We start from the raw sequence: 41,239 nt of genomic DNA, 5'->3' as shown, positions 1-41,239 counted from the left end.
CCCGGATTCCGGATCCGCTACTCCCATAGGCATAGCGGATCCGGAATCCGGGTAGCGGATTCGTGGGGTGGGCTGCCCGCATCCGGCGAAACGAGTCGATCCGCCGCCCGGGCAGGGGCGGCGGATCGACGGTGGGGACCCGGAAGGGCCCGTCAGGTGGGGATCAGAACGCGGACTCGTCCAGCTCCATCAGCTCGTTGTCGAGGTCTGCGACGATCGCGCGGGTGGCGCTGATCAGGGGCAGCTCGTTCTTGGCGAACCACCGGGCGGCGGCGATCTTGCCGTTGTAGAAGTCCTTGTCGTCGTCGGACGCCCCGTCCAGCGCGCCGAGGGCGACCTCTGCGCCGACCAGGAGACGCCAGCCCATCATGAGGTCACCGAACGCCATGAGGACGCGCACCGAGGCGAACCCGACCGTGTACAGGCGCTTGGGGTCGTCCTGCGAACCCATGAGGTGATCGAAGCACGTGCCGATCATGGCCTCGACGTCCGCGAGAGCGGTCGCGAGCAGCTCCCGCTCGGCCGCCAGTCGGCCGCCGCACGCGTCGCTGTCCAGGAACTGCTTGATCTGCGCCGACACGTGGCCCACGGCGGTGCCGCGGTCACGGGCGATCTTGCGGAAGAAGAAGTCCTGTGCCTGGATCGCGGTGGTGCCCTCGTAGAGGGAGTCGATCTTGGCGTCGCGGATGTACTGCTCGATCGGGTAGTCCTGCAGGAAGCCCGACCCGCCGAACGTCTGAAGCGACTCGGTGAGCAGCTCGTAGGCGCGCTCGGAACCGACGCCCTTGACGATCGGCAGCAGCAGATCGTTGACCCGATGGGCCAGCTCGCCGTCGGCGCCGGAGACGCGCGCGGCGGTCTCGACGTCCTGGTGGGCCGCCGTGTACATGTACACCGCGCGCAGACCCTCGGCGAACGCCTTCTGGCGGATCAGCGCACGCCGCACGTCCGGGTGGTGGGTGATGGTGACGCGCGGGGCGGTCTTGTCGGCCATCTCGGTCATGTCGCCGCCCTGGACACGCTCCTTGGCGAATTCGAGCGCGTTGAGGTAGCCGGTCGACAGGGTGGAGATGGCCTTGGTGCCGACCATCATGCGCGCGTGCTCGATGACATCGAACATCTGACGGATGCCCTGGTTGAGCTCGTCGCCGCCGACCATCCAGCCCTTGGCGGGCACGCCGTGACCGCCGAAGGTCAGTTCGCAGGTCGTGGAGACCTTGAGGCCCATCTTGTGCTCGACGCCGGTGACGAACACCCCGTTGCGCTCGCCCATCTCGTTCTTCTCGAAGTCGAAGTGGAACTTCGGCACGAAGAACAGCGACAGGCCCTTGGTGCCGGGGCCGGCGCCCTCGGGGCGCGCCAGGACCAGGTGGAAGATGTTCTCGAACATGTCGTCGGAGTCGGCCGAGGTGATGAAGCGCTTGACGCCCTCGATGTGCCAGGAGCCGTCGTCCTGCTTGACCGCCTTCGTGCGGCCGGAACCGACATCGGAGCCGGCGTCGGGCTCGGTGAGGACCATGGTCGCTCCCCAGCCGCGCTCGACGCAGGTGGCGGCCCACTGCTTCTGCTCCTCGGTGCCGTTCTCGTAGAGGACGGCGGCGAAGGCGGGGCCGGCGCCGTACATGAACGCCGCCGGGTTGGCCCCGAGCATCATCTCGCCGGTGGCCCACACCATCGCGCGGGGGGCCGGCATCCCGCCGAGCTCCTCCGGCAGTCCCATCGACCAGTAGCCGGCGTCGTACCAGGCCTTGAAGGACTTCTTGAAGTCCTCCGGGATGGAGACCGAGTGGGTCTCGGGGTCGAACACCGGCGGGTTGCGGTCGGCGGAGGCGAAGGACTCCGCGACAGGGCCCTCGGTCAGGGTCGCGACCTCGGAGAGGATGCCCTTGGCGGTCTCGGTGTCCATGTCGCCGAACTCGCCGGCGTCGAGTGCCTCGTTCATACGCAGGACCTCGAACATGTTGAACTCGAGGTCGCGGACGTTGCTCTTGTAGTGACCCATTACGGTCTTCTCCGTTCGGAGTGCGGTGTCATGACTGTGTCGCGCCCGAGGAGTCGGTGCACGTAACCACTGGTACGCCGGAACCTACTCGCCGGTAACAAAACTGATGCTAGTGCGTTGTCAGCAAACAGTCCAAGGTGAGGGAAGGCTCTGATTTCGGCGCGGACCTGCGAGGGCGCGCCGCGCGGTCAGTCACGCCCGGGACGGGCGGCGGCCCGGGCGGCGTCGAGCAGGATCGTCCGCTCGGCCCGGGCGACGGTCCGCCGGGTCACCTCTGCGTAGTCCGGCGTGACGGAGACCGACGTGACCCCCTTCCGGACGAGGTGCTCGGCCATACGGGGATCGGTCGACGCCGCCTGTCCGCACAGGGACACGGTGAGGCCGGACTCGTGGCAGCGGTCGATGATCTGGTCGATGAACGCCAGCACCGCCGGGTCCATCGAGTCGAACAGGCCCGTACACACCTCCGAGTCGCGGTCGACCCCCAACGTCAACTGGGTGAGATCGTTGGAACCGATCGATACGCCGTCGATGCCCATGGCGGCGTACTCGGGGATCCAGTGCACCACCGAGGGCACCTCGGCCATGATCCAGCGCTTGAGCCCCGTGTCGCGACCGATCGGGTGGGCGTCGATGATGTCCAGACAGGCCCGCAGTTCCCACCCGGTCCGGACGAACGGGATCATCAGGTGCAGGTTCCGGTGCCGCCGCCGCACCCGCTCGAGCGCGTCCAGTTCCAACCGGAACAGGTCAGGTTCCCGGGTGTAGCGGAAGCAGCCCCGGTAGCCGATCATCGGATTGCGCTCCTCGGCCTCCACCTCCCCTCCGAGCAGCCCCCGGAACTCGTTGGACCGCAGGTCGGTGGCGCGGTACACCACGGGCCTCGGATCGAAGGCGGCGGCGATGGTGCTGATCCCCGAGGCCATCCGCTCCACGTACTCCTCCGTCCTGCCCTCCGCGATGAGCCGGAGCGGGTGCAACCCCTGCAGGGCGCTGGTGATGAGGAACTCCGCCCGCAGCAGGCCGACGCCGTCGACGTCCATGGCCGCGACCCGCGCGGCGGCGTCGGGCGTCGCGAGGTTGACGTAGACGGCCGTGGCGGTGACCTCGCGCGTGCGCACCTCGGGCGCCGCGCCGGCATCGGCGGGAGCCTGCGGCGCCTCGGCCGCGCGCACCTCTCCCGGGTAGACGACGCCGGCGGTGCCGTCGACGGTGATGGTCTGCCCGTCGGCGATGTCGGCGGTCGCCGATCGCGTGCCCACGATCACGGGACGCCCCAGTTCGCGCCCGACGATGGCGGCGTGACAGGTCACGCCCCCCTCGTCGGTGACGATCGCGGCGGCGCGCTGGAGGATCGGCAGCCAGTCGGGGTCGGTCATCGTGGCCACCAGGATCTCGCCGGCGGCCAGGTTCACCCCGTCCGCCAGTTCGGTGAGGACGCGCGCTGTCCCGATCGCCGTGCCGGGCCCCGCGCCGAGTCCGGAGACGATTGGTTCCACCTCGCCCCCCGCGCCGACGGGATCGGCCGCGTGCGCCGCGTCGACGGCCAGCGTGGTGATCGGGCGGGTCTGCACGATATACAGCTCACCCGGTGCCACCGAACTCCGCCGCGAGGGACATCAGCTCCGCCTCGCTCGTCCCGTCGGCAGGGACCCGGCCGTCGTAGAGGCGCGACCGGACACCGGCCGTCTCCATCGCGGCGAGGTAGGCCGACTGTCCGACCGAGAATCCCGGCGGCACGGGGAACCCCGCGCCCGTCATCTCCCCGAGATTGGCGGATTTCCCGCCGTACTCGGGTGCGTCCGCCAGCCTCAGCTCGGAGAAATCGGCGACCCATCGTGCGTCCATCGCTCGCTCCTTCGAGATCGCGGCCCGACCGGTCGAAACCGTCGCTGTCTCCATGGTGGGCGGACCGGCTGCCCGGTGTGGGTGGTTCAGGCACAATCAGCGCATGGCAGACATCCAGCTCCGCGTTCCCTCCGCCTCCTCCGTGGTGGGAACGGCGTTCCGTGTCGTGGAGTGGGAGCTGAGAATGGCCAGGGAGTTGCTCATGCTGCCCGCCCGCGTCCTCGTGCTACTCGCGGACGTGGAGGACGTGGTCGTGCGGATCCAGGACCTGCTCGACGAGGTCAGCCGCACCGTGCGGCAGATCGACGGGATCGTGGCCACCGCCGTCGACACGGTCGACGGTGTCCGCACCACGGTGGCCAGGGCCAACAGGGTCGTCGACGAGGTCGCCGACACGGTCTCTGCCGCCGAGGGGATCGTGGGCCGGGTGGGCTCGACCGTCGACTCCGCCGAGGGCGTGGTGCGGCGCGTGGACGCCACGATCGACTCCGCCGAGGGCGTGGTGCGGCGCGTGGACGGCACGATCGACTCCGCCGAGGGCGTGGTGCGGCGCGTGGACGGCACGATCGACTCCGCCGAGGGCGTGGTGCGGCGCGTGGACGGCACGATCGACTCCGCCGAGGGCGTGGTGCGGCGCGTGGACGGCACGATCGACTCCGCCGAGGGCGTGGTGCGGCGCGTGGACGGCACGATCGACTCCGCCGAGGGCGTGGTGCGGCGCGTGGACGGCACGATCGACTCCGCCGAGGGCGTGGTGCGGCGCGTGGACGGCACGATCGACTCCGCCGAGGGCGTGGTGCGGCGCGTGGACGGCACGATCGACTCCGCCGAGGGCGTGGTGCGGCGCGTGGACGGCACGATCGACTCCGCGGAGGGGGTGGTGCGGCGCGTGGACGGCACGATCGACTCCGCCGAGGGCGTGGTGCGGCGCGTGGACGGCACGATCGACTCCGCGGAGGGGGTGGTGCGGCGCGTGGACGGCACGATCGACTCCGCCGAGGGCGTGGTCGTGCGGGTGGGGAGCACCGTCGAGTCCGCCGAGGGCGTGGTGGCTCGCGTCCGGACGACGGTGGACACCGCGGACGATCTGGTCCTCGACGCCGGCGGGCTCATCGAACGGGTCGTCCCCCTCGTCGACTTCGCGGACTCCACCTTCGCTCAGGTCAAGCCGGTCGTCGAGGCACTGCTCGTGGACGCCGACCTGGACGTGGAGGCCGCCCGGGTCGTGGCGACCCGGATGACCGAGGTCCTGGCGTGGGCGGACAAGACGATCCGGTTGCTCGAACCGATCGCCGACGACGTCCTCGAGTCGGTCGACCCCGACGAGGTCAAGGCGGTCATCCAGTTCATCGACCACCTGCCGGCGCTGGGCGACACCCTCGAGAACGACGTCATGCCGGTCCTGGCCTCACTGGACACCGTTGCCCCCGAGGTCCACCAGATCCTCGAGGTGGCGCAACAGTGCCTCGAGGCGGTCGCCGGCATCCCCGGATTCCAGCTCCTGCGCCGCCGCGGTGGGGACAACGGTAAGGCCGACTGAGCGCCCGAGTCCCGGAGCCGCGACTCCGGACCGCATCTGATTCCGGACGGCGCCCGACTTCCCAGCGGCGCCCGACCGGTCCGGCACGGGTGAGTGTGCTCAGCCCGCCGGCGTGCCGTCGTCAGCGATCAGGACCACGCTGCCCAGCACGTGGCAGAGGGTGAGAGCCAGGTGGGTGTCCAGGCGCCTGGCCCCCGGTTCCCGGCCCAGTTCGTGCTCGGCCTTGGTCAGTCGGTACCTCACGGTGTTGCGGTGCAGGAGCAGCCGGGACGCCGTCTCCGAGTAGTTCTCCGCCGAGTCCAGGAACACCCGGACGGTCTCCCGCTGTCTCGCCGCGTCGTCCGTGTCCCTCGCCAGGCCGCCGAGGACTTCGCGGATCCATCGCCGGGTGGACGCGAGGTCCTCGGCCAGTCGGGCGATGACGGGGATCCCGTCGTCCGCGTACGAGACCACACGCGCCTCGTCGCCGGTGCACACCTGCGCGATCGTGCCGACGAGCGCTGCCTGTGTGCGGGTGGTGCGGAACCCCTCGACCCCGGCACCGGGCGCGCCGAAGGATATCCGGGCCGCGGGGGTCGCCGCGGCGATCGGCGCGAGGACTCCCGTGTCGACGGCGAGGCGACGGCCCTCCATGCCGAACCAGGCCTCGGCCGTGGCGCGGCCGGTGGCGATCATCAGCGGCGGGCGGTGGTCGCCGAGTTGCCCGGCCAGACTGTCCACGACGCTCTCGAGCAATCGGGACTGATCGGTGAACGCGCCGAAGTCGTCGATCCACACCCGGCACCCGACGTGCACCTGGTTCAGTCGGTATCCCGTCACCCGCTCGAACTCGGCGGGGTCGATGCCCTCGCCGTCGAGGACCCGGTTGACGATCGAGTTGATCGACCGCGCCGCCCGGTCGTGGGAGGAGCGCACCTCCTCCTCGTGTGCGGCGATGACGGTCCGGGTGATCTCGTCGACGTACTGGTACAGCCATCCGGCGAGGTGGTGGTAGAGCGGCAGCTTCTCGTGGTCCTCGCACTCGACCCCCTGCACCTGGTCGAACACATGGGCCAGGAGACAGTCGGAACCGACGTGATAGGCCCGCCGCAGTGCGGCGCTCGAGACGTCCCTGCGGGCGAGCGCGACGGCGTAGTGCACCGCGTCGGGCAGGGGAGGGAGGTCGTGTGCGTCCTTGGTGTGCGACAGCATGTCGATGATGACCTCGACGTTGTTCGTCACGCTGGCGTGCAGAGCCGAGTGTGTGTCCTCATCGGTGAGTTCGCCGATGGCGTCCTCGATGGCCGCGGTCATGCTGTCGGAGATGGCCGCGGTCCGCGAACTGAGCCTCAGACCTATGCGGCGGGTCAGTTCGCGGAGGCGCTCGGGATCCTGCGGTGTTGTGCTGAGCATGTGTGCGGGCGGGGTCGGGTCCGTCTGGTGGCTCAGGTCCCGCCGTGTCCTTCCTGCGTGATCACCGTCCGGACAGGTACGACAGGGCGGAACGCGCGGCGTTCCACCCAGCCATTCCGTGGGCGCCCGCCCCGGGCGGGGCGGCCGCCGAGCAGATGTAGACGCCGGGCACGCCGGTCGAATAGGGGTCGAGGGCGACCCGCGGCCGGAAGACCAACTGGCGGGGGTCGTTGGCACCCGTCACGATATCCCCGCCGACGTAGTTGGCGTTGTGATCCTCGAGTTCACGGGTCGAGCGCGTGTGGATCTCGTGGACGCGATCGCGGAACCCGGGGGCGAATCGCTCGATCTGGTCGATGATCGTCTGGGTGGCATCGCCCGTCCACCCCGCGGGTACGTGGGCGTAGGCGTCGACGGGATGGAGCCCGTTCCTCGCGCGGGCGGGGTCGGCGACGGACTGCTGGCCGACCAGGACGAAGGGCCGCTGCGGCATCTCCCCTCGGACGACCTGCCGCTCGGCTGCGGCGATCTCCGCGAAGGTGCCCCCCACGTGGACCGTGCCGGCCGACCGGGACGGCTCGTGGGACCACGGGATGCCGCCCTCGACCGCGAAGGCGACCTGGAACGCCGCGGGCCCGTGTCGGAAGCGGCGGAAGGCGCGGTCGACCCTGCGGGGTATGACGCCGGCGAGGATCCCGGCAGCGGCGGCAGGAGAGGTGTCGAGCATCACGATGTCCGGGTTCCCCAGCTCGCGGTGGTCGCGGACGGTGACCCCGGTGTCGATCCGGCCGCCGTACGAGGTCAACATCGACGCCATCGTGGTGGCGATCGTCGCCGAACCCCCCGCGGCCACCGGCCAGCCGAACCGGTGTGCGGCCGTACCCAGGGCGACGCCGATCGCCGAGGACATTACCGAGCCGAGCGGGCGGAAGGCGTGTGCGGCGACGCCTCCGAACAGGGCCCGCGCCTCGTCGGTGTGCCACCGGCGGGCCAACACGCTGGCAGGCATGGCGGCGTAGGCCCCGAAGCGGGCGAGGACGAGGGGATGGTCCGGGACGTGCAGGAGGGGCTGGAGGAACTCCTCGGCGATCTGTGGGAAGCGTGCGGTGAGGGCTCCGAACATCCGTCGGTAGGACTCCCCGTCGTCGCCGAGTCGGGAGGCCGTGTGGTCCACCGACTTCCAGACCGCCGCACCCCTGCCACCGTCCAGCGGGTGCGAGTACTGGACCTCGGGGAGCGCCCACCGTAGGCCGTGGGCCTCGAGGTCGAACCGGCGGCTGAAGGCGGTGTCGACGGCGAGGGGGTGGAATCCCGAACACTGGTCGTGCAGCAGGCCCGGCGAGGTCATCTCGCCGGACCTGGTGCCGCCGCCGATGGAGTCGGATGCCTCCAGAACGGTGACATCGACTCCATCGGCGGCCAGTGTCAACGCGGCTGCCAGGCCGTTGGGCCCGCTACCGACGATGATCGCTGTGGGCATGAACTCAGCTCATCCCGACCGTGGACTCGTCGCGACCGCCCGCGGGGGACGTGTCCGTGAGCGGGCCCTCGGCGCCGGGGGAGGCGGGAACGCTCGCGGACGCCCGCTGATCGGCCGGCAGGTACTCCGGGTGGCGCCAGGTCACGGTGAACGGGATGGGCCCGTTCGGAAGCCATGGCTGCTCCGTGACCACGTCACGGACGTCGTAGTGGCCACGCTCGACGACCCCGAGGGCCGCGTCGATCACGCGGTACTCGATGGTCTTCTTGTGCAGTGGCTGGGACTCGGTCCAGACGCTGATGAACTCACCCGGCTCGAAGTTGCACCGCTTCTGCACCGCCGAGATCGTCCGCTCGTCGAACAGGTGCCCGTCTCCGAACTGCCACCCGGAGAAGAAGGTGCACAGCACCTCGCCCTCGCGGAACCGGTAGTTCTCCATGCTGTCCAGGACCGACGGCATGATCGACATGTGGCCGCGTCCCTGGGTGTTCATCATCCGGAACGCGGTGGTCTTCTGGAGGAAGATCTCGGCGCCCTCGGGGCCGAACAGTGCCGACAGCTGGTTGTGCGGGGACGTCATGGACGTCACGAAGGCCGGGTTGTCCAGCTTGGCCTCGCACCCGTTGTTTCGGAACGCCATCGTGGAGGAGGCCCAGTTGCCGGCGTACTGACGCATTCCGATGAGGAACGAGATCTTGTCGGGTCGGAAGTTGCCGACTATCGGGCCGGTCAGGGTGAGCACCGCGGCGATCACCACGACCCATACGCTGCTGGCGTCCCACAGGGCGTACCCGTCGCCGGCGAAGAAGCCGAGGAAGACCACCGGCGTCGCGAACACGTAGAAGAGGTTCCATTCCTGCGGCATGGCCAGCGCGAACATCGAGTAGATGAACACGTGGAAGCACATCATGAACGCGGCGGCCAGGACCGCGACCGTCCAGTTGGTGGTGAAGAGCAGGACGAGCGGGACGACGAACTCGACGATCGTGCCCATGACGTGCGCGGCGAAGAACGCCACCTTGGTGGGCATGAGGTCCTCGGGCGCGTTGCGGTAGAGCGACCGGCGCAGCGCCTTGGACTTGATCAGCGGGCCGTTGGTGAGCATCGTCTGCACGGTGGGCGTGAAGTGGACGCCGAGCTTGGAGATGAACGCGCCCCACCAGACCGCGAACATCGCGATCTTGGCGACGATGATCATGTCCACGTGGCCGGCGCCGAAGGTGGTGAGAACACCGAAACCGAGCATGATGACGGAGTACTGCTCGGGACGCGACGCCAGGAACGTGACCCTGTCCCGCAGACCCATCACCAGCTGGATCGCGACGAACGTGACGAACGGCCACAGCGGCACGAGTCCGGCCTCGCTGTAGGCGGCGGCGGTCTGCTGACCGGGCAGGACCAGGCCCAGCGCGAGGGTGGCGAGCATCGCGAAGTACAGCGCGACGTCGATGGCCTTACGCTCGTCTCCCTTGGTGAAGGGGATCTTGTCCGGCCAGGGCGGGAGCCGCAGCGTCCCGGTTCGCATCCAGTAGCGGTACCCTGCCGTGTTGGGCTTGAACTTGAACGCCAACGGGCCCCACGATTCGTTGAACCCGGTGGCTGACCAGAGGATCACCCAGATCATCGCCTTCTGGTAGACGATCACCTCGCCCCACCACGCGCCGAGGTCGGTCAGCGGGAGGCCGGGCGTGGAGAGCCCGATGATGAGCCAGCCGCCGAGGAAGAAGACCAGGCCCTTGACGAGGTACAGGGAGTGCATGATCTTCGGCGCACCGAATCCGAACTCCACCCAGTGGTGAGCAAGCAGTTTCATCCGTTCCATCGTGGGGATGGACTCGAACTTGGCCGGATCGACGGCCGGGACATCGGCTTGTAGAAACCCCATGGGGGACTCCTTCTCGGGTCGGGTTGAGGGAACGAGGGTTGAGGGAACGAGGGTTGAGGGGTCAGGCGACGAGCGAGGTGCGCAGGCGCGGTTTGTCGATCTTGCCGACCGGGTTCTTGGGCAGTGCCGCGGTGATCGTCACCTCGACCGGCACCTTCACCCGGGTGAGGCGGTCACGGCAGTGCGCGATCACGGCGTCGGGTGTCAGTTCCACGTCCGGGTACGGGACGACGAAGGCCACGGGGACCTCACCGAGCACGTCATCCCGGCGGCCGACCACGGCGACCTCGAGTGCACCCGGCAGGCTGCCGATGGCGTTCTCGATCTCCTTGGGGTACAGGTTCTCCCCGCCGCGGATGATCATGTCCTTGAGCCGGTCGACGATGCTGAGGTAGCCGTCCTCGTCGAGCCGGCCCACGTCACCGGTGCGCACCCACCCGTCGACGATCGTCTGAGCGGTGGCCTCCGGCATGTTGAGGTAGCCCGCCATCACGACGGCCCCGGTGATCAGTACCTCCCCGGTCTGTCCGGTGGGTACGTCGCGGAGGAGGTCGTCGACGATCCGGATACGTTGGCCGGGCAGTGCCGGCCCCACGGTCCCGGGCTTGCGCGGGCCGTCGATCGGATTGACCGCCGAGGCGCAGGTGGCCTCGGTCAGGCCGTAGCCCTCCAGGATGGGCACGTCGAAGAACTCCTCGGCCGCCGCGAGGAGTTCCCGCGTGGCCGGAGCAGCGCCGCAGACGGCGAACCGGAGCGAGGACATGTCCGGTTGCCGGCCCTCCGCCCTGGTGAGCAGCAGTGCGTAGATGGTGGGTACGGCGGAGAAGTAGGTGGGCCGGAGGTTCTCGACGGTGTCGTAGAACTTCTGGGCGTCGAAGCCGCCCATGATCGTCAGTTGCGCGCCGACCTGGAGGGGAGCCAGGAGGCTGACCATCAACGCGTTCACGTGGAACAGCGGCAGGACCAGCAGGCAGTGGTCCTCGGCGGTCATCCGCATGGTGTCGGCCATGGTCCGGGACATCGCCGTGGCGTTGGCGTGGGTGAGCATGACGCCCTTGGGACGCCCGGTGGATCCGCTGGTGTAGATCACCAGGGCGAGGTCGTCGTCCGCCAGGTCGACGGGGTCGAGCTGCGCACCGTTCCCCGACGTCCTTAGGTCATCGACGCTAATCGCCGGTCGCCCGCCGGAGGGGGAGTCGGCGGTGGAGTTCACGACGAGCACGGCGTCGGCGTCGTTGATCTGGTGATCGGCCTCGTCGTGCGTGAAGTTCGGGTTGATCGGGGTGGCCGCTGCGCCGAGGTACCACGCCGCGAAGATGGAGATCACCAGCTCGCTCCGGTTGGGGAGCATCACCGCGATCACGTCCCCGCTGGTGACGCCGTGTTCGCTGAACTGCGCGGCCACCGAGGTCACCGCCCGGTCGAGTTCGCGGAAGGACATTCGGGTCGCGTCGTCACGGATGCTGGGGGCGTCGCCGAAGCGTTCCGCGAGTGTTCTGGGGAGGTATCCGGGCTGCACATCTACTTCTCGTCGGCGACCTGTGTGATCTCGGACACTACGAAGATCGGGCGGGCCGCACATCGGTAGATGTGACGAACTTCACGTTTGCGTTAGTGCACGATGTACAAGCGGGGGAGGTGGCGCCGGGGGCGTCGGGTGCTCATCCGGGCGGGATGGCAGGAGCGGGCGGCCGGTGCGGACGGCCGGTGCGGACGGGGCCGGAACAACGAACTGCGGGGCACCTCGCTGGTGGAGGTGCCCCGCAGAATGGCCCGGTTCGGGCGAGGGAGCCGATGACGGGAATCGAACCCGCGCTGTCTGCTTGGGAAGCAGAAGTTCTACCATTGAACTACATCGGCAGTGCCTGCTGGAGGCGGCTTCAGATTAGCACGAGCCCCGGTGGCCGCAGGCGCGGTGGGGTCACTTCCGGGCGGACTTGCGCTTCGCGCCCGTGGTCATCGGCCGCTTGGGCTGGTTGAGCGACGCGCGGGGGACGAATCCGAACGCCACGCCCCCGATCACCGCCACCGCGATCGCGCCGATGATCCACGGCGTGACCGATCCGCCGCCGGTGATCCCCATCAGCACGATGAGTACGGCGACGCCGACACACACCCACGACCACTGGGTCCAGCGCCAGAAGTACCTCGAGGGCTCGTCCCTGATCTCGTCCATGCGCCTATTTCACCACGGCAGCGGGGGTCGGTGCATATCCGCCAGGCGCTCCCGGGGGGTCGCCGGGCCGGGAGGGCGCCGGGATGTGGCAGGTCTCACGTGGTTTCGAGGGTCGGTTCGGGAACGAAAGGGGCGTGCCATGCGCTGAACTGGAGGACAGTCCGATTTGTGCGACCGGATGGCCGGTCCGCGGGCTCAGCCCTGCAGGAGGTGCGTGGTGGACGTGCGCGAGGCCATGGAGCGGCCGATCGCCGAGCGGGTACGGACGGTGCTCGCCCGCGGTGCGGCCGGGGCCATCGAGGCCGGCATGCTCAGGCGGCCGCTGCGCTCGGCGCGCGTCCGGGACGACGGGGTGATCGTCCTGGTGGTCGACGTGGGGGGCATGTCGCGTGAGGCCGGTGACGTCGACCGGGTCGCGGCCGCCGGGGCCACCGCCACCGTCGAGATCGTCGACACGGTGTGTACCGGTCGGTGCCGGGGTTGCGCGCCGCGCCCGTCGTTCGCTCTCGACGGCCGACCCGCGTCGTGTGGTGCGGGACGCGGAGGGGCCGGTGGTGGGGGGCGGGCTGCCGGGGGCGACGACGACGACTGCGCTGTCGCCCGGGGAGTTGTCACCCTCTCCGGGATCGTGACGGCCTCGTCCCCGGCGCGTCGGCGCAGGTTGGTCACCGCCGACGGGGGCGGGACGGGCCCGAACTCGGAGGGCGGGTCGCTCCGCCTGAGCGAGTTGCAGCCACTGGAGATCACCTACCTCACCGCGGACGGCGTCCACGTGGTTCCCCGGGCGTCCCTTGCCGCCGCGGCGGTCGACCCGATCGGCGTCGACGAGCAGGTCTGGCTGCACCGCCTCGCCGCCGACACCGGGCTCGCCTCCCGTCTCGCGTTGCGTGCCGGGCGGCAGATCGCGGGCACGGATCCGCGGATCGTCGCGATCGACCGGTACGGGGTCGACCTACGCATCGGATCGACCGGTGGCGGGTTCCGCGACCTCGTCAGACTCCCGTTCGCGCAGGTCTGCGCCGATTCCGACGACGTTCTCGCCCAACTCTCCGCGCTGACGCGGTGAATCACTTCACAAGAATTCGCTGAAAGCCCTTGTCTTTACAGGTAAGCCTTACCTAAGTTATTCGCTGCGGGTAGTCACGTCCCCGCTCCGGTGTTTTCCGTTCCGGCGCCACTACCCCTGAGGCGCCGGAACGGAAAAGGCTGGGACCGCGATGACGAGAGGGCGAAGGCATGCGATCACTGGTGGGACCCGTTCCCGAGCCGGCCGAACGGGCGAGCTCGGCACTGCGGCGCTGCGCGAGGGCCACGCTGAGTCTCCCCGCTCCCACCGCCGGCTCCCGCGTGAACGCCACTCCCGCGGTCGCGCTCGCGCACCGGACTTCCGGAACGGCCGACCTCAGCCTCGTCATCCCGACGGCCGACGCCGCGGCGATCCCGTCCGGGGGAGTGCACGCCCGTCTCGAGGTGCTCGACGAGATCCTCGGCGGGGCAGCCCGGGGCCGGTGTCGCCGCCTCGTCGTCGTCGACGGACTGGTCGAACAGATCGACGCGCGCGCCCAACGCCACGCCGCCACCCGCATCGCGCGAGACCTGCCCGACTCGGCCCTGCTCGGGGTCGGATCCGAGTCGGCGCTCGTCCGGCTCCGGACGGAGCGGATCCTGCTCACCGATGACTCCGGCGTCACCGACATCGCCCTCGACGACCTCGCCACCTCCGGGCCCGACCCCTTCACCGACCTCGAGGGGCACTGGCTCGACCACCTCAACGATCCGCGCTGCCAGGTGGTGCCGCGGCTGGCCTTGCGCGTCTGCCGGTGCCTGCCCGCCGAGCGACCCCTCCTGATCGGCATCGACCGCGCCGGCGTCGACATCGAGCTGACGGACCGCGAGGGCCGCGCCCGGCGCGAACGGCTGCCGTTCGCCGAGGCGTGCACGGACGTCACCGAGCTGGGGACCCAGCTCCGGTTGCTCGCGGGAGGCGCGCGGTACCCTCAGGACCGTGCTGCTCTCCGACCGTGACCTCCGTACCGAGCTCGCCGACGGGCGGCTGGGCATCGACCCCCTCGACCCCGCGCTGATCCAGCCGTCGAGCATCGACGTCCGCCTCGACCGGATGTTCCGCGTCTTCAACAACTCGCGCTACACCCACATCGACCCCGCGCAGCAGCAGGACGAGCTCACCGAACTGGTCGAGCCCGCCGAGGGGGACCCGTTCGTCCTGCACCCCGGCGAGTTCGTCCTGGGGGCCACCCTCGAGCGACTCCGCCTGCCCGACGACCTGGCCGGCCGGCTCGAGGGCAAGTCGTCGCTCGGTCGACTCGGGCTGCTCACGCACTCCACCGCCGGCTTCATCGACCCCGGGTTCGACGGCCACATCACCCTCGAGCTGTCGAACGTGGCGAACCTGCCCATCACGCTGTGGCCCGGGATGAAGATCGGCCAGCTGTGCCTGTTCCGGCTCTCCAGTCCCGCCGAGACCCCGTACGGCAGTGCCTCCGTGGGCTCGAAGTACCAGGGCCAGCGCGGCCCCACCGCCTCCAAGGCGTACCTGAACTTCCGGTGACCCGGCGGACGACGGCAGCCCGGCGACTGTTACTCGCCCCTCGTTCACCAGTCCGTTCCCGCCGCGCCGCGTCGACGGGGTAGAACAGCGCCATGCGTATGACCGTGTTCGGGACCGGGTACCTCGGCGCCACCCACGCCGCCTGCATGGCCGAGCTGGGCCACGAGGTGCTGGGGGTGGACGTCGACGAGGCCAAGATCGAACGCTTGCGTCGGGGCGAGGTGCCGTTCTACGAGCCGGGTCTGCCGGAGATCCTGCTGCGGCACGTGGAGTCGGGGCGGCTGCGGTTCACCACCGACTACGCCGAGGCCGCGGCGTTCGCCGACCTGCACTTCATCGGGGTCGGGACCCCGCAGCGCAAGGGCGAGTTCGCCGCCGACACCTCGTACGTGGAGGACGTGGTGGCGCGGCTGACGCCGCTGCTGTCCGCGGACGCGGCGGTGGTGGGCAAGTCGACGGTGCCGGTGGGAACGGCCGCGCGATTGCAGGGGATCGCCGACTGGCACGCCCCGGACGGGGTGCGGGTCGAGGTGGTGTGGAACCCGGAGTTCCTGCGCGAGGGCTTCGCCGTGGCCGACACGTTGACACCGGATCGGATCGTGATCGGCCTGGCCGGCGGTGAGTCGGCACTGGGGCTCGCGCGGGAGCTGGTGTCCGAGGCGTACGCGCCGATCCTCAAGGCGGATCCGTGCCCGGTGATCGTGACGGATCTGGCCACGGCCGAGCTGGTCAAGGTCAGCGCGAACGCGTTCCTCGCGACCAAGATCAGCTTCATCAACGCCGTGTCGGAGGTGTGTGAGGCCGCCGGCGCCGATGTGACCGTCTTGGCCGATGCGATCGGCATGGACAAGCGGATCGGTCGACGCTTCCTCAACGCCGGCCTGGGGTTCGGGGGTGGCTGTCTGCCCAAGGACATCCGGGCCTTCATGTCCCGCGCCGGCGAGTTGGGTGCGGACGAGGCGATGACGTTCCTGCGGGAGGTCGACTCGATCAACATGCGCCGACGCGAGCGGATGGTGGGCCTGACCGTCGAGGCGTGCGGCGGGACGGTCATCGGCAAGACCGTCGCGGTGCTGGGGGCGGCGTTCAAGCCGAACTCCGACGACGTGCGGGACTCGCCGGCGCTGAACGTGGCGGGGATGCTCTCGCTCAAGGGCGCGAGCACCGTGGTGTACGACCCGCAGGCCCTGGACAACGCCCGGGCGTTGTTCCCCACGCTGACGTACGCCGAGTCGGCGCTGGCCGCCTGTGAGGGCGCCGACGTGGTGCTGGTGGCCACCGAGTGGCCCGAGTTCGTCGAGCTGGACCCGGCCGCGGTCACCGGGGTGGCGCGCGGCCGGGTCCTGCTGGACGGTCGCAACTGCATGCCCGCCGACCGCTGGCGCGCCGCCGGCTGGACCTACCGCGCACTCGGACGCGGGGTGCCGGTGGAGGGCGCCACCCGCCGCACGGGGACGGCCCCCGCCGGGCCGGGGGTCGTCCCGTCGATGCGCTCCGGACACCCGTCGACCTGACCCCCGGCCGACCTGACACCGGCCGACGCGGCACCCGGGCTACTGCCGGTACGAGGCCAGGAAGTTGCCGATCCGCTCGATCGCCACGCCCAGATCGCGGGAGGCGGGCAGGGTGACCACCCGGAAGTGATCGGGGTCCGGCCAGTTGAAGCCCGTGCCCTGGGTGACGAGGATCCGCTCCTGCTCGAGCAGGTCGAGGGCGAACAGCCGGTCGTCGTGGATCTCGTGGACGTTCGGGTCCAGCTTGGGGAAGGCGTACAGCGCGCCCATGGGCTTGACGCAGCTCACGCCCGGGATCGTGTTGAGCTTCTCCCACGCGATGCCCCGCTGCTCGTGCAGCCGGCCGCCGGGCTCGATGAGCTCGTTGATCGACTGATAGCCACCGAGCGCCACCTGGATGGCGTGCTGCGCGGGCACGTTGGGGCACAGGCGGGTGGACGCGAGGAGCTCCAACCCCTCGAGGAAGCCGGCCGCGTGCGCCTTGGGGCCCGTGATCGCCAGCCAGCCCGCCCGGTAGCCCGCCACACGGTAGGTCTTGGACAGTCCGTTGAAGGTCAGCACGAGCAGGTCGTGGGCGAGGGTGGCGATGGAGGTGTGCTCGGCCTCGTCGTAGACGATCCGGTCGTATATCTCGTCCGCCAGGATGAGCAGACTGTGCTCGCGGGCGAGATCGACGATCCCCTGCAGGACCTCACGCGAGTAGACCGCGCCGGTCGGGTTGTTGGGGTTGATCACCACGATGGCCTTGGTTCGCGGGGTGATCTTGGAGGCGATGTCCTCAAGCGACGGGTTCCAGTCGTCCTGTTCGTCGGCGAGGTAGTGGACGGGCCTGCCCCCGGCGAGTGAGGTCATGGCGGTCCACAGCGGGTAGTCCGGTGCGGGGATGAGGACTTCGTCGCCGTCGTCCAGCAGCGCCTGCATCGTCATGGTGATGAGCTCGGACACGCCGTTGCCGAGGTAGATGTCGTCCACGCTGAGACGGGGGAAGTCCGGGACCAGCTCGTAGCGCGTGAAGATCGCCCGGCGGGCCGACAGGATGCCCTTGGACTCCGAGTAGCCCTGCGCGTGGGGGAGCGCGGCGATCATGTCGCGCATGATCACGTCCGGCGCCTCGAACCCGAACGGCGCGGGGTTGCCGATGTTCAGCTTGAGGATGCGGTGACCTTCGGCCTCGAGCTGGTTGGCCCTGGCCAGTACCGGCCCGCGGATCTCGTAGAGGACGTCCTTGAGCTTGGAGGACTGGTCGAGAGTGCGCAGCTGGTGGAGCGTTCGTCCCGTGGTCTCAGGCGTCATACCTTGCGATTGTGCCACTCGGGTCGCTGTGGCCCGCGTCGCGGAGGGCGTATGTCCGGTGGGGCATGGCGGCACCATGCCCGGGGCCGAAGGAGAGCACCGTGGCCCCACAGGGATGTCGTGAACGCCGCGCGGCGGTGGCACCTTTCTACGCGGTCGCCGGCTGGAGCTCCAGCCGCCCGCGGGCATGGCGTCTCGCACCCGCCGAAGGGCAGGCCAGACGCCATGTTCAGGAGCGGCGACCTTCGTGCAGTACATCTGCGGGAGCGCCCTGGGCGCCAGGCGCGGGAGCGGTTGAGGGCGGCGTCGCGAGCGGACGCGCGTACGCCCTCCCCCCGGGGAACGTCCACATGCGCCGCGGCCCGTGATCAGGAGATCTGATCACGGGCCGCGGTGGCGTCCGGTGGGCGTCAGCCCAGAGAGAGGCCGTAACCTCCGGACTTCTTCGAGCGGGGGATCGCCCCACCCGACGCGGGCTTCGCCGGGGCATCGGTCGGCGTCGACTCAGCCTGGGTGGACTCGGTCGACGTCGACTCAGCCTGGTCGGCGGAACCGGTCGCGGTGTCGGCAGTGTCGGCGGGCTCGGCCTTCGGAGCGCCGGGTGCCTTCGGAGCACCGGGTGCCTTGGGTGCGCCGGGCGCCTTAGCTCCACCCTTGAGGCCCAGGCCGACGGCCGGCTTCGCGGGCGCGGCCGGTGCGGTGTCCGTGGCGGACCCGGCATCGGCGGTCTCGGTCTGCGCGGCGGCGGACTCGCCCGCGGACGGCTCGGACGCCGCCGCCTTGGCCGTGCCCGGGGCCTTCGCGCCGCCCGGAGCCTTGGCCGTGCCCGGGGCCTTCGCCCCGCCCGGAGCCTTGGCCCCGCCACCCAGGGTGAGCCCGCCGGACTTCGGCGCGCCGGCGCTCGGCTTGGGAGCGCCGGTGGTGGCCGGAGCGGAGCCCTGCGCGGCCTCGCGGGTCTCCTCCGTGCGCTCGGCGTCCTTCACCGCGGACTGGGCCTCGGTGGCGGACTCGCCGCTCCCGGCGGCGCCGGGGGCCTTCGGAGCGCCGGGGGCCTTGGGGCCGCCGGGGGCCTTGCCGCCGCCACCGAGCTTGAGGCCACCCGACTTGGGTGCGCCCGTCGAATCGGCGGCCGACGGGCCGGCCTCGGCCGCGCTGGCCGCGCCACCGGTGCCGGCGGCGGCGACCTCCGCGCCCTCGCCCTCGTCGACGACGGCGTTGTCCGGCGCGGCCTCGGCCGGGGCAGCGGGGGCGGCGGCCGAGGCGGACTCCGCCTCGGCGGCGTCGCGCTCGGCCTGCTCGGCCTCCTTCTCCGCCTTCGTCTTCTCGCGCGTGGGCTGCTCCAGCCACGCGGCCTCGCGCGGCTCGGGCAGGCCGCCGTCACGGGAGACGGACTCCAGGAGCAGCTGGGCGACGTCCACGACCTCGACCTGGCCCTCCTGCTCGGTGCCGTCGGTCTGGGCGGTGGCCCCGTCCGAGAGCATCACGCGACAGAACGGGCAGCCCGTGGCGATCTTCGTGGCCTTGGTCGACAGGGCCTCGTCGACACGGTCGATGTTGATCCGCTTGCCGACCGTCTCCTCCATCCACATGCGCGCGCCACCGGCGCCACAGCACATGGACCGCTGCCCGTGACGGGGCATCTCCGTGAGGGTCACGCCCGAGCCGTCCATGAGCTCACGCGGGGCCTCGTAGACCTGGTTGTGGCGGCCGAGGTAACACGGGTCGTGGTAGGTGACGCCACCGTCGATCGGGGCCACCGGCACGAGGCGCTTCTCGCGCACCAGACGGTTGAGTAGCTGCGTGTGGTGGACCACCTGGTAGTCGCCGCCGAAGTCGCCGTACTCGTTCTTCAGCGCGTTGAGGCAGTGGGCACACGTCACGACGACCTTGCGCTGCGCGGCGGGCACGCCGTCGAACGCGTCGTTCATGACCTCGATGTTCTGCTGGGCGAGCATCTGGAACAGGAACTCGTTGCCCGCGCGGCGGGCCGAGTCGCCGGTACAGGTCTCGCCCTGGCCCAGCACCGCGAACTTCACACCGGCGGTGTGCAGCAGCGAGGCCACGGCCTGGGTGGTCTTCTTGGCGCGGTCCTCGAAGGCGCCGGCACAGCCCACCCAGAACAGGTACTCGGTGTCGGCGAAGTCCTCGATGTCCTTGCCGATCACGGGGATCTCGAAGTCGAGGGAGTTCATCCACTCGTCGCGACCGGAGTTGTTCTGGCCCCAGGGGTTGCCCTTGTTCTCGAGGTTCTTGAACAGGCCCGCGAGCTCGGTCGGGAACTCGGACTCGATGAGGACCTGGTAGCGGCGCATATCGATGAAGTGGTCGACGTGCTCGATGTCCACCGGGCACTGCTCGACGCAGGCGCCACACGTGGTGCAGGACCACAGGGCCTCGGGGTCGATGATGCCGGCGGCCATCGGGTCGTCGGAGAGGTCCGCGGTGGTGTGACCGACGAGGGGGCGCTGGGCCTCGAGGCGGGCCGCCTCCGGGATCTTGGCGAGCTTGGCCTCGTCGGGGTTGCCCTCGGCGTCGACCAGTCCGGTCTCCTCGCCCATCGTGGTCTGCCCACCGGCGAGCAGGTACGGCGCCTTCGCGGCACCGTGGTCGCGCAGGGACATGATCATGAGCTTGGGGCTCAGCGGCTTGCCGGTGTTCCAGGCGGGGCACTGCTCCTGGCAGCGGCCGCACTCGGTGCAGGTGGAGAAGTCCAGCCAGCCCTTCCACGAGAAGTCCTCGATGGCGCCCGCGCCGAGCTTGGGCTCGAAGTCCTCGTCGGCCTCGGTGAGCTCCTCGACCTTCTCCATGGTCAGCGGGACGCCGTCCATGGTCATCGGCTTGAGCGGGCCGAGCGCGGTGCGGCCGTCGGCCTCGCGCTTGAAGTAGATGTTGAAGAACGCGGAGAAGCGGTGCCAGGCGACGCCCCACGTGATGTTGCGGCCCACGACGTACAGCCAGATCATGCCGGTGAGCAGCTTGATCAGCGCGAAGACCGAGACCATGAGCTCGTTGGCCGGCAGGATCGTCGACAGCGGGCCGGTGACCCAGTCCGTGGACCAGTGGAAGTCGTACCCGTCGGCGGCCTGCAGCGAGAGCTTGCCGGCCTTGACGAAGATCATGCCCAGGCCCTCGAGGAGCACGACGGTCTCGACGAAGTAGGCGGCCTTGCGGTCCGAGCCGACGAAGCGGTTGAGGCCGCGGCGCTGGTTGATCTGACGGATGATGATCAGCACGGTGATGCCGATGACGGTGCCCAGGCCCAGGAACTCGTCGACGGCGTGGTACCAGGCCTGGTCGGACAGCCAGGGCCAGCCGCCGCGGGGGTTGAACGTCTGGATGTAGGCCTCGAACCAGACGATCGAGCCGAGCAGGAAGCCCACCATGACGAACCAGTGGAAGAAGCCCACCGAACGTTTGCGGGCCATCCGGGCGTGGGCGCCCACCTCGACGATGACGTTCTTCAATCGGGGCAGGATCGGCCGCAGCCGGTCGAATCCGTCCTTCTGTCCCAGGAACAGGCTGCGCACCATGCGCGTGACGCCGCCTATGAAGGATGCCCAGCAGAACAGACTGAGCAGGACGCCGATCGTCCCGAGTGTGATGGTCACGCCTGACATGGTTCGCGGCCTTTCGTCGCACTTCTCGACGCACGAGCACTCATAGGACCCTGTGGGCGCCCGTCGACTGTGTCGAGGTCAAAGGTAAGCCACGCGGGCCCCGTCTGCCGAGTTGAGGCTGCCCTTACCGGAGCAGACTCCACTCGCAGGCGGGGCCCGCGTGGAAGGGGAGGGTCAGTTGGTCCGGAGCGTCAGCCCGGGGTGTGCGGCGAGGACGTCTGAGATCGGGACGGCGGACAGGCGCGGGGTGAACCCGGCCGTCCGGGCCACGGCGTCGGCGTCGGCGCAGGTGACGGAGTCCGCGACGTTGGACGCGCTCGAGATGCCCAGGGCCCGGTCGCCGGAGAAGACGACGCCGCCGCTGTCGCCGGGCAGGGCGCACAGGTCCACGGTGAAGGCGTTCGAGATGGTGCGCGTGCCCGCCACGTCGATCGTGGCGCCGACCTGCGAGATCGTCCCGCAGGAGAAGCCGGTCCGGAATCCGGTCTTGCAGGCCTTCTGTCCGACGACCGGGTCCGCGGTGCCGATGATCTCCTGGGTGCTGTCCGGCCCGTCTCCCACCAGGTTGGTACGGAACCGGTCCGCCACGTCGTCGTCGACCGCGATGAGGGCGGTGTCGATGCCCTCCCGCTCGCTGCGGGTCATGGTGCCGAACTCCTCGCCGTCGGCGAGGGCGGCGCGGGTGCCGTCGGCGCCGGCGCAGTGCGCGGCGGTGATGACGACGGGCTTACCGCCCAGTTCACCGTTGAACCCGGTCGAGCACTCGAGGATTCCTCCCGGGACGCCCACCTGGTACCCGGTACCGCCCGTGACGGGCCCCGCCGGAGCGGGGACCGATTCGATGGCCCGCGGCTGGTCCTCGGGCACGGGGGTGCCGGGGTCGACCATGGTCTGGGCCATCATCCCGTCGATGATCGACCCGGTGCCGGGGGTCAGGCCGGCGAGGAGGTCGATGACCGTGCGCATGGGGCCCTCGGGGACGAGGCCGGCGTCATTGAGCAGGGCCAGGCTGCCGAGCGAGCCGGAGTCGCCGCCGCTCCCGGGCGCCGCGCCGGTCCCGTCCGGGTCGTCCGCTCGGGTGGTGGCCGGTTCGATGCCGTCGACGGTCGGCTCGCCGTCGGACCCAGTTCCCCCCTCGCTGCCGAACGGGGCCGTGTCGAACGCCGGGTCGGGGGCCTCGATCATGTCGATCTCGGCGAGGTCCCGCAGGCGGGCGTCGAGGTTGCCGAGCTGCGCGGCCTCGCCCCCTCGGGTCGTGACGACGACCGCGTTGCGGGTCGGATCGACGCGGACGTCGGTGACGAGGTCCTGCATGTCCTCGGGAGTGCCCTCGATGATCTTGATGACCTGGCGCTCGCGAGCCTCGAGTTCGCTCGTGGTCAGCGCCACGTCCTTGACCGTGAACCCGGACCGGGTGGCCTCGTCGCGCAGTTCGTCTCCGGCGGCGCCGGCCACCACGCCGACCAGGCCGGTGCCCTCCTCGTCCAGCCAGACGCCGCCGAACGACTGACGGAACTGCTGCTCCCACCGGGGACGGGCCTCGGCCAGACGTTCTCCGATGCCGGCCTGGGCGAGGAACTGCTCGGGAGTGAGTCCGAGATCACGTCGCAGTGCCTCGACGAGTGAGGTCAGCTCCGGGCCTAGCGCGTCGGCCAACGCGGGCAGGGGCTGGGCGACGGCGGGGCGGGAGGCGGACGGAGTCGGGTTCTCGGGTGTGGGCGAGGGGGCCGCGCCGGCAGGGGTCGCGGTGACCACCAGCGCCGCGGCGGCGGCGACGGCGGCGAACTTCGAGGTGATACGCATGATGGCCTTCCGGAATGCACGGCTGGGCGACGGCGCGTCGACCGGCAGTGGCTCGGTGTGTCGAGGCTCAGATTACGGAGATGTGATTAGTGAGTCCAGTGTGACACGTGTGATTAATGGGATTCGATTGTCGATTGATGTGACGACGCTGAGTCGGAGAATCGCGGGCCCTGCCGCTAGGCTGCCTCTTCGGCAACGACGTACGCGTCATCACCAAAGACTTATTACCCGGAGGTCCCATGTCCGACGCTGACGCCGCACTTCACGACGCCCTTGACACCGTGGTGCGACGCAATCCCGGACAGCACCTCTTCCGGCAGGCTGTGCACGAGGTGCTGGAGTCGCTCGCACCCGTGGTCAAGCAGCACCCGGAATATGTCGAGGGCGGGATCCTCAAGCGGATCATCGAGCCCGAGCGCGTGGTGTCCTTCCGGGTGCCGTGGGTCGACGACGCCGGCGCGGTCCAGGTCAACCGGGGCTTCCGTGTGCAGTTCAGCTCCGATCTCGGCCCGTATAAGGGCGGATTGCGCTTCCACAAGTCCGTGGACGAGGACACGTTGAAGTTCCTCGGGTTCGAGCAGGTCTTCAAGAACGCCCTCACCGGTCTCGGCCTGGGCGGCGGCAAGGGCGGTTCGGACTTCGACCCGCACGGCCGCAGCGACGCGGAGGTGATGCGCTTCTGCCAGTCCTTCATGTCCGAGCTCGCGCACCACATCGGTGCCGACCTCGACGTCCCGGCCGGTGACATCGGCGTGGGCGGGCGCGAGATCGGGTACCTGTACGGCCAGTACCGGAAGGTGACCGGCCGCAACGAGGCGGGCGTCATCACGGGCAAAGGCGTCGGCTACGGCGGCTCGTGGGCGCGCACCGAGGCGACCGGTTACGGGCTCGTCTACTTCGTCCGCGAGATGCTCCGCGACACCGAGTACAGCCTCGAGGGCTCCCGGGTGGTCGTCTCCGGTTCCGGCAACGTCGCCATCTACGCGGCCAAGAAGGCGGCCCAGCTCGGCGCGACCGTCGTGGCCTGCTCCGACAGCCAGGGTTACGTCCACGACGAGGACGGTCTCGACCTGGATCTGCTCCTGGACGTCAAGGAGGTCCGACGCGAACGGCTGTCGGCTTACGCCCGGGAGCGGGGCAACTGCACCTACCGGGAAACCGGCTCCGTGTGGGATGTGGAGTGCGACATCGCGCTGCCCTGTGCCACCCAGAACGAACTCGACGCCGAGGAGGCGCGCACGCTCGCCAAGAACGGGTGCCGCGTGATCGCCGAGGGCGCCAACATGCCGTGCACGGAGCAGGCGGTGGAGGTCATCCACCAGGCCGGCATCCTCTTCGGGCCCGCCAAGGCCGCCAACGCCGGCGGCGTGGCCACCAGCGGTCTCGAGATGCGGCAGAACGCCGGTCGGCTGCTGTGGGACTTCGAGCGGGTGGACTCCGAGCTCGACCGCATCATGACCTCCATCCACGCCACCGCGGCGGCGACCGCCGAGGAGTACGGCGCCCCGGGTGACCTGGTGGCCGGGGCGAACATCGCCGCGTTCCGCAAGGTCGCCGACGCCATGCTCGCGCAGGGTGTCATCTGATCTGATCCGGGTGACGGCGGACCTCGTCGTCGTCGTACCTCCTTCTCCTTCCCGCACCTTCCCCTTCCCATACGAAGAGCGCTCCGAGCCGCACCGCCGAGAGGCGGTGGCCGGGGCGCTCTTCTGGTTGTTGAGTCTGTCGGGCGCAATCAATGATGTGAGTTGCGCCACCGCCGGAATGGATCCGGCAGGATGGGGGTTATACGGGGCGACAAACCTCAGCGGGCCAGGCTCAACTCAGGTTGACGCGGCAGGCCACCGGCAGGCAGGGTGGAGCCATCGATCCGAGCCTTGAGTCGGGTCCGCTTAGAGAGAACCCGTACACGTCAGTAGAAGGAGAACATCATGGGACGTGCAGTAGGCATCGACCTCGGCACCACCAACTCGGCCGTCGCGGTCCTCGAGGGCGGTGACGCCACGGTCATCGCCAACGCCGAGGGCTCGCGCACTACCCCGTCGGTCGTCGCGTTCGCCAAGAACGGCGAGGTCCTCGTCGGTCAGCCGGCGAAGAACCAGGCGGTCACCAACGTCGACCGCACCATCCGCTCGGTCAAGCGCCACATCGGCACGGACTGGAAGTCGGACTCGATCGACGGCAAGACCTACACCCCGCAGGAGATCAGCGCCCGCATTCTTCAGAAGCTCAAGCGGGACGCCGAGTCCTACCTCGGTGACGACGTCACCGACGCCGTCATCACCGTGCCGGCCTACTTCAACGACGCCCAGCGTCAGGCCACCAAGGACGCCGGCCAGATCGCCGGTCTCAACGTCCTGCGCATCGTCAACGAGCCCACCGCGGCCGCCCTGGCCTACGGCCTCGACAAGGGTGACAAGGAGCAGACCATCCTGGTCTTCGACCTCGGTGGCGGTACCTTCGACGTCTCCCTGCTCGACATCGGCGACGGCGTCGTCGAGGTCCGAGCGACCTCCGGCGACAACCATCTCGGTGGCGACGACTGGGACCAGCGGATCGTCGACTGGTTGGTCGACAAGTTCAAGGCGCAGAACGGCATCGACCTGACCAAGGACAAGATGGCCCTGCAGCGTCTGCGTGAGGCCGCGGAGAAGGCCAAGATCGAGCTGTCCAGCGGACAGTCCACCTCGATCAACCTGCCGTACATCACGGTCGACGCGGACAAGAACCCGCTCTTCTTGGACGAGACGCTGACCCGCGCCGAGTTCCAGAAGATCACCCAGGACCTGCTCGACCGCTGCCGTCAGCCGTTCCAGGCCGTGATCAAGGACGCCGGTATCTCGGTCTCCTCGATCGACCACGTGGTCCTGGTGGGTGGCTCGACCCGTATGCCGGCCGTGACCGACCTGGTCAAGGAGCTCACCGGGGGCAAGGAGCCCAACAAGGGCGTCAACCCGGACGAGGTCGTCGCCGTGGGTGCCGCGCTGCAGGCCGGCGTGCTCCGTGGGGAGGTCAAGGACGTCCTGCTGCTCGATGTGACCCCGCTGTCACTGGGCATCGAGACCAAGGGCGGCGTCATGACCAAGCTCATCGAGCGCAACACCACCATCCCGACCAAGCGCTCGGAGACCTTCACCACGGCGGACGACAACCAGCCGTCGGTGCAGATCCAGGTGTTCCAGGGAGAGCGTGAGATGGCCGCGCAGAACAAGCTGCTCGGCTCCTTCGAGCTCGCCGGCATCGCCCCTGCTCCGCGTGGCGTGCCCCAGGTCGAGGTGACCTTCGACATCGACGCCAATGGCATCGTCCACGTCACCGCAAAGGACAAGGGCACCGGCAAGGAGAACACGATCGTCATCCAGGACGGCTCCGGTCTGTCCAAGGAGGAGATCGACCAGATGATCAAGGATGCGGAGGATCACGCCGCCGAGGACGCCAAGCGTCGAGAGGAGGCGGACGCCCGCAACCAGGCCGAGTCCACGATCTACCAGACGGAGAAGTTCGTCTCGGAGAACGAGGACAAGATCCCGGCCGACAAGAAGTCCTCGCTCGAGTCGGCGATCGCCGGGGCCAAGACCGCTCTCGAGGGCTCGGACGTCGACGCGATCAAGGCCGCGGTCGAGAAGGTCAACACCGAGGCGCAGGCCGTCGGCCAGGCGATCTACGAGGCCTCCGCGGCGGAGGGTGCCGAGGCCGGCGACGCGTCGGGTGCGGGCTCGGCCGACGACGACGTGGTCGACGCCGAGGTGGTCGACGAGGACGAGACGAAGGGTGAGTCCAAGTGACCCGCCCCGAGCAGACCGACGCCTCCGAGAAGGCGGCGTGGGCCGGCGCTGACGACGAGGCCGAGCAGGCCGCCGAGGCGGTCGAGGCCGAGATCGTCGACGACGACGGCGCCGCGCCGGCGGCCGACGGCACCGCAGCCGATGCCGCTGACGCGGGGGGCGCCCCGACCGGGGACGTTCCCGCGGACGATCCGGCCGCCGCGCTGCAGGCGCAGCTCGACGAGCGGACCGCGGACCTGCAGCGCGTGTCGGCGGAGTTCGCCAACTACCGCCGCCGCGTCGAACGTGACCGCCAGTCGATCATCGACACCGCCAAGGGCTCGGTCCTGACCGAGCTGCTGGGGATCGTCGACGACCTCGACCGGGCCGAGGCGCACGGCGACCTCGCCGAGGGACCGCTCAAGGTCTTTGCCGACAAGGTCCGCGCGCTGCTGGCGTCCCAGGGCGTCGAGTCCTTCGGCAAGGAGGGCGATCCGTTCGACCCGGCCCTCCACGAGGCCGTGCAGGACGAGTCCGAGGGCTCCGAGCCCGTGCTGGGGACGATCCTGCGCAAGGGCTACCGCCACGGTGAGCGGATCCTGCGGACGGCGATGGTCAGCGTCCGCTGAGCCCACCGGCTCACCACCCCGGCGTGCGGGTGCGTCCCGAGATCATCGGGTCGCACCCGCACGCCGACCCACCCCGGACGTGCCGGGGAACTGAGAGAATTCGTAGACCCGAACTCTGCCGTAAGAAGAACGGCAACAAGAAGAACGGCAACAAGAAGAACGGCAACAAGAAGAACGGCAACAAGAAGAAGGGAGGCGTCTGGTGAGTCAGCGCGAATGGGTCGAGAAGGACTACTACGCCGAACTGGGCGTCTCCAAGTCCGCCACCCAGGACGAGATCCGCAAGGCCTACCGCAAGCTCGCGAGGGAGAACCACCCGGACTCCAACCCGGGCAACGCGGCCGCGGAGGACAAGTTCAAGCGGATCAGCGAGGCCAACGACGTCATCGGCGATCCCGCCCGGCGCAAGGAGTACGACGCGTTCCGCGCCCAGGTCTCCTCCGGCGGGTTCAGCGGCTTCGCCCCGGGCGGCGGGGACCGGTACACCGCCTCCGGCGGTGACTTCGACATCAACGACCTGTTTGGCGGCGGCGGGCCGGCGGGCGGCGCCGGGGGGTTCTCCGACCTGTTCGGCGGCCTGTTCAACCAGGCCCGGCCGGGTGGCGGCGGGGCCGGACGGGGCCGAGCACAGCGCCCGCGGGGCGGCCAGGATGTCGAGACCGCCCTGACCCTGTCCTTCCGTGAGGCCGCCCTCGGCGAAACGGTCCAGATCAAGCTCTCGTCGCCGTCACCGTGCCTGACCTGCCACGGCAGCGGCGCTAAGCCCGGCACGAGCCCCAAGGTGTGCGGCACCTGCCACGGCAACGGGGTCGTCCATCGCAACCAGGGCGCGTTCGGCTTCGCCGAGCCCTGCCCCGACTGCGGCGGCAGCGGCTCCATCATCGACGACCCGTGCACCGACTGCGGTGGCAGCGGCGTCACCGACCGCACCCGCACCATCAACGTCAAGGTCCCGGCCGGCGTCTCCGACGGCCAGCGCATCCGGCTCTCCGGGCAGGGTGAGGCGGGCTTCCGCGGGGCACCGTCGGGCGACCTGTACGTGACGGTCACCGTTCAGAAGGACCAGGTGTTCGACCGCGACGGGGCCGACCTGCTCGTCGACCTGCCGGTGTCCTACCCGGAGTTGGTCCTCGGCGCCCAGGTGTCGGTACCCACGCTCACCGGGCGGGTGACCGTCAAGATCCCCGCCGGCTCCCGCGACGGACAGATCCTTCGGGTGCGCGGCCGGGGAATCGCACGCAAGACCGGAACCGGTGACCTCAAGGTCACCCTCCGGGTGGCCACGCCCCCCGCCGGGATGGCCGAAGCCGAGCTCGCCGCCTATGACGACGCGTTGCGCGCCGCCGGCTTCGATCCGCGGTCGGGCTGGGCGGGGTCGGCATGAGCCCCCGGCGGGACGTCAGCGAGCTGGGGGCCGACGACAGCGTCCTGGTGATCTCGGTGGCCGCCGAACTCTCCGGGCTGCACGCTCAGACCCTGCGAACCTACGACCGCCTCGGCATCGTCACCCCTGAGCGCACCAGCGGCGGTGGGCGACGCTATTCGCTGCGGGACGTGGCACTGCTCCGCGAGGTCCAGCGCCTCAGCCAGGAGGAGGGCGTCAACCTCGCCGGCATCAAGCGGATCATTGAGCTGACCAATCAGGTCGACGCCCTGCGCAGCCGCGTGTCAGAACTGGTCGAGGAGGTCGCCGAACTTCGTCGCCGTTCCGGGTCCTCCGGCCGGGCGGGCGGTGAACTCGTCCACGTGCCCCGCTCGACGTCGGTGGTCGTGTGGCGGCCCCGTCACCAGCGGGAGACGGGCCGCCGCGACGGCTGATGACCGGATCCGCCCGACTTTCATAGCGAAGCCTCACCTAATATAGTTCGGCGCGTGACCGTCGCACGTACGCATCAGGGGCAGGCTCCGCCCGGCCTGTTCGACGAGTCCGCCGGGCGCGGCACCGCGGTCGCCGTGGTGACCGACGAGGCGGAGTACACCTACTCCGCGCTCTCCCGGATGAGCGCCGAGCGCGCCGCCGAGTACCCGCCCGTGACGACCGGTCGTCGCCTGATCGGCCTGGTGGCAACGAACACCATCGAGTTCCTCGTGGACTATCTCGCCGCCCACTCCGCCGGCCACGTCGTGCTCCTCCTGCCGCCGGACGGCGCGGCCACCGACAACCTCCTCGCGGCGTGGCACCCCGACGTTGTCGCGGGGGACGGCCGACCCCTCCCGGCCGGGGTGCTCACGGCGCCGCCGCGGCACGACCTGCATCCCGACCTCGCACTGCTCCTGAGCACCTCCGGGTCCACGGGCGCACCCAAGCTCGTCCGGCAGTCCCGGCGGGCGGTGCTGGCCAACGCGCGGTCGATCGTGGACTACCTGGGCATCGTGCCGGGGGACCGGGCGATCACCACCCTGCCGCCGCACTACTGCTACGGCCTGTCCGTCCTGCACAGTCACCTGCTGGCCGGCGCGTCCGTGGTGCTCAACTCCGACTCCGTCTCCGCACCGGCGTTCTGGGACCGGGCGGAGGCCGGGCAGGTGACGACGTTCGCCGCCGTCCCGCACACGGTCGAACTCCTCGAGCGCGTCGGTCTCGACCGGCTGGACCGCCTCACCCGCCTGCGCTACCTCACCCAGGCGGGCGGGCGCCTCGCGCCGGAGGCGGTGCGTCGCCTGGCCGCGCACCTGGAAGCACGCGGGGCAGAACTGGTCGTGATGTACGGCCAGACCGAGGCGACCGCGCGTATGGCGTACCTCCCCCCTCACCTCGCGCGGACCCGTGCGGGGGCCATCGGGATCGCGATCCCCGGCGGCTCCTTCCGCGTCGACCGTCCGCGGGGAACCGATCCGCACGCCCCCGGTGAGTTGGTGTACCGCGGCCCCAACGTGATGATGGGGTACGCCCGCACCTCGGCCGACCTCGCCCGCGGGCCCGAGCTCGACGAGCTGCGGACCGGGGACCTCGCCCGCATCGCCGACGACGGCCTCGTGGAGATCGTCGGGCGGATGGGGCGCGAGACCAAGATCTTCGGGCACCGGATCGACCTGGGTCGGGTGGAATCGACCCTGGCGGACGGCGGGTTCGACGCCTGGTGCGTCGGGGAGCCCGACCGGTTGGTCGTGGTCACCCGCGAGCGCTCGCAGGCCCTCGCCACCGCCGCCGCGACGGCCTCGGGACTGCCCACCTCGGCGGTCGAGCAGGTCGTCGTCGTCGACCCTCCCCGCACTCCCGCCGGCAAGGTCGACCAGGCCGCACTCCGTGCACTCGTCGCCGACCGCGCGCGGACGGGCGCCGGGGCGGACGCCGACGCGCCCAGTACGCTCGTGGCCCATGCGCTCGGCCTGGACTCCTGCCCGCCGGACGCCACGTTCGTCGACCTCGGCGGGGACTCCCTGACCTACGTGGTGCTCTCGACCCGGCTCGAGGAGCGGGTGCCCGGCCTACCCCGCGACTGGCACCTGCGCCCACTGGGGGAGCTCGACACCCGCGCTGCCGGACCGCGTCCCCCGGCGGCCTCCCGCTGGACCCCCTGGCGGGCGTGGGCCCGCGTCGACACCTCGGTGGTGCTGCGCGCCCTGTTCATCCTCACGATCGTGGGCGGGCACACCCGGGCGTTCGCGGTCTACGGCGGCGCCCACGTCCTGGTGGCTCTGACCGGCTACTCCCTGGCCCGCTTCCGGCTGCACTCCGCCAGCGCCCGCGAGCGGGCCCGGGGCGTGCTCACGACGGTCGAGAGGATCGCGGTCCCCGCCGTGGTGTGGCTGCTGCTCGTTACCCCCCTGACCAGTCGCTACCACTGGTACTCGCCGCTGCTGGCCACCCACTTCCTGGGTCCCCGCTCCTGGTCCGATGACCGCTGGTGGAATCCGTGGCAGATGTGGTTCGTCGAGGCGACGGTCTACCTGTTGCTCGGCGTGGCCGCGCTCATGGCCGTCCCCGCGGTCAGCAGGCTCGACCGGCGGTGGCCGTACGCGCTGCCGGCCACGCTGGTCGGGCTCGGATTGCTCGTGCGCTACGCCGTCATCGACCTCGGCGGCGGGCCCCTCGTGTGGTACTCGGCGCCGGCGGTGCTGTGGCTGTTCGCGCTCGGCTGGGCCGTGGCGCGGGCCGAACCCGGGGGGGCCGGACCGGGCTGGCCGGGCGGACCGGGAGGGCACCGGGCAGCGCTCACCGCGATGTGGGCGCGGCTCGCCTGCTCCGCGGTCGCGCTCGTGTGCGTGCCGGGCTGGTTCGGCGATCCCGGGCGGGAGGTGGTGATCGTGGGAGGGATCCTCGCTCTGATCTGGATCCCCGCCGTCCGGCTGCCCCGGCCGGTGGTGCGGGTGGTGACCCCTCTCGCGGCGGCCTCGCTGTTCATCTATCTCACCCACTTCCTCGTGTACCCGCCGATCCGGGACGCGGGCCACCCGTGGCCGGCCCTGGTCGCCTCGCTCGCGGTGGGGGTGTGCGTGTGGTGGCTGTGGGAGCGCGGTGCCGGGATCGCGCGGCGGGTCGCCGCCCGGGGCGGGGACGCCGACCCCGCACGCGGGTAGCGTCGGGGGGAGACGCCCCAGCCGGCTGAGACGACAGCCCGCCGCCGACGAGGAGGACGACCCGTGCGCATCGCCGCCGCCCAGATCCTGACCGGACGCGACCCGCAGGACAACCTTCGGCTGGTCCGCGAGTCGGTCGCCGAGGCCGCCGCGCAGGGGGCCCGGATCGTGGTGTTCCCCGAGGCCACCATGCGGGCGTTCGGTGCGGGCCGGCTGGACGAGATCGCCGAACCCCTTGACGGCCCGTGGGCGACCGCGGTGGCCGAATCGGCTCGGGAGCACGGTGTCCTCGTCGTCGTAGGCATGTTCACGCCTGGGCAGGGCGGCCGCGTCCGCAACACCCTCCTGGTCACCGGCCCGGCCGGCGACGCCGACGGCGGGCCGGACCGCGACCTCCACCTGGGCTACGACAAGATCCACCTGTTCGACGCGTTCGGGTTCGCCGAGTCCGACACCGTCGAGCCGGGCGACGCCACGCACGTGGTGACGGTCGACGGCGTGGGCGTGGGTCTGAGCGTCTGCTACGACATCCGCTTCCCGGGCCAGTACACGGAGCTCGCCACCGCCGGCGCCCGGATCACCCTGTGCAGCGCCTCGTGGGGTGCGGGCGAGGGGAAGGTCGACCAGTGGCGGCTGCTCGCCCGCGCCCGCGCGCTCGACTCGACCACGTTCCTGTTCGCCGTCGGACAGGCCGATCCCGAGGTGGAGGGCGTGGAGGTCAAGCCCGGCGCCCCCACCGGCGTCGGTCACTCGCTGCTCGTCGGCCCGGACGGGACCGTGCGCGCCGAGGCCGGCGCTGGATCGGAGCTACTGGTGGTGGATGTCGACGACGACGAGGTCACCGGTATCCGGAAGGTGATCCCGGTGCTCGCCAACGGACGGGTCACGGAGCCCTCCGGCGGGCAGGTCCCGCGGTGACCGGGCCGGACGGCCCGGACCGGGGCGGCCGACCCGCTGATCCGGATCACCCGGGCGACGACGCCGTCACCGAGCCGAATCCGGCGGTCGAGCCGGGTGCCGACCCGCCGACGCAGCAACTCCCGCCCACCGACCCTCCGACCGAGCACCTCCCGCCGGTCGGCTCGGGGGAGGGCAGCACGGCGTGGTCGCAGTACCCGCCGGACGGCGGAGCCGCGGCCGCGGGTGGGGCTGCCGGCGCGGCCGGTGGCGCCGGGGCGTTCGGCGCGGCCGCCGGGGCCGCCGGGGCTGGTCCCGGCACGTCCGGCTATCCGACCGCCGCGGGCGTCCCCGCCTCCGGCCACGCCGCCGGGGACGTGCCGCCTCCTGGGGACGTCCCGACCCCGGACGACGGCGACGCCTGGGACGACGGTGGCGGTGACGGCGGGTCCACGCCGTGGATGATCGCCGCCATCCTGCTCGCGGTCGCATTGGTGGCGGCGCTGGTGGTGTGGCTGGTCTCCGCGACCGGCGGCGACGAGGACCCGGTCGCCATCCCCACCACGACGACGCAGACCACCACCTCGCAGACCACCCGGACCACGCCGCCGACGACGCAGCCCACGACGACCGGCCCGCCGAGTCCGGCCGAACGCTGTAGCCCGGGTTTCGTGGCCGATGAGCTGGGCAGCGGCACGACCGTGCGGGAATGCGACGAGCGGTTCCTGCTGGTCACCCGCGACGACGGGGAGATCGAGCTGCTCTCGTGGCGCGACGACGACTGGGAGTTCCTGGCCGAGCCCACCTCGGACGTGTGCCGCGAGCAACTCGAGCAGCTGGGCGTCCCCGACCGGTTCCGCCGCGTGTTCCAGCCGTGCGAGGCGCCCACCAGCACCACCACCTCGCAGACCAGTCCCACCACCACGACGGGGGCGACCACCTCCACTCCGCAGACCAGCACCGAGACCCCCGTCCCGCCAGCGGGTGAGCCCCAGGCCGGCGACGACGAGGGCGGCGTCGGCGACGGCGGCGGCGACGACGACGAGGGTGGGGGCGGCGCGGACGGCGGTACCGCAGCCGGCTACGGCGGTGACACGACCGACGACCCCGACGAGGGCGCGCCCGGCGCCGGCGAGGACGCCGACACCGTCGCGGCGGCGCGCTGATCCGGCCGCCGCGGCGCTTTCCTGCGTCGAGAAGACAGTTCCGCACACCCGCTCTCGGGCGTCGTGTGCGGAACTGTCTTCTGGATGGCGACGTGGGTGGCCGCGCCGCGCCGCGCCGCTCAGGGGCGGTCGTAGCTGATGTTCTCCCGCGGGGTGCCGGCCGCGACGAGACCGCGGACCGTCGCGCGCAGCATCTCGGGTGAGCCCGAGACGATGACCTGCCGGTCGGCCCACGATCCCCACTGCGTGACCGCCCGGACCAGGGTGCCGGTCTGCCGACGGTGCAGGGTGCGGGGAAGGTCCTGCCGGGGGCCGGCCCACCAGGGGTCCTCGTCCTCCTCGGCGACGGGCTGGATCGTCAACCACGGGGCGGTGGCGGCGAGGTCGACCAACGTCGGCAGGTCGTAGAGATCGCCGGGAAAGCGGGCCCCGTAGAACAGGTGGACGCGCGGGTTGTCGGCGTAGCGCATCATGTCCAGCAGCAGGCACCGCAGGGGCGCGATCCCGGTGCCGCCGGCGATCATGAGCACGTCCCGGGTCGGCTCGGACCGGTCGACCTCGAGCATCCCCAGCGGGCGGGCGAGCACCCAGCGGTCACCGACGCCGACGCTGCGGACCAGTGAGCCGCTGAGCGCGCCGCCGGGCACGTCGCGGACGTGGAACTCGATCTGCCCGGCCGGGTTCGACGGGATCGACGGGCTGAGCCGCCGCCACACGCCGGGCGCGTAGGGCGTGAGCACGCTGAGGTACTGCCCCGGGTGGTAGTCGACCATCACGTCGCTGATGAGCCGCACCACCACCACGTCCCGAGTGGGGCGCAGGATCTCCACCACGGTCGCGCCGACGCGTGCGGGGCCCTCGTCGACGGCGGCGCCCTGTTGCAGGGCGGTCGAGAGCACCCGGTAGGCGGTGCCCAGGGTGGTCTCCAGCCGGTCGTCCCAGGCGCGGCCGGCGAGGTGCCGCAGGGTGTGGGCCAGCGCTTCCCCGAAGCGCCGGTGATGCCCGGGCGTCAGTTCGAGTTTGCGGTGATCGGCGCCCAGGTGGCGGGTGAACTCGACGACCTCATCGACCTTGGCGCGGTCGCCGCGCGCGTACTCGGTGGTCTCGAACGCCCACCGCATCGCCCGCGCGAAGTCCCGGAGTACCGGCGTGGCGTCGCGGGGGAACAGTTCACGGAAGTCGGGGTCGGCCGCGCGCAGCGCCCGGGCGAACAGCTCCGGGAACCGCTCGTCGACCAGGAGGTCCCTCAGGACCAGCAGCGGCGGGGTCTCCGCCTCGACGGGCACCGGCTGCTCGAGCGGCTCGGCCAACGGGGCGACAGGCGTACCGAGGAACGGGTCGAGGTCGATGTCCCCCACGAGGCGCTCCACCTCGGAGGCACGGAACGCCTCGTCACCATGGTCCGGTCCGGGGCCGTTGCTCACCGTTGCACGCCTCCCGTCTCGTCGTCGTCGCTGTCCCCACCCTATCCGCGCGCCCGGCACCCCCGCCGGGAGTGCGCGCGACCCCGGCCCGCCTTCGCGCCTGGCGCCCTCCCCGCCCGACGCTGCTCACCGCCCGACGCTGATCACCGACCGGCCCGGCTCACCGACCGAGGGTGATGTCGACGCCCGCGCGCAGTTCGCCCTCGGTGTAGGTCAGCTGGCCGCGGCCGGGCAGTTCGACCATGTAGAACGAGCCGCCGGCGGGGACGTCGGGGAACTCGAAGGTGAAGGTGCACGAGGACAGGTCGCCGCCGGAGTAGACGAGCATGGCGGTGCCGATCTGCGCGGCGCCGCTGTCGATGAGCGTGATGGTGGTGCCCTCGCCGATGTCGGACAGGGTGATGGGCAGATCGCAGCTGGTGCGGTCGCCGGAGACCGGTTCCGCGGGCGTCGAGACGACGGTGAACGTGCCGTCGACCGTGAACGATCCGGACCCCGGTGCCCGCTCGGCCGGGGGGAGGACCTGCGGGAAGGGGCCGCGCGACGGGTCGGTACCGCGGCCGGGGTCGGATCCGGGGCCGAGGAAGACCACGCCCAGGACCACGACGACGACGAGGGCCGCCACCCCGATGATCGCCGCGGCCGCCGCGGTGCCGGGAGGGCGGCCCTCCGCGGGGGCCGCGGCGGGCGGTGGGCCGTCGCCGGGGCGGCCATCGGGGGCCGGGGGCGGGTACGCGGAGCCCGGATCAGGGGCAGGAGAGCTCGGATCCGGCCCGGGGACGGGGGAGGGCAGCGGCTGCGGCGGGTCGCCGTACCGGTAGGTGCCGTCGGGCAGCGGGGGGTAGTGCATCGGCATGTCCCGACCTCCCACGCCGGCCCGGGGGCACGTCGCCGGATGACGCGCCGCTGGACTGTCGAGCCTAGTCATCCCCCCGCGCCCCGGGTGCGTCGCTTGGATCGAGGGGCGTGGTTCGGGGAAGCTGTAACGATGACTGCCGATTCGTCGAGGCCCGCTCACGACCCCCACGGCCCGGCCGGGTCCGTCCACGACCCGGTCGACGACGCCGATCTCGACCCCGGCACGCCGGTGCCGGTCCGGCCCGGACCGCTGGGGATGGCCGGCAACGTCGTCCGCGGCGCGCTCATCGGGATGGCCGAGCTCGTCCCCGGCGTCTCCGGTGGAACGGTGGCACTGGTGACCGGCGTCTATCCGCGTCTGTTGGACTCCGGGGCGCACGTCGTGGACGGCCTGCGCTCGGCCGCCCTCGGGCCGGAGCGCCGGACCCGCACCCGCGCGGCATTCCGGCACGTCGACTGGTGGCTGCTGCTGCCGCTGGCGCTGGGCATGCTCGTCATGGTCTTCACCATGGCCGGTGTGCTCAAGGGCTTCGTCGAGGGCAGTCCCGAGATCGCCCGCGGGCTGTTCCTCGGCATGGTCGCCGCCAGCATCGCCGTGCCGCTGGGGATGGCGCGCGCCACCCCGGGTGGGCGCAACTGGGTGCTGGGCCTGATCTTCGTCCTCGGTGCCGCGTTCGCGTTCGTCCTGTCCGGGCTGCCGAGCGGCTCGATCAGTGACCCCTCCTACCTGCTGGTGTTCGTCGCGGCGGCGGTGGCGATCTGCGCCCTGGTCCTGCCCGGCGTCTCGGGGTCCTACCTGTTGCTGGCGATGGGGCTCTACGCCCCGACGCTCGGCGCCGTCGACGACCGGAACTTCGCCTACCTCGGCGTGTTCGCCCTGGGCGCGCTCGTCGGGATCTCCCTGTTCGTCAAGGTCCTCGACCGCCTGCTCGAGGACTTCCGCAAGCCCACACTGGTGGCCATGGCCGGACTTATGCTGGGGTCGCTGCGCGCGCTGTGGCCGTGGCAGACCGAGGAGGCCGAGGTCCTGGCCCCCGGTGCAAACTGGCCGACGGTCCTGGCCGCCGTGGCCGCCGGCATCGTCGTGGTGCTGATCGTGCTGGCCGTCGAGCGGGTGTTCGCGGACAAGACCGCCACCACCGACCCCGACCCGCGGACCTCCGCACTCGAGGACCGCGGGTAGGCCATAGCCGGTCGGGCGGCGGGCGGCGCGGCCGTGATCTGCGCAGCCGTGGTCAGGGGCTGGTCAGCACCTCCGCCTCCAGCCGGCGGTAGCCGGCCTCCATCCCGTCGACCATGCCGGTGCCGAGGATCGTCTCGCGCAGGTCGGCGCTGTCGTAGGTGATGACGAGCGTCATGAGGGTCCCGTCCTCGACGGCCGTGAGGGTCTGCTCGTTGCGCGTCGGCGGTGCGTCGACGCCCTCCATCGTCTCGGTGAAGACCTCCCGGTGGGGTGGGTCGGTCTCCAGGAGCTGCCCGGTGAGGGCGAACGCCTCGCCCTCGACCCCGTCGTCGGGGGCCCACTCGAAGCGGGTGGTCTCGCCGGGCGCCGAGGCGACCCGGCAGCCGACCAGCGCCCAGCCGTCGGGTCCGTGGAACCACCGGTTCAGCAGCTCCGGCTCGTGGTGGGCGTCCCAGACCTGCCGTGGCGTGCCGTGCAGGATCCGGGTGACGCGCACGGTCCGCTCGTCGAGGAGTTGCGACTGCGTGCCGGTGTCGGCGGCGAAGGTGGAGCCGTCGGTGACCACGGCCTCAATCTGGCCCATCGCCTCGCGGGTCCCTTCCTCCATGCCCATCTCGATGAGCTGCTCGAGCTCGGCCAGGCTGGTGAAGTAGGTGGTGGTCTCGAGGCGGGAGCCGGTGTCCGTCTCGCCGAACGTGAACACCGCCCGCATGGTGGGCAGGTCGGTGTTGGGCCGGCCGTCGTCGTGGCTGAAGCCGTCGAGCACCTCGAACGACCGGCACTCGTCCACCGACAGGTACTCCCAGTACCCGCACGCGCGGCTGCCGTCCGGTCCGGTCATGTAGTAGTCCGAGCGGCCGCCGGGGAACACGTCGTGCCGGGTGAAGGTGGCCGGCCACGTGGGCGGTCCCCAGAACTTCTCGAGCTGGCGCGGATCGACGTACGCGTCCCACAGCCGACGGACCGGCACCGGGAACTCCGCGGTGATGGTCAGGGTAAGCCGGTCGAGGTCTCTGTCCACTGATGTCACAGGCATGGCCTGCCTCTTTCCTCTTCTGTGTCCTGCGGTGACGGGTCAGTCCTCGGCGAGGAGGGCGTCGAGCCTGTCGACGCGTGCCCGCCAGATGTCCTCGTAGGCGTCGAGGAGCCGCTGGGCTCCCCGGATCGCCCGGAGGTCTCCCCGGATCCTGCGTTCTCGGCCGATCCGATGGCCGGTGATCAGTCCTGCCTCCTCCAGTACGTTGACGTGTTTGCGGACGGCAGCGAACGACATGTCGTAGCGGTCCGCGAGCTCGGAGACGGTGGATTCGCCGGCCAGGGTGCGCCGGAGGATGTCCCGCCTGGTCGCGTCGGCCAGGGCCCGGAAGATCCGGTCCACCTCGTCGTCGCTGTAGTCCGGACCGCCGGGGTCCACCTCGAGTGCCCGATATGAAACCATGTGGTATCACGATAGGCCGGTGGGCGAGGCCGGTCAAGAGTCGGTTTCGCACCTCCATCCGGTTCTCGGCATCCGGTTCTCCACAGCCCGTTCCGCCTCCACAGGAGTGGGCTCACCGACTCCGGTGTCCGGGCACCTCGTCGTCGTCGTCCTCTAGCCTGGCGGCGTGCTGACATCGACCGTCCGGGTTCCCGAGTCCGACGTCGAGTCCTTCGTGGGCTCGGCGGCGCTGGGGCGCGCCCGTGGCTACGCCAACGCGACGCGGATCCGCGACGTGGCGTACGACGCCGCCACCCGTCGGCTCACCGCGAACATCAAGGGCAGCGGCGCCGCGGGGAGCGGGCGCTGGTACTCCACGGCCGTCCACCTCACCGTGCCGGCCGCGGACGGGTCCAGCCGCCCGCTGCGCAGCATGTGCTCGTGCCCCGTCGGGCTGAACTGCAAACACGCCGCCGCCCTCATGCTGTTCGTCAGCGAGCAGGCCAGCCAGGACGAGTCGATCCCCGCCTGGCGACGGCAGGCCGAGGACACCCTGCGCGCGCTCGACACCCCGCGGTGGCAACCCGAGGCCCCGGTGGTGGGACTGCAACTTTCGGTGGTCCCGGACGAACTGGCGCCGGACGACGGCCCGGGCGGCCTACGTCCCGGATTGGGCAACCGCCTCAAGGCCCGGATCGTCGTCCCCGGCAGTGGCGGACGGTGGAAGTCGGCCGGGGTGGAGTGGGACCGCCTCCGCTACGGCTGGGACGGCGCGCTGTCGATCGCGCAGGCCGGGTGGCTGCGCGCCGTGGACGCCCTCGCCCGCAGCCACCGGCAGGCACGCGTGTGGCTGGACCTGTGCGACGCCGAGGTCCCCGCACTGTGGCCGCTCATCGCGACCGCGGCCGAGGCGGAGATCGAGATCGTCCCCGGCGACGGCCTGCGCGAGGTCGTGCCCGGGCCACCCCGCCGTGTGGGATTGACCGCGTGGAGCCCCGACGGTTCGGAGCTGGTGCTGGTCGCCGCGGCCGAGGTGGAACCGGGACCGGACGGTACCCGGCCTCTATCCGACGACGACGAGGAGGTCGACCGCCCCCTGCCCGGCGCCCTCGTGGGGGAGCACGGGGACATGGTCGCGCTGGTCCGGGGCCGCGTGCTGGAGCTCTCCCCGGTCGGGCGGCTCGACCCCGGCGTGGCCCGGCGACTGCGCGACTGGCGGGCGCTCAGCGTCCCGGACGAGGCCGTCGCGGAGTTCTGCGCCGACTTCCTGCCCGACCTCGCCGACCGGTTCCCGGTGGTCGACCGCGTCGGGCGGCTCGAACTGCCCGAGTGGGACCGCGTCGAGCTCGAACTGACGATCCGCCCCCTCGCGGGAGCGGGAGCGGGAGCCGGTGCACGCGGCGGCTCGGGTGCCGGGTCTGCTGCCGGGTCTGGTGCCGGGCAGGGCCTGGAGTTGGTCCTGCAGTGGCGGCGCGTCGACGTGATGCGCATGTCCGACGGCACCGAGGCCGAGCGCCGCCGCCCGCTGACCGCGGAGGACCTGGGCCAGCGGGGGCCCGTCCACGGCGACCCGGACGTCGTGGCCCTGGCGGCCGCGGTCGCGGGGGCCGGCTGGCCCTGGATCATCGCGGACGGTTCTGTCCGGATCTCCGGCCGCGACGCCGGCCTGGTGCTCACCGACGGGATCGAGCAACTCGGCGCCCTCGACGGCATCCGCGTGACGGTCCTCGACGGCGTGCCGCAGATCCGCCGTGCGAGCGAGGGGCCGCGGATCCACGTCGCCACCGAGGACGACAGGTCCGGCATCGACTGGCTGGGCCTGACGGTCTCGGTGACGGTGGAGGGCCGCCCCGTCCCGTTCGCGGAGGTGTTCCGGGCTGTGGTCACCGGCCAGGAGGAGTTCATCACCGCCGACGGTCTGCTGGTCCCCGTGGACCTCGAGCGATTCGGGGAGCTGCGCGTACTGCTCGACGAGGCGATGGCGGCCTCCGCCGACCGCGTGGGCAGGGAGCCGGACTCCACGGGCGTGCGGATCGGCCTCGGGCAGGCGGGTCTCCTCGCCGACCTCGCCGAGTTGGCCGACGACCTGGCCCCGCCCTCCGGCCGCGCCAGAGCGCTGCTCGAACTGGCCTCCGACACGCCCGCACCCGTGCCCGTCCCCGCCATGCTCGACGCCGACCTGCGGCCCTATCAGCAGCACGGGTTGGACTGGCTCGCCATGCTGTGGCACCACCGGATCGGCGGCATCCTCGCCGACGACA

Annotated in this window: 30 protein-coding genes, 1 tRNA gene and 1 pseudogene (1 of these 32 cut by a window edge); 16 read left to right on the top strand and 16 right to left on the bottom strand. The window is 71.0% G+C overall.

The features are described 5' to 3' along the window. Positions 1-163: 163 nt before the first annotated feature. The 3 genes and pseudogenes from AYO52_RS15950 to AYO52_RS19030 all read right to left on the bottom strand — a co-directional run bounded on the left by AYO52_RS15950 (position 164) and on the right by AYO52_RS19030 (position 3,763). On the bottom strand, positions 164-2,002 hold the full coding sequence (locus AYO52_RS15950) for an acyl-CoA dehydrogenase (protein WP_067719508.1): 1,839 nt from the start codon (positions 2,000-2,002) through the stop codon (positions 164-166). Between the two features lie 188 nt (positions 2,003-2,190). Next, positions 2,191-3,597 (bottom strand): annotated as a pseudogene (locus AYO52_RS15945) (putative PEP-binding protein); the annotation flags it as partial. Beyond that, positions 3,587-3,763, bottom strand: a complete 177-nt coding sequence (locus AYO52_RS19030) for a hypothetical protein (RefSeq protein ID WP_371517959.1) — start codon at positions 3,761-3,763, stop codon at positions 3,587-3,589. The gene AYO52_RS19030 and the pseudogene AYO52_RS15945, both read right to left, overlap by 11 nt. A 190-nt stretch (positions 3,764-3,953) precedes the next feature. Here AYO52_RS19030 and AYO52_RS18650 point away from each other — a divergent pair, with 190 nt between their 5' ends. Continuing rightward, positions 3,954-5,390 carry a hypothetical protein gene (locus tag AYO52_RS18650; protein WP_172812187.1) on the top strand — a complete coding sequence of 479 codons (1,437 nt, stop codon included), beginning with the start codon at positions 3,954-3,956 and terminating at the stop codon, positions 5,388-5,390. 99 nt (positions 5,391-5,489) lie between these two features. Here the strand turns inward: AYO52_RS18650 and AYO52_RS15930 are convergent, their stop codons facing one another. The 6 genes from AYO52_RS15930 to AYO52_RS15905 all read right to left on the bottom strand — a co-directional run bounded on the left by AYO52_RS15930 (position 5,490) and on the right by AYO52_RS15905 (position 12,323). Next, positions 5,490-6,782, bottom strand: a complete 1,293-nt coding sequence (locus tag AYO52_RS15930; RefSeq protein ID WP_067719500.1) for a CdaR family transcriptional regulator — start codon at positions 6,780-6,782, stop codon at positions 5,490-5,492. Between the two features lie 61 nt (positions 6,783-6,843). Beyond that, positions 6,844-8,262 (bottom strand): NAD(P)/FAD-dependent oxidoreductase, encoded by a 1,419-nt coding sequence (locus tag AYO52_RS15925; protein WP_067719498.1) that lies wholly within the window; start codon positions 8,260-8,262, stop codon positions 6,844-6,846. 4 nt (positions 8,263-8,266) lie between these two features. Beyond that, the gene (locus AYO52_RS15920) at positions 8,267-10,147 is read right to left on the bottom strand and encodes a DUF3556 domain-containing protein (protein ID WP_082924089.1); all 1,881 of its coding nucleotides are present in this window, start codon (positions 10,145-10,147) and stop codon (positions 8,267-8,269) included. A gap of 61 nt (positions 10,148-10,208) precedes the next feature. After that, the gene (locus AYO52_RS15915; protein ID WP_067719495.1) at positions 10,209-11,666 is read right to left on the bottom strand and encodes a class I adenylate-forming enzyme family protein; all 1,458 of its coding nucleotides are present in this window, start codon (positions 11,664-11,666) and stop codon (positions 10,209-10,211) included. Positions 11,667-11,936: 270 nt separating this feature from the next. Continuing rightward, positions 11,937-12,007, bottom strand: a tRNA-Gly gene (locus AYO52_RS15910). Positions 12,008-12,068: 61 nt separating this feature from the next. After that, the gene (locus AYO52_RS15905) at positions 12,069-12,323 is read right to left on the bottom strand and encodes a hypothetical protein (protein ID WP_067719492.1); all 255 of its coding nucleotides are present in this window, start codon (positions 12,321-12,323) and stop codon (positions 12,069-12,071) included. 217 nt (positions 12,324-12,540) lie between these two features. Between AYO52_RS15905 and AYO52_RS15900 the strand changes: the two genes are divergently transcribed. The 4 genes from AYO52_RS15900 (at position 12,541) to AYO52_RS15885 (ending at position 16,406) form a co-directional block, all read left to right on the top strand. Further along, positions 12,541-13,389, top strand: a complete 849-nt coding sequence (locus AYO52_RS15900) for a DUF2470 domain-containing protein (RefSeq protein ID WP_253702244.1) — start codon at positions 12,541-12,543, stop codon at positions 13,387-13,389. Positions 13,390-13,559: 170 nt separating this feature from the next. Then, entirely contained in the window at positions 13,560-14,348 is a 789-nt protein-coding gene (locus tag AYO52_RS15895) for a hypothetical protein (protein WP_067719489.1), read from the top strand. Next, a complete protein-coding gene (dcd, locus tag AYO52_RS15890; RefSeq protein ID WP_067719486.1) occupies positions 14,329-14,892 on the top strand; it encodes a dCTP deaminase in 564 nt (187 codons plus the stop codon). The genes AYO52_RS15895 and dcd overlap by 20 nt, the downstream gene beginning before the upstream one ends. A 92-nt stretch (positions 14,893-14,984) precedes the next feature. Beyond that, positions 14,985-16,406: a UDP-glucose/GDP-mannose dehydrogenase family protein gene (locus AYO52_RS15885; RefSeq protein ID WP_082924087.1), complete on the top strand. Its 1,422-nt coding sequence runs from the start codon at positions 14,985-14,987 to the stop codon at positions 16,404-16,406. Between the two features lie 39 nt (positions 16,407-16,445). Here the strand turns inward: AYO52_RS15885 and AYO52_RS15880 are convergent, their stop codons facing one another. The 3 genes from AYO52_RS15880 to AYO52_RS15870 all read right to left on the bottom strand — a co-directional run bounded on the left by AYO52_RS15880 (position 16,446) and on the right by AYO52_RS15870 (position 23,119). Next, on the bottom strand, positions 16,446-17,699 hold the full coding sequence (locus tag AYO52_RS15880) for a pyridoxal phosphate-dependent aminotransferase (protein WP_067719484.1): 1,254 nt from the start codon (positions 17,697-17,699) through the stop codon (positions 16,446-16,448). A 410-nt stretch (positions 17,700-18,109) separates the two neighbouring features. Further along, positions 18,110-21,316: a heterodisulfide reductase-related iron-sulfur binding cluster gene (locus AYO52_RS15875; protein ID WP_067719481.1), complete on the bottom strand. Its 3,207-nt coding sequence runs from the start codon at positions 21,314-21,316 to the stop codon at positions 18,110-18,112. Between the two features lie 174 nt (positions 21,317-21,490). Further along, entirely contained in the window at positions 21,491-23,119 is a 1,629-nt protein-coding gene (locus AYO52_RS15870) for a S1 family peptidase (RefSeq protein WP_067719479.1), read from the bottom strand. 239 nt (positions 23,120-23,358) lie between these two features. Between AYO52_RS15870 and gdhA the strand changes: the two genes are divergently transcribed. The 9 genes from gdhA to AYO52_RS18445 all read left to right on the top strand — a co-directional run bounded on the left by gdhA (position 23,359) and on the right by AYO52_RS18445 (position 34,096). Next, the gene (gene gdhA, locus AYO52_RS15865; RefSeq protein ID WP_067719476.1) at positions 23,359-24,705 is read left to right on the top strand and encodes an NADP-specific glutamate dehydrogenase; all 1,347 of its coding nucleotides are present in this window, start codon (positions 23,359-23,361) and stop codon (positions 24,703-24,705) included. Positions 24,706-25,050: 345 nt separating this feature from the next. After that, the gene (gene dnaK / locus AYO52_RS15860) at positions 25,051-26,904 is read left to right on the top strand and encodes a molecular chaperone DnaK (RefSeq protein WP_067719475.1); all 1,854 of its coding nucleotides are present in this window, start codon (positions 25,051-25,053) and stop codon (positions 26,902-26,904) included. Next, a complete protein-coding gene (gene grpE / locus AYO52_RS15855) occupies positions 26,901-27,512 on the top strand; it encodes a nucleotide exchange factor GrpE (RefSeq protein ID WP_067719472.1) in 612 nt (203 codons plus the stop codon). The genes dnaK and grpE overlap by 4 nt, the downstream gene beginning before the upstream one ends. Before the next feature lie 23 nt (positions 27,513-27,535). Continuing rightward, positions 27,536-27,718, top strand: a complete 183-nt coding sequence (locus AYO52_RS15850; protein ID WP_067719469.1) for a hypothetical protein — start codon at positions 27,536-27,538, stop codon at positions 27,716-27,718. Further along, entirely contained in the window at positions 27,715-28,896 is a 1,182-nt protein-coding gene (gene dnaJ / locus AYO52_RS15845) for a molecular chaperone DnaJ (protein ID WP_067719467.1), read from the top strand. The genes AYO52_RS15850 and dnaJ overlap by 4 nt, the downstream gene beginning before the upstream one ends. Beyond that, positions 28,893-29,330 (top strand): heat shock protein transcriptional repressor HspR, encoded by a 438-nt coding sequence (locus tag AYO52_RS15840; RefSeq protein WP_067719464.1) that lies wholly within the window; start codon positions 28,893-28,895, stop codon positions 29,328-29,330. Before dnaJ ends, AYO52_RS15840 begins: the two co-directional genes overlap by 4 nt. Before the next feature lie 54 nt (positions 29,331-29,384). Continuing rightward, positions 29,385-32,033, top strand: coding sequence for an AMP-binding protein (locus AYO52_RS15835; RefSeq protein ID WP_067719462.1), 2,649 nt, complete (start codon positions 29,385-29,387; stop codon positions 32,031-32,033). Between the two features lie 63 nt (positions 32,034-32,096). Further along, entirely contained in the window at positions 32,097-32,951 is an 855-nt protein-coding gene (locus AYO52_RS15830; RefSeq protein ID WP_067719459.1) for a nitrilase-related carbon-nitrogen hydrolase, read from the top strand. Continuing rightward, entirely contained in the window at positions 32,948-34,096 is a 1,149-nt protein-coding gene (locus AYO52_RS18445) for a hypothetical protein (RefSeq protein WP_067719456.1), read from the top strand. Before AYO52_RS15830 ends, AYO52_RS18445 begins: the two co-directional genes overlap by 4 nt. 119 nt (positions 34,097-34,215) lie before the next feature. Here AYO52_RS18445 and AYO52_RS15820 read toward each other — a convergent pair whose 3' ends face one another. Next, complete coding sequence (locus AYO52_RS15820) at positions 34,216-35,520, bottom strand: FAD-binding oxidoreductase (protein ID WP_067719454.1); 1,305 nt, start codon at positions 35,518-35,520, stop codon at positions 34,216-34,218. A 160-nt stretch (positions 35,521-35,680) separates the two neighbouring features. Further along, on the bottom strand, positions 35,681-36,376 hold the full coding sequence (locus AYO52_RS15815) for a hypothetical protein (protein ID WP_067719451.1): 696 nt from the start codon (positions 36,374-36,376) through the stop codon (positions 35,681-35,683). Positions 36,377-36,508: 132 nt separating this feature from the next. On the opposite strand from AYO52_RS15815, the gene AYO52_RS15810 reads away from it, so the two are divergent. Continuing rightward, a complete protein-coding gene (locus AYO52_RS15810; RefSeq protein ID WP_067719448.1) occupies positions 36,509-37,561 on the top strand; it encodes a DUF368 domain-containing protein in 1,053 nt (350 codons plus the stop codon). A gap of 52 nt (positions 37,562-37,613) precedes the next feature. Here the strand turns inward: AYO52_RS15810 and AYO52_RS15805 are convergent, their stop codons facing one another. Further along, a complete protein-coding gene (locus AYO52_RS15805; RefSeq protein WP_067719445.1) occupies positions 37,614-38,597 on the bottom strand; it encodes an SRPBCC family protein in 984 nt (327 codons plus the stop codon). A 39-nt stretch (positions 38,598-38,636) separates the two neighbouring features. Continuing rightward, positions 38,637-38,999 (bottom strand): metalloregulator ArsR/SmtB family transcription factor, encoded by a 363-nt coding sequence (locus AYO52_RS15800; RefSeq protein ID WP_067719443.1) that lies wholly within the window; start codon positions 38,997-38,999, stop codon positions 38,637-38,639. Between the two features lie 166 nt (positions 39,000-39,165). Between AYO52_RS15800 and AYO52_RS15795 the strand changes: the two genes are divergently transcribed. Beyond that, positions 39,166-41,239, top strand: partial view of a DEAD/DEAH box helicase gene (locus tag AYO52_RS15795; protein WP_067719441.1) — the 5' portion only. Its footprint extends 1,346 nt past the window's final position; only the first 2,074 of its 3,420 coding nucleotides appear in the window; its start codon is at positions 39,166-39,168; its stop codon lies off the right edge, out of view.

The sequence above is a fragment of the Dietzia sp. 111N12-1 genome (genome assembly GCF_001658045.1).
GTDB classification, from domain to species: domain Bacteria; phylum Actinomycetota; class Actinomycetes; order Mycobacteriales; family Mycobacteriaceae; genus Dietzia; species Dietzia kunjamensis.
The sequence above is the reverse complement of the archived record's forward strand: the minus strand, read 5'-3'. Positions and strand labels throughout refer to the sequence as shown.

Excerpts from the sequence above, each read along its gene's own strand:
- AYO52_RS15950 (WP_067719508.1), bottom strand. The coding sequence starts at position 2,002 with ATGGGTCACTACAAGAGCAACGTCCGCGACCTCGAGTTCAACATGTTC.
- AYO52_RS15925 (WP_067719498.1), bottom strand. The coding sequence starts at position 8,262 with ATGCCCACAGCGATCATCGTCGGTAGCGGGCCCAACGGCCTGGCAGCC.
- AYO52_RS15885 (WP_082924087.1), top strand. The coding sequence starts at position 14,985 with ATGCGTATGACCGTGTTCGGGACCGGGTACCTCGGCGCCACCCACGCC.
- AYO52_RS15920 (WP_082924089.1), bottom strand. The coding sequence starts at position 10,147 with ATGGGGTTTCTACAAGCCGATGTCCCGGCCGTCGATCCGGCCAAGTTC.
- AYO52_RS15810 (WP_067719448.1), top strand. The coding sequence starts at position 36,509 with ATGACTGCCGATTCGTCGAGGCCCGCTCACGACCCCCACGGCCCGGCC.
- AYO52_RS15815 (WP_067719451.1), bottom strand. The coding sequence starts at position 36,376 with ATGCCGATGCACTACCCCCCGCTGCCCGACGGCACCTACCGGTACGGC.
- AYO52_RS15800 (WP_067719443.1), bottom strand. The coding sequence starts at position 38,999 with ATGGTTTCATATCGGGCACTCGAGGTGGACCCCGGCGGTCCGGACTAC.
- AYO52_RS15875 (WP_067719481.1), bottom strand. The coding sequence starts at position 21,316 with ATGTCAGGCGTGACCATCACACTCGGGACGATCGGCGTCCTGCTCAGT.
- AYO52_RS15880 (WP_067719484.1), bottom strand. The coding sequence starts at position 17,699 with ATGACGCCTGAGACCACGGGACGAACGCTCCACCAGCTGCGCACTCTC.
- AYO52_RS15895 (WP_067719489.1), top strand. The coding sequence starts at position 13,560 with ATGCGATCACTGGTGGGACCCGTTCCCGAGCCGGCCGAACGGGCGAGC.
- AYO52_RS15870 (WP_067719479.1), bottom strand. The coding sequence starts at position 23,119 with ATGCGTATCACCTCGAAGTTCGCCGCCGTCGCCGCCGCCGCGGCGCTG.
- AYO52_RS18650 (WP_172812187.1), top strand. The coding sequence starts at position 3,954 with ATGGCAGACATCCAGCTCCGCGTTCCCTCCGCCTCCTCCGTGGTGGGA.
- AYO52_RS15805 (WP_067719445.1), bottom strand. The coding sequence starts at position 38,597 with ATGCCTGTGACATCAGTGGACAGAGACCTCGACCGGCTTACCCTGACC.
- AYO52_RS15905 (WP_067719492.1), bottom strand. The coding sequence starts at position 12,323 with ATGGACGAGATCAGGGACGAGCCCTCGAGGTACTTCTGGCGCTGGACC.
- AYO52_RS15840 (WP_067719464.1), top strand. The coding sequence starts at position 28,893 with ATGAGCCCCCGGCGGGACGTCAGCGAGCTGGGGGCCGACGACAGCGTC.
- AYO52_RS19030 (WP_371517959.1), bottom strand. The coding sequence starts at position 3,763 with ATGACGGGCGCGGGGTTCCCCGTGCCGCCGGGATTCTCGGTCGGACAG.
- AYO52_RS15930 (WP_067719500.1), bottom strand. The coding sequence starts at position 6,782 with ATGCTCAGCACAACACCGCAGGATCCCGAGCGCCTCCGCGAACTGACC.
- dnaK (WP_067719475.1), top strand. The coding sequence starts at position 25,051 with ATGGGACGTGCAGTAGGCATCGACCTCGGCACCACCAACTCGGCCGTC.
- gdhA (WP_067719476.1), top strand. The coding sequence starts at position 23,359 with ATGTCCGACGCTGACGCCGCACTTCACGACGCCCTTGACACCGTGGTG.